Below are 57,671 nucleotides of genomic sequence, written 5' to 3'. Positions count from 1 at the left end.
AGAAGTTCGTTTCGATCTCCTGCGCCGCCTATGCCGAGGACGAGCTGGCCACGCGCCTCTTCGGGCCGACCGAGGAAGGCATGGGCCTGCCGCATGTCGAGGAGGCCCGAGGCGGCACGCTCTGCCTCGAGGATATCGAGGCGCTGAGCCAGGGGATGCAGGCGCGCCTGCTGACCTTCATCAACGACCAGGGCACTCCGGCCGAAACCCGCATCGTCGCGATCTGCAACGAACACGCGCAGGGCAAGACGGTCGAGGATGCGCTGCGCCCCGACCTCTACTATCGCCTCGCCGCGCTGAAGATCACGCTGCCGCCCCTCAGGACGCGGGGCGAGGATATCCTGACGCTCTTCACCCGCCTGACCGAGCAGTTCGCCGAGGAATATGGCTGCGAGGCGCCGGAGCTGACCGCGCAGGAGGCGGCGCAGCTTCTGCAGGCGCCGTGGCCCGGGAACGTGCGCCAACTGGTGAACGTGGCCGAGCGCGCAGTTCTGCAGAACCGTCGCGGCTCCGGCTCCATCACCTCGCTCCTCATGCCCGAAGACGACACGCAGGCCCCCGCGATGACGACCGAGGGCAAGCCGCTCAAGGAATACGTCGAGGCGTTCGAGCGGATGCTGATCGACAACACCATGCGGCGCCACAAGGGCTCTATCGTCGGTGTGATGGAAGAGCTTTGCCTGCCGCGCCGGACGCTGAACGAGAAGATGGCGAAATACGGTCTGACCCGGGCCGATTACGTCTGACCCCGGGGCAAACCCTGTTGCCGATGCGGGCGCCTCCCTTCGGGGACGGCGCCCGTTGCATTTCGCGGCGCAGGACAGGGCCCTGACGCGTGCAGATCCCTGACACCCGGGGCCGTTCTGCCATGCCGCGGGCCTGCTGCCGGGGCCGGCCAGCGTCAGGGCCGATGCCCGGTATTCGTGCCGCACGGACCGGGACAGCTCGAACCCGAGACATTTCCCATTGTGTTTTATCCCCAAGCGCAGCTATGGTCATCTTTATGCGCACATGCATCCTCCGGGTGTACGGCGCTCACCAGTTTCGCTGCTGCCTCGGACGCCGGGTGCCTAACCCGGGCGCGAGGAGTCAGCAGGCCGATGGGCCGAAAGGCCGAAATTTGCCCGCCAAGTCACTGACAACACGGGCTTTTCACATGGGTCCCCGCTCGGGTGCCCGGAACAGGACCGCGATGGACCGCCAAGGCAGGATGTTGCAGGCAGAGGGCCGGCCGATGGGCCGCGACACCGCCCCGCGACACGTCTTGCCGGTGGCCCCGCTCGCCACAACAAGTCACCCCTCACGCTCCGCTGCGCCGCCGGGACAAAGGGCCGCAAGCCCGTCCCGGAGCCGTGTCGTGCCGTGCGGGTGCAACGGAAGACAATGGCTAAGAAGATGCTTATCGACGCCACCCACGCGGAGGAAACCCGCGTCGTGGTGGTGGATGGAAACAAGGTCGAAGAATTCGATTTCGAGACCGCGGCAAAGCGACAGCTCGCCGGCAACATCTACCTTGCAAAGGTAACGCGGGTCGAACCGTCGCTGCAGGCGGCCTTCGTGGACTATGGCGGAAACCGCCATGGTTTCCTCGCCTTCTCGGAAATCCACCCGGATTATTACCAGATCCCCACCGCCGACCGGCAGGCCCTGCTCGAGGAAGAGCGCGCCTATGCCCGCCAGCAGGACGAGGACGAGACCGAGAAGAAATCCTCGTCGCGCAAGCGCCGCTCGCGCAGCCGCAAATCCTCGAAGCCCGAGGCCGTGGCCAGCGATGACGCCGTCGAGACGGCTGAGGTCGAAGCCGCCGAAGGCAACGACATCGCCGGTATGGGCGTCGTCGACCTGGGCGAGGACACCGGCGCAGATGCCCTCTTCACCGACGAGGCGGGCACGGACGATGGTCACGACCACGGGCACGACCACGACGATGATGAGGACGGGGCCGAGGATGCTTCGGACAAGGACACCGAGATCGAGTCGGTGGCCGAAGAGGACGTGGCCGAGGAAATCCGCCAGCCGCGCAAACCCCGGCCGCGCAAGTACAAGATCCAGGAAGTCGTCAAGGTCCGGCAGATCATGCTGGTCCAGGTCGTGAAGGAAGAGCGCGGAAACAAGGGCGCCGCGCTGACGACCTACCTGTCGCTGGCGGGCCGTTACTGCGTGCTCATGCCCAACACCGCGCGCGGTGGCGGGATCAGCCGCAAGATCACCCAGGCCGCCGACCGCAAGAAGCTCAAGGAAATCGCGTCGGAGATCGAGGTGCCGGAAGGCGCCGGCCTGATCATCCGCACGGCCGGTGCCAAGCGCACCAAGGCCGAGATCAAGCGCGATTATGAATACCTGATGCGGATGTGGGAACAGATCCGCGATCTGACCCTGAAATCCATCGCGCCGGCCCCGATCTACGAGGAAGGCAACCTGATCAAGCGGTCTATCCGCGACCTCTACAACCGCGACATCGACGAGGTTCTGGTCGAGGGTGGCGAAGGCTACCGCGTGGCCAAGGACTTCATGAAGATGATCATGCCGTCCCACGCGAAGAACGTGAAGCAATACGCTGATCCGCTGCCGCTTTTCGCGCGCTACCAGGTCGAGACGTACCTGGGCGGAATGTTCAATCCGGTGGTGCAGCTGAAATCCGGCGGTTACATCGTGATCGGCGTGACCGAGGCGCTTGTGGCGATCGATGTGAACTCCGGCCGGGCCACCAAGGAAGGCTCGATCGAGGATACGGCGACCAAGACCAACCTCGAGGCCGCGGAAGAGATCGCGCGCCAGCTGCGCCTGCGCGACCTTGCCGGCCTGATCGTCATCGACTTCATCGACATGGAAGAGCGCAAGAACAACGCCGCCGTCGAGAAGAAGCTCAAGGACAAGCTCAAGACCGACCGCGCCCGCATCCAGGTGGGTCGGATCTCGGGCTTCGGCCTCTTGGAGATGTCGCGCCAGCGTCTGCGCCCGGGGATGCTCGAATCCACCACCCAGCCCTGCGCCCATTGCCACGGCACCGGCCTGATCCGTTCGGACGACAGCCTCGCGCTGCAGATTCTGCGCGCGCTGGAGGAAGAGGGGACCCGTAAGCGGTCGAAGGAGGTGCTGCTGAAGGCGCCGATCGCGATCGTCAATTTCCTGATGAACCAGAAGCGCGAGCATATCGCGCAGATCGAGGCGCGTTACGGCATGTCCGTGCGCATCGAGGCCGATCCGTCGCTGATCAGCCCCGACTTCACCATCGAGAAGTTCAAGACCGCGACCCGCGTGGTCGAGCTGGCGCCGGTGGTGTCGATCGACACCTCGGTCATGCCCGACCTCGAGGAAGAGGACGAGGATGATATCGTCGAGGCGGAGGACGAAGCCGAGGAGGCGGCGGAGGAGTCCCGTGACGACACGCGCGAGGAAAGCCGTGAGGATGGCGAGGGGCAACCGACCAAGAAGAAGCGTCGTCGCCGGCGGCGGCGGCGTGGCGGTGGCAACGGCCAGAACGGTGGCGCGGAGCAAGGTCAGGACGGCGACGAGGCCGGGGACGCCGACGCTGGGGAAACGGAAGCCGCAGGAACGGCCGACGACGCCCCGGTGACGCCGGAACCGGCGCCCGTGACGACCGCGGAGCCGGTTGCCGAGGCCCCGGCAGAAGAGGCTCCGGCCGCCGAGGCTCCGGACGCGGCCGCGGAAGCGACCCCTGAAACGACCGCGGAAGTGACTGGGGAAGAGGCCCCCAAGAAGAAGACCGTCTCGCGGTCGTCTCGGAGCCGCTCCAAGAAGAAGGTCGAGGCAGCCGAGACCACGGCTGACGGTGCCGCCACGGTGAGCGCCGAAAGCGAGGCAACCGACGCCACGCCCGAGGTGGCATCGGAAGCGCCGAAGAAAAAGCCCTCGAGCCGGTCGAGATCCTCGACGGCCAAGTCGGCGGCGTCGAAATCCGCGCCGAAGTCGACCGGGTCCAAGGCGGCCAAAGAAGGCGAAGAGGCAGCCGAGGGCGAGAAGCCGGTCAAGGCCCGTTCGACGCGCAGCCGCGCGAAGAAAAAGGTCGAGGAGGCGGCCCCTGCCGCGGAGGAGACCCCGGTTGAGGCTCCGGTGGCGGAGACGCCCGCCCCCGCGCCGGAACCGGCCCCCGCGCCCGCGGCGTCCGAGCCTGCGGCTGAACCCGCGCCGCAGCCGACGCCGGAACCGGCCCCCGCCGGGGCCGAGCCGGAAGAGGACGGCCGTCCCAAGCGCACCGGCTGGTGGTCGCGCTGAGGCGCCGCCACAGTGTCGAGATGATCGAAACGCCGGGGTTTTCCCCGGCGTTTCCCGTTTCGGGGATGTTCGCGCCGTCTCGGTTGAGAGGGCGTTCAGGCGCCCCGGCGGATCAGGCAGATAACCGCCCCGCCGTCGCGCGCGACCGAGACGAGGTCATGCCCGGCCTGGGCACAGAAGACGGGCAGGTCGATCTCGGCCGCGGGATCGGTAGTGCGCACCCTGAGCAGCGCGCCAGGCGCCAGCGCCGCAAGCCGCTTGCGGGTCTTCAGGACGGGGAGCGGGCACAGCAGCCCCTCGGCGTCCAGCTCCTCGATCCTCTCGTCCATCCCCGCGGCATAGGCGCGCGCGCAGCGCCTGTCCACGCATTTGTCAGCCGCGGCAGGGTGACGGCGCGCGCCGGCTGGGCTAAAGCCTGCAGGACAAGCCGGAAGGATGACGAGTGAGATGGCCGGATTCGATCTGATCGACGCAAGCCTGCTGCCCGCCATGGCGATCGCGCTGATGGCGGGGGTGCTGTCGTTCCTCAGCCCCTGCGTGCTGCCGATCGTGCCGCCGTACCTTGCCTACATGGGCGGGATCTCGGTGACCGAGCTGCAGGGCCGCGACGGCAGCAGGCGCAGCGCCGTGCCCGCGGCGGTCGGCTTCGTGCTGGGGCTTTCCACGGTCTTCCTGTTCCTTGGCTTCGCCGCCTCGGCCTTCGGTGCCTTCTTCCTGTCGAACGCGCGGATCTTCTCGACGCTGGCGGGGGTGATCGTGATGGTCTTCGGGGCGCATTTCGTGGGCGTCTTCCGCATCCCCTTCCTCGACCGCGAGATGCGGCTGCACGCGGGCGACCGCGGCGGCTCGGTGCTGGGCGCCTACGTGCTGGGGCTTGCCTTCGCCTTCGGCTGGACGCCGTGCATCGGCCCGCAGCTGGGCGCCATCCTGTCGCTTGCCGCGCAGGAGGCCAACGTCGCCCGGGGCACTTTCCTGCTGGCGGTCTATGCGCTGGGGCTGGGCATTCCGTTCCTGCTGGTCGCGGCCTTCTTTCCGCGGTTGCACGGCTTCATGGCCTGGATGAAACGGCACATGGAACGGATCGAGCGGATCATGGGCCTGCTTCTGTGGACCATCGGCCTTCTGATGCTGACCGGGGGGCTGTCGTCCTTCTCCTACTGGCTGCTCGAGAGCTTCCCGGGGCTGGCACAGCTGGGCTGATCTCGGCCCCCGGAGGGGCGTGCGGGCCCCTATGTACCCGCTGGCCTTGCCGGAACCTTACTTTCGCCCGAAACCCGGGCTATCGTCGGCCGGGTGACGAGGATCAAGCAGATGGCCGAGGTCGAACAGGGCAGGGTGGCGCGGCGCCGGGTGTTCTACATTCCCGGCTACGATCCCATTCATCCCCGCCGCTACCGGGAGCTTTACCGCAAGGAAAGCGCGGCGCAGGCGGCGCTTTCGGGTTACCGGGTCAAGATCGCGCCGCGGCGCTCTCCGGAACGCGGGCAGGGCGGCTATGGCTGGTTCGTCGACGCCACGATCGACGGCGCCGAGGTGGAGGCCGAGGTCGACGTTCTGGTCTGGTCCGACATCGTGCGCCAGTCGATGGCGCAGGGCATCGCCGCGACCTACTGGCAACTGGTGCGTACCGCCTGGATCTACATCGCCTCGGGGGCGCTATGGCGGCTGATGGGGCTGCGCAAGGGGCCGATCATCGCCGCGCTCTACCCGGTCTTCATGCTGATCGCGCAGCTCGTGCTGGCCGTGGGCCTTGGGTGGATGGTCGGGGCGTTGGTTGCGCTGGTGCTGCCCGCCTGGGCTGGCTGGATTGCGGCGATCGTCGTCATTCCCATGGTGCTGCACTGGTTCCGCGCGCGTGACGGCAAGCTTTTCGCCTATTACCTGATGCACGACTATGCCTATTCCGCCCGCACGGGCGGCGCCAACCCGCCGGAACTGGAGGCGCGGATGACGGCCTTCCGCCTGACCCTGGCCGAGGCGCTGGCCGGCGATTTCGACGAGGTGCTGGTGGTCGGCCATTCCTCGGGCGCGCATCTGGGAGTGTCGATCCTCGCCGACCTGATCCGCGACGGGTTGCCCCGGAACGAAAGGGTGGGCGGGCCGCCGGTGCTATCGTTCCTGACGCTGGGCCAGGTGGTGCCGATGGTGTCGTTCCTGCCACGGGCCGACAGGCTGCGCGCCGACCTCAACTACCTTTCTGCCCGGGACGAGATCGCCTGGGTCGACATCACCGCGCCGGGTGACGGATGCGCCTTCGCGCTCTGCGATCCGGTGGCGGTGTCGGGGGTGGCGCCGGAGGGGAAGCGCTGGCCGCTGGTGCTTTCGGCCGCCTTCACCCAGACGCTGTCGCCCGCGCGGTGGAAGGCGCTGCGCTGGCGCTTCTTCCGGCTGCATTTCCAGTATCTCTGCGCCTTCGACCGGCCCGATCACTACGATTACTTCAAGATCACCGCTGGCCCGCTTACCCTGGGTGCGCGCTACGCCGGCTGGGAACCCTCGCGCAGCCGGATCGAGCGCCCGCGCTCGCGTCACACCTCGATGGCGGCATGAGCCTTTCTGACGCAGGGCAGGATCGGGACGGGGCAGGCGCTGCGCGCTGCCCCGTGTCCCATGCGCCCGACGCCGATCCCCGGGGTCATGGAGAGCGGGGACCGGTTCCGCCAAAGCCCATCCCGCGGCCCGACAAGGTTTCGCTCCTGCGGTATCTGAAGCTGTTCCGGCAGGATATCCTCTCGGCCCAGCCCGCACGCCTCTACCGCGCCTGGATGGCCGAGTTCCGCACCCCGTTCTTCCGCAGCTACATGTGCAATGATCCGGCACTGGTCGATCTGGTGCTGAAGACCCGGCCGAAGGACTTCCCGAAATCCGACCGAATCCGCGAGGGGCTGCGCCCCCTCCTGCGCGACAGCGTCTTCGTCACCAACGGGGAGACATGGGCCCGCCAGCGCCGCATCATCGACCCGGCGTTCGAGGGCGGGCGCCTGCGCGATACATTCCCCGCGATGTGGCAGGCGGGCCTTGCCTGTGTTGCCCGTCTCGGCATGAAGACCGGCGCGGAAGAGATTGAAATAGAGGAGGAAACCTCGCATGTCGCGGCTGATGTGATCTTCCGCACCCTGTTCTCGATCCCGATCGAACACGAGGTTGCCGGCGCCGTGTTCCATGAGTTTCGCGCCCACCAGAGGGCCTCGCCGGTGGTCAACCTGGGTGCCTTCCTGCCGCTGCCGCGCTGGGTTCCGCGCTTTCATTCCCGGGCCACGAAGCGCACGGCGGCGCGGATCCGCCGCCTGATCGAGGGGCTGACCACGGCCCGTGCCGCCGAGATTGCGGCGGGCACCGCGCCGGACGACCTTGTCACCAAGATCATGACGACGCCTGATCCGCAGACCGGCGCCTGTTTCGATACGTCGGAGATGGTCGATCAGGTCGCGATCTTCTTCCTCGCCGGGCACGAGACCTCGGCCTCCTCGCTGGGTTGGGCCCTCTATCTGCTGGCGCAGAACCCCGGTTGGCAGGACCGGGTCGCGGCCGAGGCGCAACACGTTCTGGATGACGAAAGCCCAGACTTTTCAATGCTCAGCGGGCTGAAGCTCAGCCGCGCCGTGTTCCGCGAGGCGATGCGCCTGTACCCCCCGGTGCCGATGTTCGTGCGCGAGGCGACGAGGGGTGAGATGTTCCGCGACCGGCCCGTCGCGCCGGGGGCGCAGGTGGTGATTTCGCCGTGGCACCTGCACCGGCATGAGCGGCTGTGGGACAATCCCGACGGCTTCGATCCCGGCCGGTGGGAGACGGAAAACGGGCGCGCCTGCCTGCGAAACGCCTATATCCCGTTCTCGACCGGGCCGCGCGTCTGTCCCGGTGCGGGCTTTGCCATGGCCGAGGGGCCGCTGCTCCTGTCGATGATCCTGCGGGACTTCCGGCTTGAGACGGCGGCGGGGCGCGAGCCGGTTCCTGTGGCGCATCTGACGGTGCGGTCGGCGGAAGGGATCTGGCTCAGGCTTTCCGCGCGAACGTGAATTGCGCGGATCGCGGCAGCGTGGTTTCGCTAGCGCCCAGCAGAGGCTTATTTCGGTGACATCATGGACAGACAGGGCCTGACGCGGCGGCTTTTCGTGGCGTCTGCCGGGGCGGGGGCGCTGGTGCCCGCGCTGGCAGCGCCGGCGGTGGCGCTGGGGCCGCGCGACTTCCTCGAGCCCCATATGCACCTGCAGGGGACGGGGGACGAAAGCCCGCGTGTCGCGCTGACCTTCGATGCCTGCGGCGGCGAGACCGATCACCGGATCCTCGATCTGCTGCTGGCGGAACGGATCCCGGCAACGATCTTCGTCGCCGGACCCTGGCTGCAACGCAACCGGCCGATCTTTGACCGCCTGGTGACGCGGCCCGACCTGTTCGAGATCGGCAATCACGGGCTGCATCATCACGCGGCGATCGACGAGGCGGTGAAGCTTTGGGGCGTGCCCGCGGCCGGATCGCCGCACGGGGTCGCGCTGGAGGTCGAGGGGGGCGCCGCGCTGATCGTGGCGGCAGGCGGGCTGCGGCCACGCTGGTTCCGTGGGGCGACCGCGCTTTACACCAGCGCGTCGATCCAGGAAATCGAGGGGCTGGGCTACCGTGTCGCCGGGTTCTCGATCAACGGCGATGACGGCGCAAGCCTGCCGGCCGCGCGGGTGGCGGCGAATTACCGGCGGGCGCAGGACGGGGCGGTTCTGATTTCGCACATCAACCACCCGGAGAAGCACGCGGGGGCGGGTGTCGCAGAGGGGATCCGTGCGTTGAAGGCACGCGGGATGGGATTCGTGCGGCTGTCGGAGACGGGGGTTAAGGTGACCGTGGCGGCATAGGCGGCCAAAAGTCTTCGAAGACTTTTGCAAATTCCTTCGAAGGAATTTGGCGCTAGCACAGAACGCGCACCGGAGATTGATTGCAGAAAATGACGAACTGCCCCGCGTTCTCGACCGCGTGGAAGCCGCGTCGGCGCAGTTCCGCCTCGAAGGTGCTTCGGCCGATGATCCGGTCGACGTCACGCACCTTACGCCGGACGATCCCGCCCTCGGCGGCTTCCTTGGCGGTGAAGATCTGGCGCAGCCAGACCCCGGGAACGATGGGAGCGGGCAGGTCTTTCATCCCGCGATCTTCGCAGGACAAGGTAAATGCACGGTTAACCGCGATAGTGGTTCAGCACGTAGACCCGGATCGCGGAGGCAAGGCCGCTCTCGACCCCGCGCGCCGCATCAATTTCGGCTGCCAGCTCATTGATACCCATGTCTTTTTTTGCGGCGATTTCGCGGAAGGCGCGCCAGAAGGCATCTTCGAGGGAAACGCTCGTGCGGTGGCCCTTGAGCGTCAGTGACCGCTTCACGGGGCGACCACCTCGGCCCGCACTCATTCGCGCTTCTTCCCGTCGAGATCGGCACGGTCCTTCTCGGTCCGCGCCGTCTCAAGTTTCTTCTCGGCCCTGGTGCGACCGAACTTCACCGCGTTCTCGTCCGCCCTGGCGCGGGCATCGGCCTTCGCCTTCGCCTTGCGCGCCTTGTTGAGGTTGACGAGATCCGCCATCTCAGTCCTTCGGGCCGATCATGTCCTCGGGGCGGACGATGCGGTCGAAGGTTTCCTCGTCGACGAAGCCAAGCGCCACGGCCTCTTCGCGCAGCGTGGTGCCGTTCTTGTGCGCGGTCTTGGCCACCTTGGTCGCGTTGTCATAGCCGATGGTCGGCGCCAGCGCCGTCACCAGCATCAGCGATTCCTTCATCAGCTTCTCGATCCGGGCCTCGTTCGCCTGGATGCCCACCACCATGTTGTCGGTGAAGGCCGAGGCGCTGTCGCCCAGAAGCTGCATGGATTGCAGGACGTTATAGCTCATCATCGGGTTGTAGACGTTCAATTCGAACGCGCCCTGAGAGCCGGCAAAGCCCACCGCCGCGTCGTTGCCCATGACATGGGCGCAGACCATGGTCAGCGCCTCGGCCTGGGTCGGGTTCACCTTGCCCGGCATGATCGAGGAGCCGGGCTCGTTCTCCGGCAGGATCAGCTCGCCCAGGCCCGAGCGGGGGCCCGAACCGAGGTAGCGGATGTCGTTCGCGATCTTGAAAAGGGAGGCCGCCACGGTCTTCAGCGCGCCCGAGAACATGACCATCGCGTCATGCGCGGCCAGCGCCTCGAACTTGTTCGGCGCGGTGACGAAAGGCAGATCGGTAATCGTCGCCATGTTGGCCGCCACCTGCTCGGCCCAGCCCTTCTTCGTGTTCAGGCCGGTGCCGACCGCGGTCCCGCCCTGCGCCAGTTCGTAGATGTCGCCGAGCGTGGCCTCGACCCGCTCGATCCCCTTCTTGACCTGGTGGGTGTAGCCCGAGAATTCCTGTCCCAGCGTCAGCGGCGTCGCATCCTGGGTGTGGGTGCGGCCGATCTTGATGATGTCCTTGAACTCGGTCGCCTTCGCGTCCAGCGCGTCGTGCAGCTTCTTCAGGCCCGGCAGCAGCACGTCGCGCGCCTGCATGGCGATCGCCACGTGCATGGCGGTGGGGAAGGTGTCGTTCGACGACTGGCCCATGTTGCAATGGTCGTTCGGGTGCACGGGCTTTTTCGAGCCCATCACGCCGCCCATCATCTCGATCGCGCGGTTACTGATCACCTCGTTCGCGTTCATGTTCGACTGGGTGCCCGACCCGGTCTGCCAGACGACCAGCGGGAAGTTGTCGTCGAACTTGCCCTCGATCACCTCGGTCGCGGCGGCGACGATCGCCTCGCCTACATCCTTGTCGATCGACCCGTTGGTCAGGTTCGCCTGCGCACAGGCCTTCTTGATGACACCCAGCGCGCGGATGATCGGCACCGGCTGCGTTTCCCAGCCGATCGGGAAGTTCAGGATGGAACGCTGGGTCTGCGCGCCCCAGTACTTGTCGGCGGGAACCTCGAGCGGGCCGAAGCTGTCGGTCTCGGTCCGGGTCTGGGTGTCGGTCATGTCGGCGGGCCTCATCTTGGGAGAACTGCGCGACACATAGCCCCATGCCCCTCCGAAATCAATCGGTATGCCGATGTATACTAAGGTGTGCCATGACCGGGCCCGGGCAGGGCCGTGACAAGGTCAAGGGCAGGGCCGGAGCAATTGCCCGTGTGGCCCCTGCGAGGCCCATGCTACTTGCGGAAGCTGTCGAGGCTGACGACCTCGGCGTCCTTCTGCGGGGCTTCCTCCTCCTCGGCATCTTCCTCCATCTCGGCCTCGTCCGAGCTGTCGTCGGTGCTTTCGAACCGCAGGCCGAACTCCACCGAGGGGTCGACGAAGGTGCGCACGGCATCGAAGGGGATGTAGAGCGGCTCTGGCTGGTTGCCGAAGTTCAACGTGATCGAGAAACCCTCGGCCGTGACCTCAAGCCCTTCGTACCAGTGCTGGATGACGATGGTCATCTCGGCCGGGTAGCGGTCGCGCAGCCAGTCGGCCATCTCCACGCCGTCGGCGCGGGTGTCGAAGGTGATGAAGAAATGGTGCGCGCCGGGAAGGCCGTGGTCGGCCACATCCTCCAGCACCTCCTGAATCAGCGCGCGCATGGCGCGGTGCATCAGGTTTCCATAATCGATGGTGCGCGACATCGCCGGAGCCCTCGTGACGTTCTTGAGACCAGCATAGGGGATTCGGGACCGAAGGAAAGGCCCCAGCGGGGGAAAGTCGCCGGGCCGGCAGGAATGCGGCACCCGAGGGCGGGGGCGCTGCCCCCTGCATCCCCCGGGATATTTCCGCTCAGAAGAAGAGGGAAGTGTGGCACCCCGGCGCGAGCGGCAGGGTCAGCTGGAGGGGCGGTTCAGTTCTCGGATCAGCTTGAGGCGAATGGCGCGGTGGTAGTCCTCGTGGCCACGCGCGGTGACGACGAAGCCGTCGCGGGTGGCCACGTGGCCCGCGTAGAAATTCGTGACGGTGCGACCCATGTCGTCGATCGCGAGGCCGTTGAGCGTGATGCCCCGCAGCTCGGCGGCGTGGCGGGCGGGGCCGACGGGGCGGCCGGCGTTCACCGGCCCGTCGCCCGAGATGTCGGTGACATGGCGGCGGCACCGTGCGGCGCCGGAGAACTGGTCGGCCGCGAAGGCGATGGCATCGCCGACCGCGGTGTCGGAGCGCCCGAAGGCACGGGGCAGGGCACGTACCCGCGCAGCAAGGGCCATCGCGGCGGCGGGGGTTGTTACCTCGGTCCAGCCCAGGGAAAGCCGGGTCTGGCCCGCGCCGGACCATTGCATCACCGCGATGAGGTCCCCGCCGGAGACCAGCGCCTCGACCACGGTCGGGTCGCTCAGCGCGGCGGCGAGGCCCTCGAGCTGAAGCCGGTACTCGCCCGCGTCGATCGAGCCGGAGACATCCATGGCAAGCAGCAGCGCCGTCTCGCAGGCGGCGGCGGGGGCTGTCGTCAGGGCGAGGGCGAGAAGGCAGCGGGCGATCATCCGGCAAGGATGCCACGCGCGCCGCCCTTCGCAAAGCGGACCGTGCGCCTGGAACGCGCGCTGGGACAGCACGACAGGGAACCTGACCGGAGAAAGAGGGGGAGAAGTGCAGGTTTCTGTTGCCAGGTACCTGCGAACCCCGCCTGAACGCTGCTAGGCGCCAGGGCTTAGATTTCGGTTACCCGAGCTGCTTACGCAGCCAGAGCGACCGGAGCACGGTTGTCGTTGGCAACTGTACATATCGGACCGATAACGGTGGTACCTCACCGGGACAAAGCAAACCCCTTTAGACGTTCGTCGATCCTGTTTCGGCCCCCTCCGCCCCCAACGAGGGAGTATTGGTGGAGCCGCCGGGTACCGCCCCCGGGTCCGATCCGCTTATTACGAGCGCGTTTATGTCCATAGTCCCCCCGAAGAGGGACAAGGCGAATGTAGTGGCGCGGACGGGCCGCCGCAAGGGGGCGCGCGACGTTGACGGCGGCAAAGACGCCGCCCCCGCCGCCTCGGGCCCTCGCCGCAGGGATGACAGATCGAAGCCGTCCTGTTCTTCTTCGGAGTGAAAATATCCCACGGGGGTGCGGGGGTGTGAAACCCCCGCGGATGCGGTGGATGCGGGGGTGTGACCCCCGGACCCGCCGCAGCAATTGGCGCCGGCCTTCTCGTTCAATCCGCCTGCGCCTCGCGGTCGAGGTCGGGCAGGAAGACCGCGAGCAGCCCCAGCGCCGGCAGGAAGGCACAGATCCGGTAGACCCCGTCGATTCCGATCCGGTCCGCGACGATGCCCAGCAGTGCCGCGCCCAGGCCGCCGATCCCGAAGGCCAGGCCGAAGAACAGCCCCGAGACGGTGCCCACCTTGCCCGGGATCAGCTCCTGCCCGTAGACCACGATCGCCGGGAAGGCCGAGGCGAGGATCACGCCCACGACCCCGCTCAGCCCCACCGTCACCGCAAGCGGCGTGTAAGGCAGCGCCAGGGTGAAGGGCAGCGCGCCGAGGATCGAGATCCAGATCACCCGCTTTCGTCCGATCCGGTCGCCGATCGGCCCGCCGATCATCGTGCCCACTGCCATGCCGGCGAGGAACACGAACAGGTCCATCTGGGCGGCATGCTCCGAGATCCCGAAGCGGTGCATCAGGTAGAAGATGTAGTAGGAGCTGATCGAGGCGACGTAGAGGTATTTCGACATGATCAGCACGATCAGAAGCGCCATCACCCGCCGCACCAGCGCCGGGTCGCGGGGGATCGCGGCGGTCGTCCGGCCCGCCGGCCGGGCCTTGAGATGCGCGCTGTACCAGCGTCCGAGCCAACTCATCACGATGACGCCGAGGAGGGCGGTCAGTGCGAACCAGGCCAGCGCGTGGCGCCCGTGCGGCAGCACGAACCACGCGATCAGCAGCGGCCCCACCGCGGTACCGGCATTGCCGCCGATCTGGAACACCGATTGCGCCAGCCCGTGCGCCCCGCCCGAGGCCAGCCGCGCGATACGCGAACTCTCGGGGTGGAAGATCGAGGAACCGGTCCCGAGAAGGACGGCGCCGATCACCAGCATCGCGTAATTCGTGGCAAACGCCAGCGACAGCAGCCCGGCCAGCGACGCGGCCATGCCGAAGGGCAGCGAATAGGGCAGCGGGTGGCGATCGGTGTAACGCCCGATGACCGGCTGCAGCAGCGAGGCCGTCACCTGGTAGGTCAGTGTCAGGAACCCGATCTGCGCGAAGCTCAGCGCGAACCCGCCCTTGAAGAGCGGGTAAGAGGCCAGGAACAGCGACTGCGTCATGTCGTTGAGGAAGTGGCTGAGGCTGGCGGCGCCGAGCGCGCCGAAGGCCGGCCTTGTGGCGGGCCGGCCCGGGGCGGGGCCTGGGGGGCTGTTGGTGGTCGTGGCTGTCATCTCGTTTCCGTCGTCCTGTGTGGCGCCGCCCCGGTGTGCCGGCGGCCGGGGCCGAGGTCGGTGGGGAGGGACGGGGCCGCGGTGTCGTCCTGTCCTGAGGCGGTTGATAGAGCGTTCCGCGCGCGGCCCGCAACCCGGTCAGGGCCATTGACTTGTGCGACTGGGCCATGTCATCCCTTGTCCTCCCGCAGCGGGAGGAGGAGGTCCGCGTGGACGTCGATCATTCCCACCCGGAACTGCGTCGGCCGGTCGTGGCGCGGGGCGCCGATTACGAGGCCGGCGACGTCGTGCCCGAGCATGTCCATGCCCGGGCGCAGCTGCTCTACGGATCGACCGGGGTCGTGATGGTGGAGACCTCGCAAGGCGCCTGGATGATGCCGCCGCAGCGCGGGCTATGGATCCCGGCGGGGGTGACCCATTCGGTCCGGATGCTGGGCCGGGTGCGGATGCGCAGCCTCTATTTCACCCCGCGGGCGGTTCGCGCGATGCCGGCGGCCTGCGAGGTGCTGGGCATGACCCCGCTGATGCGCAACCTGCTGGCCGAGGCGGTGACCCTGCCCGCGGAATACGATGTCGCGGGGCGCGACGGCATGGTGATGGCGCTCATCCAGCAGGAATTGCCGCGGCTGCCGATCTTGCCGCTGTCCCTGCCGCTGCCCGAGGATCCGGCGCTGGCGGCGCGCTGCCGCGCCTTCCTGGCAGGGCCGCGGCCCCGCGACAGGATCGACGACTGGGCCAGGGCCGTGGGGATGAGCCGGCGCAGCTTCACCCGGCATTTCCGCGCCGAAACCGGGCTGAGCTTTGTCGCGTGGCGCCAGCAGGCCTGCATCATGGCCGCCCTGCCGCGGCTTGCGGCGGGCGAACCGGTCACCAGTGTCGCGCTCGACCTGGGCTACGCCAATCCGGCGGCCTTCAGCGCGATGTTCACCCGCAGCCTCGGGGCGCCGCCGAGGAGTTACCGCGAGATGGGGGGCGCGTGATCCGGGGGCGGTGATGTGCGAGGCCTGATTTGGGAGCGCATTATCCGGGGTGAGGTGCCGGTGGCGGGGGCAGGGCCGGCGGGGGCGCTGCCCCCTGCACCCCCCGGGATATTTTGGAGCAGAAAGTGAGGGGGGCGGTTTGGCTCGTCGGGGTGGTTTCGTTTCCGGGGGCCGGGGTCAGTCGTCGCGGCGGAGCTCGGACCCGGCGGGGGGCTTGCGGCGGATGTTGCGGCGCAGATCCATGACGTAGCCGATGATCTCGGCCACCGCCTGCCAGTGTTCGACCGGCACCGTCTGGTCGATCTCGACCCTGGCGTGGAGCAGGCGGGCGAGCGGTTTGTTCTCGATCACCGGGATGTCGTGGTCGCGGGCGAGATGGCGGATGTGGCGGGCCATCAGGTCGGCGCCTTTGGCGACGCAGACCGGGGCATGGTCGCGGCCCATCTCGTAGCGCAGCGCCACCGCGAAATGGGTGGGGTTCGTGAGGATGACGCTGGCGGTGGGCACGGCCCGGGCCGCGCGCTGGCGGGCGCGGCGGCGCTGGATCTGCTGGCGCTTTGCCTTGAGCTGCGGGTCGCCCTCCTGCTCCTTGTGCTCGTCGCGGAGTTCCTTGAGCGTCATGCGCTGTTTCTTCAGCCAGGACAGGCGTTTCCAGACGATGTCGGCGACCGCGACCGGCAGCAGAAAGGCTGCTGTCGCCGCCAGCAGGAGGCCCGCGAAATGCGCCATGTAGGCGGGCAGCGCCTCGGGGTCGAGGCCGGGGCCTTGCCAGAGGTCACGCACCGCATTGCGGGTAATCCAGAGCGCGAGCGCGCCGATCACCAGCACCTTGGCCACGGATTTCGCGAACTCGATCAGCGCCTGGCCGGAATAGATCCGCTTCAGCCCCGCGAGCGGGGAGAGCTTCTCGGGCTTGGGGCGGATCCGTTCCACCGCGACCACCGTCTCGCCCTGGATCAGCACGCCGAAGAGCGCGGCGAACACCATCCCGCCCAGAACGGGCAGCAGCGGCAGGCCGACCGAGAGGCCGTAGTGCCCGAGGATCCGGCCCACGTCGGTGAGGCCGGAATTGCCCGTGCCGACCTCGACCTGCCCGGCCGCCGAGAAGGCTGTGCCCAGCGTTTCGGCCAATGACCCGGCGAGGCGGGGCAGCGCGAAGACCACGATCGCGAAGAGTGCGAGGAAGGCCATCAGCGCGCCCAGCTCGCGCGAGGAGGGAACGTCGCCCTGCTTGCGGGCCTCGCGCAGCTTCTTCTCGGTCGGCTGCTCGGTCTTGGAGCCCTGGTCCTGCGTGTCCTCGGCCATCCCCGCCCCCTACATCGTGAAGCTGCCGAACCACTGGCCGAAGCGGTCGATGAAGGCGGCCAGAGCCGAAGGGACGGCGACGGCGAGTATGAGGAAACCGGTTCCGATCAGGACCGAGCCCGCGACGAAGAACACCGGCAGCGTCGGCAGCATCCGGTTGGCGAGGCCGAGGCCGAGGTTGAGGATCAGCCCCATCACGAGGAACGGCGCGGCCAGCGTCAGCCCGATGTAGAAGCTGCCCGAGACGGCGCGGACCATCTGGTCGGCCATGTCGCCCAGGATCGGCTGGCCGAAGGGAAAGACCACGTAGGAGTAGAGCAGCGCGCGGATGATCAGGTAATGCGTGTTGGTGGCGAAGAGCGCGGCAAGCCCGCCCATGGTCAGGAAGGTCGCGACCATCGTGGCGCCCTGGAAAGTGCCGAGGCTGGGCCCGAAGGCGTTGGCGAGGCCCGAGACCTGACCCACCTGGGCGCCCGCGAATTCCAGCGCGCTGAAGATCACCCGGGCGGCGAGGCCGATCCAGATCCCCACCGTCACCTCGGCCGCCATCAGCCGGGCCAGCGTCACCGGGTCGGGCGTCAGCGGCGGCACCGGCGTCGCGGGGTAGAGCGCAAGGCAGATCACCAGCGCCAGCGCCAGCCGGGCGCGCAGGAAGACGAAGCTTTCGCCGAAGCCCGGCATGAACATGAGGGCCGAGCCCAGCCGCGCCATGACGAGTAAGAAGCCGAAGGTCTGGCCGCTTGCGAAGGCCTCCATGCCCTTAGCCCCCGATCGTGCCCATCGTGCGCAGCGACGCCTTGCGGTGGATCTCGTTATGGGAAATCACCTGCGTCATCGGGCTGACCCGTTCGAGCATGTTGCGCACGAAGTGCCGCACCTCGGGCGAGACCATGAGCGCGGGCCATTCGTCGCGCGCGGCATGGGCCTGGATCTGCTTGCGCGCATCCATGACGAATTCCTGCACCCTTTGCGGCGACATCAGAAGCGACCGCTCGCCGTTGTTCATGCGCACCGCCTCGGTGAACTCGTTCTCCCAGGCGGCCGACATGACCAGCACCGGGACGAACCCCGCCGGATCGGTCAACGCCTTGCAGATCTGGTTGGCGAGGCGCGCGCGCACGTGTTCGGTGATCATCGTGACGTTCTGGTTGCGCGTGCTTGCCTCGGCCACCGCCTCGACGATCAGCGGCAGGTTGCGGATCGACACGCGCTCGGCCAGCAGCGCCTGCAACACGTGCTGCAGAAGGACCACGGGCTGCGCGCCCGACACGTCGCCCGCCAGCTTCTGATAATCGCGGTCGAGCTTCTTCACCAGTTCCTGCGTCGCGCCGTAGGTCAGCAGCTCCGGCATGTGCTCCTTGATCACCTCGGTCATGTGGGTGGTGATGACACTTTCGGGGTCGACCACGGTGTATCCCTGCCGCTCGGCCTCGCCCGATCGGCCCGGGTCGATCCAGAGGGCGGAAAGGCCGAAGGTCGGCTCCTTCGTGGGTTCGCCGGGGATGGCGATAGGTTCGCCGCCGGGATTCAGCACCATCATCGCGGCCGGGCGCACCTCGCCGCGCGCAACCTCCACCCCCTGCACGGTGATGGCGTAGCTGTTGGTCGGCAGGTTCGCATTGTCCTTGATCCGGACCGCGGGCAGGACGAAGCCGTAATCCTTGATGAAGAGGTTGCGCAGGCTTTTCACTTTGCCGGGCAGGGCCGAGTCGATGGACGAGATCAGCGGCACCAGCCCCGCGCCCAGCTCCAGCCTGAGATCGTCGAGCTGGAGGAGGCTTTCGGTCGTCTCCTCGCCGGGTTTCTGGACGTCCTTCATCGCCTCGGCCCGGGCGGCATCGGCCGCGCGGGTCTTGGCCTGCTCCTGCATCTTGTAGCCAAGGCCGGCCATAAGCGCGGCCATGGCAAGGAACACCAGCGTGGGAAAGCCGGGCAGCAGGCCGATCCCGGCCAGCAGTGCCCCGGCCATGTAAAGCGCCTTGGGAAAGCTCGACAACTGGCCCAGCACGGCCTCGTTCGCCGCGCCCACCGTGCCGCCCTTGGTCACGATCAGGCCCGCGGCGAGCGAGACGACCAGCGCGGGGATCTGCGTCACCAGCCCGTCGCCGATGGTCAGCGTGGTATAGTTCTGCATCGCCTGCCAGATCGACAGCCCGTGCTGGATCACCCCGATCAGGATGCCGCCGACGATGTTGATCACGGTGATGATCAGTCCGGCCACAGCATCGCCGCGCACGAACTTGGACGCGCCGTCCATGGCACCGAAGAACCCGCTTTCATCCTCCAGCTCCTTGCGGCGGCGGCGTGCCTCGGCCTCTTCGATCAGCCCGGCGCCGAGGTCGGCGTCGATCGCCATCTGCTTGCCCGGCATCGCGTCGAGCGAGAACCGCGCCGAGACTTCGGCGATCCGGGTCGAGCCCTTGGTGATGACGACGAAGTTGATCACCACGAGGATCGCGAAGATCACGATCCCGATGACGAAATCCCCCGAGACGATGAAGCGCGAGAAGCCCTCGATCACGCCGCCCGCCGCGTCCGGCCCGGTGTGGCCCCGGCTGAGGATCAGCCGCGTGGACGAGATGTTCAGCGACAGCCGCAGCATCGTCACCATCAGAAGGACGGTGGGGAACGAATTGAACTCCAGTGGCCGCGGGATCCAGAGCGCGACCATCAGGATCAGCACCGAGAGCGAGAGCGAGATCGCGAGGCCGAAGTCCAGGAGGAGCGGCGGCAGCGGGACGAACAGCATCCCCAGCACAAGGACCACGCCCACCGCGAAGGCTACGTCGCGGTTCTGCATGCCGAGGCGGGACCAGAGGGGCGGATTGGTGCTCTGCACGCTCATCGTCTCAGAACTCCTGCCGGAAGGCCGGCAACACGGGCTGCAATTCCCGCGCCGAATAGATCGAGACGCGGGGCGCGTCCGACCTGTCCGACAGGGCCGCCCACCAGCCGATGCCGGGCTGCGGGATCTGCGGTTCGGGGTCGGAGGCGGGGCGCGGGGCATGGTGCACGGTGGCGCCGGGCGCGGCGGGGGCCGAGGCCGTCATCAGCTGCGCCGGGCCAAGACGCCGGGCGAATTCCGGCGCGCGGGCGTTCGCCACCTCGAGGTTGCGGGTGAGGCCGGCGAGGTAGCGATTGCGCGCCGCCTCGTTGAAGGAATGGTAGGAACCTGCGGCCTTCAGCCAGTTCCCGGTCCGGTCGTAGAGATCCTTCAGGAACCGCGCCGCGTAATCCACGTTCGTCGCCGGGTCGAAAGCCTGGTCGAGGCTTTGGAAGGCGTCGGGGTGCCAGCGCAGATTGACCTGCATGCAGCCGATGTCGATCGAACTTACCCCCGCCGCCTGACGCTCGCGCACCCAGGCCTTCGCCTTCCCGGCGCTTTCGAACATCCGGCCGTCGCCCGCGGCGTTCACGGTCCAGGGCCAGACCGTCAGCCGGCCCGAGCGCTTCAGTCCCGCCTCCTGCAGGCCCACCGCCAGCAGCAGGTTTCCCGGGATCGCATAGCGCGCCTGCGCGTCGAGGATTGCCCTCAGGCAGACCTCGCTACCGGGCGCGGTGGCACTGTGCAGGGTGGGGGCTGACAAGGCGCCACCGGGCAGGGTCGGCGCGGGCAGGGGGCCGCTGGGCGCTACTGGCGCAGCGGCGGCCGGACGGGCGGTCGGGGTATAGAAACCAGCCCAGCCCTCGGCCCCCGCCGGGACGACGAAGATCGCGCCCAGAAGCGCACCGAAAAGCGCAGCGCAAGCTGCACCGCAAACTGCACCGGGGAGCAGCGCGGAGGCGGCCGCGACGAGGGCCGTGGGCCGCACGCGCCTCATATTCCCCCCGTGGCGATCAGGTCGAAGACGTGCAGCGCCAGCCGGTCGAGCGTGGCGAAGATGAAGGGCAGGGTGAACACCAGCCCAACGAAGATCGCCGCGATCTTCGGCACGAAGGTCAGCGTCATCTCCTGCACCTGGGTCAGCGCCTGGAAGAAGGCGATCCCCAGGCCCACGACCAGCGCCAGCGCCAGGATCGGCCCCGAGGCGATCAGCACCGCCCAGAGCGTCTGCGACAGGATGGCGTAGACATCGGCCTCGTCCATCGTGCCGCCTCAGATCTGCATCTGCATGATCTGCTGGTAGGCCGAGACCAGCTTGTCGCGCACCGCGACCGACACCTTGACGGTGCTTTCCAGCGCCATCGTCGCCTCGACCACGCTCTGGGTGTCGACGCGCCCCGCAAGGCCCGCCTGCATCGTCGCCTCGGCCTGCCGCGTGGTCTGCAGCGCATCTGCCGTCGCCTGGCCCAGCATTTCGGCAAAGCTCTGCCCGCCCGGCGTGGTCTGGGCGGCCTGCATGTCGCCCGCACCGCCGGTCAGCGCCTTGGCCTGGCCGTAGGCGCCGCGCGCAAAAGAGGCGGAGAGGATCGAATTGGCGTCGGTCATCCGGGATCACCTATTTCAGCAGATCGACGATCTGTTCTTCCATCTTGCGCCCGGTCTCGAGCATGTTGATGTTCGCCTCGTAACTGCGCGAGGCCTCGCGCATGTTCGACATCTCGAGGATCGGGTTGACGTTCGGCAGCTTGACGTAGCCTTGCGCATCCGCCGCCGGGCTTGCCGGGTCGTAGCGCACGCGAAAGTCGCTCCGGTCCTGGCCGATCTCGGTCACCCGGACCTCGGCATCGCCGGTCTGCTGGTCGACCATGGTGCCAAAGCTCACCGTCTTGCGCCGGTAGGGATCGGCCCCCGGGGTGGTGCCGGTGGATTCGGCGTTGGCCACGTTCTCGGACACGATCTTGAGCCGCTCGCCCTGCGCGCGCATGCCGCTGGCCGCGATGCTGGCGATGGATTTCAGAACGTCCATGGGGACCTCACCAAGGATAGATCAGGTTTCACTTGCCTTCGGATGCGGCGATGTTCAGCAGGTCATGCGCCTTGCGGTACAGGTTGGCGGCCAGCCGATACTGCACCGCCGTCTCCCCCGCCTTGACGGTCTGTTGTTCGAGGACCACCGTGTTGCCCGAGAGGTTGCCGCTCCAGCTGTCGGGGGAATCGACCGTATCCACGGGCATCGCGTCGGAAAACGATGCCGCGCCGCCCTGTTCCCCAGATACGCCTCGCGCCCCGGCAGCCTCTGAAACTGTCTGTACGTAGTTTTCGAAAGGGGCGACGTCGCGGGCGCGGTAGCCCGGGGTGTCGCCGTTGGCGATGTTTTCGGCGATCACCTTCTGGCGCGCCGACAGCCATTCCATGCGGTCGGAAGCAAGGCGGAAGAACGAGAGCTGATCGGAATTCATCTTGCTAGTGTCCTTGTATTGATGCCATCTATACCAGCGTGTACAAGAATTGATAGGGGTCTATTCTTGTGAATACTATTTTTTCCGACCTGACCGGACGATTGGACCGGATCGGTGGCGCGCGCCTTACCGGGCGGGTGCAGGCGGTGACGGGGCTGACACTCACCGTCGTCGGGCTTGAGCGTGCGCTGGGGATCGGTGCGCGGTGCGAGGTGATCGGTGCGCAGGGCCCGGTGCTGGCCGAGGTGGTGGGTATCGGCCCCGACGGCACCCGCGTGCTGCCCTTCGGCAGCTGGGATGGCGTCTCGGCGGGCGACCGTGTGGTGGCGGCGCCGCGCGGTGACATCCTCCGCCCCGACGACAGCTGGATCGGCCGTGTGGTCGACGCGCTCGGCCGGCCTGCGCCGGGCGGGGCGCCACTCCGGCAGGGGGCGGATGCGCGGCCGGTGCGCGCGCGGCCCCCCAGCGCCTTCGACCGCCGCCGCGTCGGGCCAAAGCTTGCCACCGGGATCCGGGTGATGGACATCTTCACCCCGCTGTGCCGGGGGCAGCGGATGGGGGTTTTCGCGGGCTCCGGCGTCGGCAAGTCGACGCTGATGGCGATGCTGGCGCGCAATGCCGAGGCGGACGTGGTGGTGATCGGGCTGGTGGGCGAACGCGGCCGCGAGGTGCAGGATTTCCTGCAGGACGACCTTGGCCCCGAGGGGCTCGCCCGCTCGGTCGTCGTGGCGGCGACCGGCGACGAGCCGCCGCTGATGCGGCGCCAGGCGGCCTGGACCGCGCTGGCCGTGGCCGAACATTTCCGCGACGAGGGGCGGCAGGTCCTGCTGCTGCTCGACAGCGTCACCCGCTTTGCCATGGCGCAGCGCGAGATCGGGCTTGCGGGGGGCGAACCGCCCACGTCCAAGGGCTATCCGCCCACGGTCTTTGCCGAACTGCCGCGGCTTCTTGAACGCGCGGGGCCGGGCGGCGGCGGGGCCGGTGGCGCGGCGCGCCAGACCAGGGCGGGTCAGACCAGGGCGGGTCAGACCACGGCAGGCGACATCACCGCGCTTTTCACCGTGCTGGTCGATGGCGACGACATGAACGAACCTGTCGCCGACGCGGTGCGCGGCATCCTTGACGGTCACATCGTGCTGGACCGACAGATCGCGGAGCGGGGGCGCTTTCCGGCCGTGAATCTGCAACAGAGTGTTTCCAGGATGCTGCCAGACTGCCACAGCAACGCGGAATACCGCGTATACAGCGCGTCACGCCGGATTTTGGGCAGATTTTCGGATATGGAGGAACTGATACGTCTCGGGGCCTACCAACCCGGGGCGGATCCCGAGACCGACATGGCCATGAGGTTCGAACAGCCCGCCACCGTCTTTCTCGGACAGCGCAAGGGAGAGAAGACCGCCCCGGCCGAAGCCTTCGCCAAGCTCGAGCGCCTGCTCGTCGAGGCGGGTGTGCCGCTTGCGCACCTTGACGGGACGGACGAAGGGGAGAGCATGTGCTGAACAATCTCGTCAAGAGCGGTGCCACGATCCAGAGCGCCGCGTCGATCACGCCGCTCGGGCTGGTCCAGCAGATGCGCGACTATGCGAAGGCGGGGATCAAGAACTTCTGGCAGCGGCAGGCCATCTTCGGCGCCGCCCTGCTTCTGGCGGCCGTGTTCTATTCGCCCAAGCTCGCATTGCTCACCTGGTGCTTCGTGATCGTCAACGAAGTCTACGACATGTTCGTGTTTCGCGATATCATCGACAAGCCGGAACGAAGCCGGGTCTGGCTGCGGCGGAACCTCCGGCGGATCTATCTGTCGACGATCCTGAGCGCCGGGACGATCTCGTTCTACGCGATCTGGATCTCGTGGCTGCAGGGGCCGCAGCCGCATTTCATGGCGCTGTTCTTCCTGTTCGCGGCGGCGCTCTTCGCGGCGATGAACAATCACCAGATCATGTCGGTGCTGCGGATGCGGATAATGATCTATGGCGCCACCTTCGTCTTCGTCCCGGCCTGGGATCTGGTGCGGTTCTCGGCCAGCCGGAACCCGGAGCTCTGGGTGCAGCTCTTCACCTCGCTGGTGGTGCTGTATTTCATCGTCGACTCGTCGCGGGTCTACCTGAACTTCTACCGCAAGACCTTCACCCAGATGGCCGAGCTGCGCGAAAGCAAGGAGCGGGCCGAGGCGGCGTTCCGCGCGAAGTCGGAATTCATCTCGGTCGTCAGCCATGAGCTTCGGACGCCGATGACCTCGATCAACGGGGCGCTGGGGCTGGTGCTGTCGGAGCGGCTGGGCGCGCTGCCCGAAAAGGTGTCGGCCACGCTCAACATCGCGCAGCGCAACGGCACACGGCTGGCGACGCTGATCAACGACACGCTCGACCTCCAGAAGATCGAGTCGGGGCGGCTGGAATTCTCGATGGAAAAGCTGGAGCTGGGTGAAGTGCTGCGCCAGGGCGTGGAGATGAACGCGCCCTATGCCGACAAGTATTCGGTCTTCTTCGAACTGGAACTGCCGGACGGGCCGGTCTACGTCCGCGCCGACCGGGCGCGGATCGAGCAGGTGCTGGCCAACCTCCTGTCGAACGCGGCCAAGTTCTCCTACGAGGGGCAGGAGGTCGTGGTGCGGCTGTCCGCCGGGCCGACTCTGGCGCGGGTCGAGGTGATCGACAGCGGCGTCGGCATCCCAGCGGACATGAAGCAGGCGGTGTTCGAGGAGTTCCGCCAGCTCGACAGCACCGACACCCGCAGACGCGAGGGCACGGGCCTTGGCATGACGATCTCGAAGAAGATCATCGAGGCGCATGACGGCATCATCGACTATCACGCCAACCCGCTGCGCGGCACGACCTTCTATTTCGAACTTGAGCGTCTGCCCGCGACCTGGAGCGAAAGCCGCTCGGGCGCGGTGGCGGCACAATAGCGGCAGGTCCTTGCCGCACCCTTACCGCATCTGCCATGACGGCCGCTCGCGCCGGGGGGGGCATGGGCACGCGCCCTCAGCGCTGAAGCGTTTCCATCTGTTTGGGGTGGAACTGGCCAAGCCAGGTCTCGGTCAGTGGCGTGCCCTTGCGCGCGAGATAGGCGCGCAGGTCGACGGTGTCGGTATCCGCAGGTGCCTTCAGGTCGAAGATCAGCCGCCAGCGGTCGGTTCCCACGACCGGCAGCGCGAAGGGCTTGATGATCTCGACGCCGTCGGGGGCCGAAACCATCGGCTTGATGCCGTCCCTGGCCGTCAGCCCCTTCAGCACCGGCCCCTCGAAGTCGATCGAGAATTTGAACTGGTCCCGGGGGTGGTTGTTGTCGCCCGGCACGCCGCCCCGTCCCAGCCGGGTCGAGACGACCTTGGCGAGGATCCAGTCGACGGGCGCGTGCGCCGACCATGTCATGCGGTAGGCAAGCGAGACCTCGTCTTGCGCCCGGGGCTTCTGCTCGGGTTCCCAGAAGGCGACGATGTTGTCGTAGATCTCGTCGTTGGTCGGGATCTCGATGAGCTTGACCGAGCCCTTGCCCCAGTCGCCCATCCGCTCGATCCAGACCGAGGGGCGGCGATTATAGAAGACGCCGTCGTCCTGGTAATGATCGAAATCGCGGTCGCGCTGCATCAGGCCGAAGCCCTGGATGTTGTCGTCGAGAAAGGACGAGGTGGCCACGGACGGCGGGTTGTTGAGCGGGCGCCAGATCCGCTCTCCGGTGCCGGTGATCATGGCCAGCCCGTCGGTGTCGTGCACCTCGGGGCGCCAGTCGAAAGCCTGGTCGTGGTTGGTCTCGTCGAACCAGAACATCGAGGTCAGCGGCGCCAGGCCGAGCCGATCCACCGGCTTGCGGAAGAAGAAGTGCGTTCTGACCTCGAGCACCTGGCCCTTGCCGCCCGGGCCGCTGCCGTCGCGCCCGGTCAGCTGCATCGCACCCGACACGCTCGGCCCGTCGATCAGCGCCGAGATCGTCAGCGTGCCGTCGTCGTTCGACTGCAGGAAGAAATGAGTGAAGCGGGGGAATTCCTCGGGTTCGTTCAGCCCGGTGTCGATGGCGATGGCGCGGGCCGACTGGCCGTATTGCCGCTCGGGCCCGTCGGTGCGGAAATAGGCCGCGCCCAGAAACGATATCCAGTCGGTCTTGAGATCCGGGCGCATGACCCGAAACCCGGCAAAGCCCGCGTGCCCCTCGATCTTCAGCGCCGGGTTGCCGGCCGGAATGTCGAAGTAGTCGCGGGTGTAGATCACCTCGCGCGACTGGCCGTTCTCGACCAGGCTGATCTGCACCGGCTCGCGGAAATACTTGCCCTCGTGGAAGAACTGGATCGGGAAGGGGCCGACGTCGACGGTGCGTTCCTTGCGGAACTGGATGTGCCAGTAGGCATTGTAGTCGATCGCGTCATAGGCTTCCGGATCCTCGATCGCCGGGGCGACATAGGGGCGGTCGGCGATCGCCTTGGCTTGCCCCGCCAGTCGCTCGAAGCTGAACGGGCGTGCAGGGCCCAGCTCGGGGCGGAGGGGGGGCGCCGCCGTGCCGTGATCGGCCGCGGTCTGCGCCGCCGCGCGCGTGACCCCAAGCGCGGCCACAAGGCCACCCGCCGCGGACCCCGCGAGCAATGCGCGCCGGCTGAGGCGGCGGGGGCGGCGCAGGACCGGGGGAAGAAGATGGGGTCGGGGGATGGGACGGGTCACGGGGGCAGGCTCCGCGGCAAGGGGAGGTGACAGGCGTTCTGGCGACTGAACGCCGAATTCATAAGGCAAATCAAGCGGAAAAGTTCCCGCCCCGCCGGTCGGCATTGGGCCGCCGGCAGCGCGCCGCCCATCCTGTTTCCGCCGCGCGCCCGTTCACCGTGCGCGTTTAACGTGCCCGCCCCTCGCGCCAGCCTCTCGTGCCCGCCGATCCGGTCGAGCCGCAGCGAGGGCCCGCGGCCGGGGGCGCCGGGACCGGCCCCGTCGCGGGCTTCCGCACCGGGATGCCGGCTTATCCCCCGGCGGGTGTGATCCCCAGCGCCTCCATCCGCGCATGGTAGGCCTCGGCGGCGTCGCGGGCATTGCCGTTCCAGGGGGCGACATGAACAAGACAGGTCTGCGCGGCGCAGCCCTGGCCCAGCTCGGAGGTCGGGATGTCGTTGGTGAGCACGTTGGGGTTGCCCGACAGCTCCGGCCCGTCGTCGTCGGGAGTGAACCACGCGCCGGTCGGCAGGATCACGACGCCCGCGCGGATCGCCGGGTCGGGCGCCGCCGAGGCGAGGCAGGCCCCCCGCGCGTTCCAGACCCGGACCGCCTGATCCGGGGCGATCCCCAGCCGTTCGGCATCGGCCGGGTTCATCCGCAACCGCTCGCGCCCACCATGCTTGAACGACCGGCTCAGCGGCTCCTGTTCAAGCTGGCTGTGAAGCCGGCCCTGCGGCTGGGGCGAGAGCAGGTGGAAAACCTCGTCCGCGCCGCCGGGCCGGTCGGCGCCCAGCCATTCCTCGGGCGGCAGCCAGGCCGGGTGCGGCGGGCAATCGGCATAGCCCCAGCGCGCGAGGCTGTCCGATCCCAGAACGATGCGTCCGCTTTCCGTCTTCAGCGGAGCGGCCTCGGGATCGGCGCGGAACTCGTGCAGGAACCGGGTGTCGTCGGTGCTGGGAACATCGGCATGCCCGGTCTCCCAGAACGTATCGAAATCAGGAAGTTCCGCGTCGAACCTCACCTTCGCGTCGTTGCGGCTTTCGTTGTACAATGCGCGGATCCAGGCCATCTCGTCCCGGCCCTCGGTGAAGGCCTCCGCCACGCCGAGGCACGCGGCCAGGCCCGAGAAGATGTCGTAATCCGACCGCGCCTCACCCAGCGGCGCGATGGCCTGCTTCATCGCCAGGATCGTGTCCGACCGGCGGTTGCCCGCGATGTCGTTGCGCTCGATCGAGGTGGTGGCGGGCAGCACGATGTCGGCCCGCAGCGCGGTCGGTGTCCACATCGGATCCTGCACCACGATGGTCTCGGGGCGCTGCCAGCCGCGTTCCAGCCGGTTCAGGTCCTGGTGGTGGTGGAACGGGTTGCCGCCTGCCCAATAGACCAGCCGCGTGTCGGGATAGGCATGGGTGCGCCCCTCGTAGTCGAAGGGGGCGCCGGGATTCAGCAGAAGGTCGGTGATGCGGGCGACAGGAATGAAGGTGGGGCTTGCATCCTGCAGCTTCGACATGGCGGGCGAGCGGGTCAGCGGCAACGGCGCGCCGACGCCCCCGAGCGAGCCGTAGCCGAAGCCCGCGCCACCCCCCGGCAGGCCGATCTGGCCCAGGACGGCAGCAAGGCCGAGCGCGGCCCAGAACGGCTGTTCGCCGTGGCGGGCGCGTTGCAGGCTCCAGCTCATGGTGACGAAGCTGCGGGTCGCGGCCATGTCGCGGGCCAGCGCGCGGATCCGTTCCGCGGGAAGGCCGGTGATCTGCGCGGCCCAGTCCGCGGTCTTGGGCTGGCCGTCGCCCTTGCCGCCGAGATAGTCGAGGAAGGTCTCTGCGCCGCTGCACCGCGTGTCGAGGAAGTCGCGGTCGTGCAGCCCCGCCGATACCGCTTCGCCTGCGAGCGCGAGGAGGAGGGCGGCGTCGGTGCCCGGCGCGACCGGCCACCATTCGGCGCCGACCCATTCGGGCAGGTCGTCACGCTGGGGCGAGACATGGACGATCCGCACCCCGCGCGCGACCAGCTTGCGCAGGTCGTCCTGCAGCCGGTGTCGGGCGATGCCGCCGGCCTCGTTCTGCGCGGTGCGCGCGGCGAGGGCACCGAAGACGACGAGGGTCTTCGTATGTTCGGCGATCTCGGACAGCGTGGGCGCGCCCCCCTGGCAGGCGTCCGCAGCACCCAGCACGTGGCGCAGGATCACCGGCCCCGCTGCGATCGAATAGGTGTCGACATGCCCGGTATAGCCGCCGACGAGGTTGAGCATGCGCTTGAGCAGGGTCGGCGCATGGTGGAACCGCCCACAGCTTGTCCAGCCGTAGGAACCCGCGAAGATCGAGGCGTTGCCGTGCTCCGTCCGGACCCGGTCGATCTCTCCGGCCACAAGGGCCAGCGCGGTGTCCCAGTCGACGGGGACGAAGCGTTCGCGGCCACGGCCGGTGCGGTCGCTGGCAGCGCGGTCCTTCAGCCAGCCCTCGCGCACCATCGGCCGGGGGATGCGGCGCGCCGGGTCGGCCCATCCGGTGACCGACCGGATGATCGGCGAGGGGTCGGGATCGCCCGCGAAGGGTTCCACGCCGGTGATCCTTCCGTCCTCGACGAGGATCGAATAGGCGCCCCAATGGCTGGCGTGGGGGATGCGGGTGACGGGCATGGCTCTCTCCTCAGATCAGGGCCTCGATCAGGAACGGTCCCTTGCGGCCCAGGGCCGCGCGGAACAGATCGGTGAAACTTTCGGCGGTCTCGGCGCGGGCCGCCTCGACCCCCATGCCGCGCGCCATCGACACCCAATCGAGCGCGGGATCGTCGAGGTCGAGCATGGAGCGCGCGTTGCGCCCCGGGCTGCCGGCGCCCACGCTTTTCAGCTCGCCGTGCAGGATACGGTAGCTGCGGTTGGAAAAGACGATCACCAGCGTGTCGAGCCGTTCGCGCGCCATCGTCCAGAGCGCCTGGACCGTGTACATGCCGCTGCCGTCGGCCTGCAGGGTCACGACCTTGCGGTCGGGGCAGGCGACGGCGGCGCCCACGCTCATCGGCAGGCCGAGGCCGATCGCGCCGCCGGTGAGCTGAAGGAAGTCATGCGGGGCGGCGGCATGGGTGAGGCGGAAGAAGTCGCGCCCCGAGGTGACGGACTCGTCGCAGACGATGGCCCCTTCGGGCAGGAGCGCCCCGACCGTCGCCGCGATCGTGTCCGGGGTCAGCGCGCCTTGCGGCAGCGCGGGCTTCTCGCGGCTTTCGATCTTCGGCGCAGCCCCTGCGGGCAGGCCGAGCGCCTGGGCAAGATCGGCCAGCGCGGCCAGCGCGTCCTCGCCCGGGCCGGCGAGGGTCGAGACCTCGCAGCCCTCGGGCAGGGGCGTGCTGGGCAGGTTCGGATAGGCGAAGAACCCGACCGGGGATTTCGCGCCGCACAGGATCAGCCGGCGCGTGTCCTTCAGCCGGGCCAGCGCCTCCGGCATCGGATAGGGCACGCGGTCGATGGCGACACGGCCCTGGCCGCGGGCCATGCGCGCGTTGGATTGCTGCGCGATCAGCCCGGCGCCCGTCGCCTCGGCAATCGCCCCGGCAAGCCGCAACCCCTCCTCGGAAAGGCTGGCGCCGCCCAGCATCAGCAGGGTCTCGGCGCGGTTTTCCCGCAGCGCCGCCGCAGTCGCCTCGACGGTGGCGGCCGTGGCCCTGGCCGGGGCGGCGGGCCGGGCGCGGGCCACTTCCTGCGGCGGCGTGTCTGTCCAGGCGGCATCGGCGGGCAGGATCAGCGTGGCGACGCCCGGCTCCGGCCCGGTGGCTGCGGCGATCGCCTCGGCCGCCCGGGCGCTGACATCGGCGGGACCCGAGGCGCGGCCCACCCAGGCCGACATCGGACGCGCCAGCCCCTCGATATCCGAGGTCAGCGGCGCGTCATGGACAAGGTGATAGGAGGCATGGTCTCCCACCACGTTCACCACCGGCGTGCCTGCACGCCGCGCGTTGTGCAGGTTGGCGAGGCCGTTGGCGAGGCCCGGCCCGGTGTGCAGCAGCGTCGCCGCGGGTTTGCCGGTCATGCGTGCATAGCCGTCGGCCGCCCCGGTGACGACGCCTTCGAACATCCCAAGGACACAGCGCAGCTCGGGCTTGCGGTCGAGGGCCGCGACGAAATGCATCTCGGACGTGCCGGGGTTGGCGAAGCAGACCTCCACCCCGTTCGCAAGCAATGTGTCGCACAGCAAGTCGGCGCCGTTCATCCCGTTTCCTCCCTCGGTTGTCGCGCTAGGCGTTCGGGCGCAGACTGCGCCGGTCGCGGGGGACATTCCACCCCCAATCGCCGCGCGTTGCGGTGAGGTCGCGGCGGCCTGCCCGGGGCGCGACATGTTGGGAGTATACCCGAAGGCCGGCTTGGGGCACACTCGGCGCGACAGCCGCCGAGGAGCCCGAGATGACCGATCAGACCCTTCCCCCGAAAAGCGCCGTCGCAGAGGTGCCCGCCGCCTCTGCCGAAGAGGCGCTGGCGCATTTCAGCCGCCGGCTGAGCTTTGAGACCGATTGCGACGACACCCATGGGGCGCTGCGCTCCGGCCGGGTGGATTTCGTGCTGCTCGACGTGCGCGCGCCCGACCGCTATGCCCGCGGCCACGTGCCCGGCGCGATCAACCTGCCGCGTGGCAAGATGACCGAGCGCCGGATGAGCCAGTGGCCCGACGACACGCTGTTCGTCGTCTATTGCGCCGGGCCGCATTGCAACGGCGCCAACAAGGCGGCGGTGGTGCTGGCGCGGCAGGGCCGCCCGGTGAAGGAGATGATCGGCGGCATCACCGGCTGGCTGGACGAGGGCTTCGCGCTGACCGAGGGCAGCGAGCCCGGCGGTTTCGATCAGGAGGCGCCGCAAGATGCTCCCCAGACCGCATCGCAGGGCGCGGTCTGACCCCCGGCCTCATCCCGTCGCCAGCAGCGCCTTCTTCAGCCGTCCGTGCACGCCCTTCTCCTGGTTCACCGACTGGGTGACCGCGAAGTCGGCGGCCAGCGAGCAAAGCTGATAGGCCTCAGTCTCGGTGATCCCGGTGCGTTCGCGGATCATGGCGATCATCTGCCTGAGCGCGATCTGCAACGCGCTGTCGAGGCTGGGGTGAAACCCCATCGAGATGATCTCCTCAGCCGTTTCCGCGCGCGGAAGGTCGATCGGGGCGTCGCGGATCAGGTCGAAGCGGAAGGTCCCGGTCAGCGAGGTTTCCAGCGCGGTGATGCAGACCTCGCCGTCGCCCTGGCAACCGTGCCCGTCGCCACAGGAAAACAGTGCGCCTTCGGCATGGACGGGAAGGTAGAGCGTGGCGCCCTCGGTCAGCAGCTTCAGGTCGAGATTGCCGCCATGCAGCCGCGGCTGGATCGAGGTGATCTCGCCCCACCGGGGTGGCGGGGCCACCCCCATCACCCCGAAGAACGGCGCCAGCGGCAGGGTTGCGCCCCAGGGCAGGCGGCAGGTCATCGCGGCGCGGTCGATCGGGATCAGCGTGGTCGTCGTGTCCGAGACCGGGAATTCGCCGGGCAGCGTGCCGGCGGTGGGCCGGACCACGTTGTAGCCCCAGTCGGCCCCCAGCGCGATCCGCTCGATCCCGATCTTCAGGACATCGCCGGCGCGCGCGCCCCGCACAGCCACCGGCCCGGTCAGCAGGTGGGCCGTTCCCGGCAGGTCGGCGGCGAGGATGTCGCGATGCGCCTGTGCCACCGCGTGGCCCGAGCCATCGGGTGGCAGCACCGCCGCGCGCCCCGAGAAGGTCTCGATCGTCACCCGATCGCCGGGGTCGATGGTCAGGACGGGCGGGTGATCCGCGCTGAACCGGCCCCAGTGGGCGGTCTCGGGCGTGGCGGCGAGATGGTGATCCTTGTGGTGATCCTTGTGGTGATCTTTCATGGGCGGCCCCCTTCGATGCGGGGCCGAGTGTCGGCCCGCGGCGGGCGGGGCGCAAGGGGAGGGATGAAACGGCCGGGCGGATCGGGCAGGCAGGGGTACGAGGGCGGGGCGCACAAGGGTGCAGGGCGGACGGGCGCGGGGCGGACGGGCAGGACGGCGCAGTACGGCGGCGGTGCGGCGCTTTCGCCGCGGCCGGTTCAGCCCTTGTCCGCGAGGAAGGCCTCGAAGGCGCTCAGCGTGCGGTGCGACACGTGGTGCTCGATCCCTTCGGCGTCGACCTCGGCCGTGGTGCGCGGCACGCCCACGGCCACCAGCAGGTCGACGACGGTGCGGTGCCGCGCGCGCACGCTGTCGGCCAGCGCCGCCCCGGCCTCGGTCAGGAAGACCCCGCGATAGGGGCGCGAGGTGGCCAGCCCCTCGCGTTTCAGCCGGGCGATCGCCTTGGTCGCCGTGGGGTGGGCCACACCCATGCGCTCGGCGATGTCGGCGACGCGGGCCTCGCCATGCACGGCGATCAGGTCTCCGATCATCTCGGCGTAATCCTCGAGCACGGCCTTGGCCTGGGCTTCGCGGGCGCGGGCGAATCGACCCGCCTGTTCCGACGGCGGCGCCTCTTCGGTCGGGATCTCGTGGTCGGTCATGGGGCCCTCCCGGTCGGGGCAGATCGCCCCCGGCAACAGTTTCGCGCCCCCTGGCGGCCGCCGCGGGGGGTGTAGAGGCATAGCATGCTGAAATGCGGGAAATCAATATAGCCGTGGGTAAATCTTGCTCCGCCGCTTGCGTGGTCAAGGGGCCGTCCGGACAGAACGGGCGCGGGACCGGGAGGCTCGGAGGGGCGCGCGGGAGAGGGGGCGGGGGACGCCCTTTGCGTTGTCGCGCGGCGTGGCGCAAGGTTTGTCCCGATCACGGTTTCGTTCGTAGGTCGGCCCCCAAGTTATGGCCCCTTGTACTGAATGTAGCCAAGGCTATATTCCGGTGTCGATGCATCAACAGAAAGCCCGTGGACAGACATGACCAGCACCGAACGCACCCGCCTCGGGATGAGCGCCGTCCTGTCGGGGGAGCGGCGGGGCATCCTTGGCCGGCTTCTCTTCGTGGGGCCGGCGGTGATTGCCTCGATCGCCTATGTCGACCCGGGGAATTACGCGACCAACATCCAGGCCGGGGCGGGCTATGGCTACGCGCTTCTTTGGGTGGTGCTGCTGGCGAACCTGATCGCCATGCTGTTCCAGGGCCTGTCGGCGCGGCTGGGCATCGTGACGGGCAAGAACCTTGCCGAGATGTCGCGCGACAGCTTTCCGCGGCCGGTCGTCTGGGCGATGTGGGCGGTGAGCGAGGTCGCGGCCATGGCCACCGACCTGGCCGAGTTCCTGGGCGGCGCGATCGGCCTTGCGCTCTTGTTCAACCTGCCGCTGGCCTGGGGCATGGTGGTGACGGCGATCGTCACCTACGGCATCCTCTATTTCGAACGCCGGGGCTTTCGCCCGATGGAGCTTATCATCGGCACGATGGTGGGCATCATCGGGCTTTGCTACCTGGTCGAGGTGCTGATCGCGCCGGTCGACTGGGGCGGGGCCGCGGCCGGGCTGACCACCCCCGGCCTGCCGGATGCGACGGCGCTGACCATCGCCGTGGGGATCATCGGCGCGACCGTGATGCCGCATGCCATCTACCTGCATTCCGGATTGACCCAGGCCCGCACCACCATCCGCAACGAGACCGAGCGGCGCAAGGTCGTGCGCTATTCCAACGTCGAGGTGGTGCTGGCGCTGGCGGTCGCGGGCATGGTCAACATGGCGATGGTGATGATGGCGGCCTCGGCCTTCCACCAGGGCCACAGCGAGGTGGCCGAGATCGAGACGGCCTATCACACGCTGACCCCGCTGCTCGGGGCGGCGGCGGCCTCTGTCTTCCTGGTCTCGCTGATCACCTCGGGGATCTCGTCCTCGGTCGTGGGCACGATGGCGGGGCAGATGATCATGCAGGGGTTCCTGCATTTCAGCGTTCCGATCTGGCTGCGGCGGCTGATCACCATGGTGCCCGCCTTCGCGGTGGTGGCAGCGGGCTACAACGCGACCGACGCGCTGGTGATGAGCCAGGTCGTGCTGTCGATCGCGCTGCCCGTGCCGATGGTGGCGCTGATCATCTTCACCTCGCGCCGCGACGTGATGGGCGGCTACGCGACCGGCCCGGCGACCCGCACCGCGGCCATCGTCGGCGCGGCGCTGGTGCTGGCGCTGAATTTCGTGCTGCTGGCCCAGACCTTCGGCCTGCCGATCCCGTTTCTGGCGGGCTGAGCGCCGGCCCGGCGGGGGTAAGGGGGCAAGGGCGGAAGCGAGGGGCCAGCCCCTCGCGCTCCCCGGGATATTTCCGCTCAGAAGAAGGGGATACGGGCGTCAGCCCTGCGGCAGGAGCGATGTGACCATCGCGCGGAAGGCCTGCAGGCCCGCCGGTTCGCGGAACACCGCCGCGTTGGTGGCGCCGGCCATCTTGCGCTCGGCCCAGCCGATGACATAGGCGCAGTCGTGCCCTTCGAGGAAGGGGTTGGCGCCGATCACGGCCTGGCCGACCACCCCTACGAGCGGCGTTGCCGGGTCGGCGCCGAGCACGTCGCTGGCGCCCTGCATGCCCAGGAAATGCGCAAGGTAGAGCCGCCCCGCGGTAATCCTGTGGCCGCGGGCGCGCAGGTAGGTTTCGCCTTCCCGGGCGAGCAGGATCACCATCTGGCGTGCGATCGCCGGGTCCTTGCGCATCTCGAGCAGCTGGTCCGGCGTGTGGTCGACCACCAGGTCGGGGCGGTAGGTGCGCATCATCCTGAGCCAGGTGGCGTTGATGAACTGGCCGGCGCCGGTCGCTGAGGAGAGCGGGTTGCGGGCATCCGCCGCGCCGCCGCTCTCGACCTTGATGATCCGGTCGACCAGCCGGGTGACCGCCGCGTCCTCCTCGCCCGCGGTGACCGCGGCGCTGGCGGCGCCAAGACCGGGGCCGTTTACTGGGCCAGTAACTGGGCCGAGGCTGCCCCCCTTGTCGCGCGACTTGCCGTAGCAGGTGTAATCCTGTCCGGGGCCCGGCTTGTAGATGAAGCAGTCGAAGGTGACGTTTGCCCCCTTGATCGCGACGTAGAGCACCTGGTCGAGGCCGGGCGGCGCAGTGCCGGGGTCGGGCAGGTAGAGGACGGTCATGCGGTCGCCCGGCGCCGCGTCGGCGTCGAGGTCGTGCGCCTCGGACATCAACATGATGATCTGCCCGACCAGCGACGAGGGGATCCCGTCCCGCAGCGCCGCGCTGTAGAAGGCGTCGAGAACGCGGTACTGGCGCTGCGGCTCGCGGGGGCGGGTCGCGTGGGCGAAGAGATCGTCCTGCACCCAGGCGTCGGCGGCGGCGACGATCGGCCCCAGCGTGCCGGGGGCCGTGTCCGGCAACGGATCGGGTCGCTGGTCAGATAGCGGGTCGGATGGCGGGTCGGATGGTGGGTCGGCCCGGGCGAGCGAGCCGATATAGCCATGATCCGCCCGGTAGAGCGAGATCTGCCGGAACGACAGTCCGCCGTCCGGCAGGGGCACGCCGCGCAGGGCCAGCACCTCGCCCGCGGTCAGTGTCCGCACGTCGAATTGCGCCTGCGCGGCCTCCGCGAGGTCGCGGGCCTCGTCGTCGGGCAGTCGGTTCTCGCGCAGGATGTCGATCAGCGGCCGGTCCGAGGTGAGGCGCACGACAAGATCGCGGGTCGGGCTTTGGCGTCGGTCGGCGGGGGTCACCTCGGCGCCCGAGCTGTCGTCGGGCGGCGGGGGGGCGGCGGCGCGGCCCGGCACATCGGGGGCGGTGCCCGGCGACACATCAGGGGCGTTGCCGGCGCCGGCCCCCTGCAGGCCCTTGCGCTGCGCCTGGAAGACGGCGAAATCCTCCTGGCTCGAGGGCAGGGTGGTGATCAGCTCCTGCTGGCCCGAGATCATGACGTCCTGCACCAGCTCGAGGTTGCCCGCCGCGCGATCGGGCGAGAGCCGCTCGGGCCGGGGAATGGTGCGGCGCACCGAGGGTGTCGGAGCCGCGCCGCCGGTGCCGCCCAGGTGAAGGATCAGCGGATCCCCTGGCAGGCTGACGAAGCCCGAGAGGACCTCTTGCCCACCGGTCCGGACCGCGACCAGCCGGTCGCTGCCGGCGGTGGGGGTGACGGCCGCGCGAGGGGCGCCGAAATGCCACTTGTCGCGGGTCAGCCAGGCCCCGGCCCCCAAGCCTGCGCACACGAGTACCGCGGTGGCCAGCCCCAGCACCAGCCGGGTGCTGCGCGCCTTGCGCCGGCGTCGGGCGGCGGCCGCCTTGGCGGCGGCAAAGCGGGGATCGGGCGGGGCCTCCATCTCGTCGCGGGTCACGCGCCCTCCCGGTCAGAAGCTGGGCATCAGGCCGCCCTTGCGCTTGATCCGGCGGCCTCCGCTGTCGGCCGGTGCCGCGGGCGCGGGTTTGGGCGTCGAGACGCTGCGGGTCGGGGTGCTGGTGCGCGCGGGGGCGGTGTTGCGCGCGGGGGCGCTGACCTTGGTTTCACAGACCTGCCCGTCGGTGGACATCAACTGACCGAGGATCTCGGGCGTCGGGTCGAGATTGTCGGCGGGCAGGTTGCGGGACTTCAGGAAATCCGCCAGCGCGCCGCGGGAGCCGGGGCCGAAATCGCCATCGATCGCGCCGAGATAGCAGTTGACGCGCTTGAGCTCGGTCTGGATCGCGCGGTCGAGCGCGTCGCCCTCGAGAAGCGGCACGCGGGTGCCGTCGGGCAGGACCTGGGTGCCCTGCGGGGCAAGCGTGTCGGGGGTGGCGGGGGCCGCGGGCGGCGGTGCCGGAAGCGCGGCGAGGTGGACACCATCGGGGCTGGCGGGCGTGCTGGACGCCGGGGCGGAGTTCTGCGCCAGCGCCGGCAGTTGGCTGTAATCCGGGGGCGGGGCGGCGTCGGCCTTCGGCGCGGCATCCTTGCGCGGCGCCGAGAGCTTCGGCCCCGGTGCAAGTGCGGCGACCTGGGTGTCGTTGCCTTGCTGCGCGCCCATATGCGGCGCGCTGTCAGCGCCAGGGGCCGTAGGGGCCGGGCCCGATAGGGCGACGCCTGCGTCCGGCGCGGGGGCCTCCGGAGCCTTGGTGTCTGCGGCCTTGGTGTCTGCTGCCGTGGTTTCAGGCGCCTTGGTTTCAGACGTCTTGGTTTGGGGGGCCTCGGCTTGGGGGGGCGCCAGCATCAGCAGCGGGCCCGCACCGGCGGCGGGGGCTGGTGCGGGTTTCGGCGTGGCCGCGGGCGGGGCGGGCACGAGGGAAAATCCCGCGGGCAGGGCCCCGGTGACTTGCGGTGTCTGCCGCCCTGCGGTGGCGGCGGCGGTGTCGCGGCCGATCCAGCGGAGCACCGTCGCCACCGGCTGGCCGGGCATCGGCAGGTAGGTGAGCAGCGACAGCGTGAAGGGGGAGTAGGCGCCCCTTGGTGTCACCGCCGCCTTGTCCGCCGCGGCCGCCGTGACGACAATCACCGGCAGCCCCTCGGGCAGGGCGGAACGCGCGAGGCCCGGCCCCGCCGCGCCGTCGGGGGCCGGCCCCTGGCCCGCGTCCACCAGCACCATCAGCGGGCGGCCGGGCTTGCCAAGCGCGCGGGCGATCCCCGAGACCGTCAGCCCCCGGGCCAGCGCCTTGCCCTTGCCCGCGTCGACCGGGAGCAGCCAGCTCTTGCCGCCGACCCGCGCACCGTGACCCGAGAAGTAGACCACCAGCGCCTCGGCCCCGTCCGACGCCGCCTTGAACCGTTCGAGCGCGAGGGCCATCTGCGCCGCGTCGAGATCGCCGTAGCTGGTGACCTCGTAGCCCATGGATTTCATGAGCTCGCCCATCGACCAGGCATCCGCCGCAGGCGCCTTGAGTGCAGGAAGATCCTTGTACCCCGCCTCGCCGATCACCAGTGCCATCGGCTTTGCCGCAAGCGCCTGGGGCAGCAGCGCGAGCCCGAGTGCGACCCCGGCCGCCGTCCCCAGCGCGCGCAGACCGGCGCCGCCCGTCAGGCGGGCGGGCGCGGGGCGGGGCGCCCGAAAGGGGCGCGAAGCGGGGCGGCCGTCAGCCATCGGCGCCGTCCTCCTTGCGGGCGAAGCGCGGGGCCCCGTGCCGGACCGTTCCGTCACGGGGGCGTGAGGGCACCATAGCGAAGGCGCGCACGGCAGGCGAGGGGGCGCGGCTCATGGCTTGGCCGCTTTCGGGGCGGCCGTGTCCTGCAGGCCAGACCCGGCGGGGGACGCCCCGGTTCCGGCCCCCGCCCCGGGCTGGCGCAGGAAGAAGGTCCAGCTTTCGGCGGAGTGGGTGTCGACCTCGTGGAACCGCGCGGCGATGGTGCCGCGCTGCCAGCAATCGCCGATGCCCGAGATCGAGAACTTGGCGGCGCCCACGCACATCTCGGTCCGGCCGTCGAGCAGCGGCTTGCCGAAGACGTCGGTGGCGTAAAGGTAGACGAAGCGGTTCTGCAGCGCCCCCTTGATGACCCGGGCGCATTGGTTGGTGCCGATGGTCCACCAGCCGTCGGTGCGGAAGCCGCCGCCGGGATCGCGGCCGACGGCCAGGTTCACCACGTCGAAGGACCGGTTGCATACGACGAAATCGGCCCGGGCGGGGGCGGCCGCCGCCAGCCAAGACGCCAGTGTCGCCACCAGCATCGCCGCCAGCCTACCGGGGGCAGGCACGGCACTCTGCGCCGGTGCCGCGCGGCGAAGGCGGGCGGCGCGATGGCGGGCGGGGCCGTGCATGCCACGGCACGGTCCGATGATGTCACCCGAGCGCATAGGTGAAGCGGCCTTCCTCCCCGAGGGTGATTTCAACGCGCGCAAGCTCGGATCCGTCCAGCGTATGGGTCAGCACCGCGCGGCTGAGTTCCGGCAGCAGGGTGTTGGTCAGGATGTTGTCGATCATCCGGCCGCCGGAATCCGGATCCTGGCACTGGGAGACGATGTGGTCGACCACCGCGTCGGAATAGGTCATCGCCGCCTTGTGGTTCTGCTTCACGCGGCTGACGATCCCGTCGATCTTGAGCCGTGCGATCTTTGCCAGCACGTCCGGCGCCAGCGGGAAGTAGGGGATCGTCACCGTCCGCCCGATCAGCGCCGGCGGGAAGACGTCGAGGAGGTAGGGCCGCAGCGCCTCGTTCAGGGCCTCCGGGTCGGGCCTGGTCTCGCCGCCCTCGGCCATCTGCATGATCACCTCGGTGCCGACGTTCGAGGTCAGCAGGATCACGGTGTTCTTGAAGTCGATCTTGCGACCCGAGCCGTCCTCCATGATCCCCTTGTCGAAGACCTGGAAGAAAAGTTCGTGCACGTCGGGGTGGGCCTTTTCCACCTCGTCGAGGAGGACGACGGAATAGGGCTTGCGCCGGACCTGCTCGGTCAACCGGCCGCCCTCGCCATAGCCCACGTAGCCGGGTGGCGCGCCCTTGAGGAGCGAGACGGTGTGGGCCTCCTGGAATTCCGACATGTTGATGGTGATGACGTTCTGTTCGCCGCCGTAGATCGCGTCGGCCAGCGCCAGCGCCGTTTCGGTCTTGCCGACGCCGGAAGGACCGCAGAGCATGAAGACGCCGATCGGCTTGTTGGGGTTGTCGAGACGGGCGCGGTTGGTCTCGATCCTGCGGGCGATCTGGGCGAGACCGTGGTCCTGGCCGACGACGCGGGCCTTGAGGATCTCGGGCAGCTTCAGGATCGCCTGCACCTCGTCGGTGACCATGCGTCCCACGGGGATGCCGGTCCAGTCGCTGACGACGGAGGCGACCGATTGTTCGTCGACATGGGCATAAATCATGCGGTCGTCGGGTTTCAGCGTGGCAAGCTCCCGCACCCTGGCGGTGAGTTCGGCGCGAAGCTTGTCCTCGTCGAGCGGCGGGGCTTCTGCTGTTGCCTCCGCGGTGGCCGCCGCCGGGGCCTCCTCGGACGCCGCCGTTCCGGCGGGCGTCTCCTCGGCCCCGGCCGGCACCGCACCGGCAGCTTCCTCGATCGCGGCGACCGCGGCCTCGACCGCGGCGGCCCGGCCCGAGGGCATGGCGGTGGCTGCGGGCGCGGCGGTGGTCGCACCGCCCGCCGCAAGCGCCGCACGCATCTCGATGATCTCGTCGACCAGCGCCTTCTCGGCGGCATAATCGGCCTCGAGCATGGCAAGCGTCGCCTCTTCGGTCGCCAGCGCCTCGTCGATCTCGTCGATCCGGGCCGCGTTCACCTCGCCCAGGTCGGCCTGTCGTTCCTTCGCCACGCGCTCGGTGTTCAGCGCGGCGATGCGGGCACGGGTGTCCTCCAGCGTGGCAGGGGTGGTGGCCTGGCTGATCGCCACCCGCGCCGCCGCCGTATCGAGCAGCGAGACCGCCTTGTCCGGCAGCTGCCGCGCCGGGATGTAGCGCGCCGACAGCGTGACTGCGGCGACGATCGCCTCGTCCGAGATCCGCACGCGGTGATGCGCCTCCATCGGGCCCATGATGCCGCGCAGCATGGTGCAGGCGCGGTCGATCGAGGGTTCGTCGACGTTGATCGGCTGGAAGCGCCGGGTCATCGCCGGGTCCTTCTCGAAATACTTGGCGTATTCCATCCAGGTGGTGGCGCCGATGGTGCGCAGGGTGCCGCGCGCCAACGCGGGTTTCAGCAGGTTCGCCGCGTCGTTCGTGCCCGCGTTGCCGCCCGCGCCCATCAGTGTATGAATCTCGTCGATGAAGAGGATGATCGGCGTCGGGCTTTGCTGAACCTCGTCGATGACGGAACGCAGGCGCTGTTCGAACTCGCCCTTCATCGAGGCGCCGGCAGTCAGAAGACCCATGTCCAGCATCATCAGCCGGTTGCCCCGAAGCTGCGGCGGCACGTCGCCGGCCGCAAGGCGTTGCGCGAAGCCCTCGACCACCGCGGTCTTGCCGACCCCGGCCTCACCCGTGAGGATCGGGTTGTTCTGGCGCCGGCGCATCAGGATGTCGACGATCTGGCGGATCTCGTCGTCGCGTCCGACGATCGGGTCCATCCTGCCGGAACTCGCCTGCTCCGTCATGTCCACCGCGAAACGGCCCAATGGGGTGGCGCCCCGCGCGCCGCCTTCCTCGCCATCGCCGGCCGAGGTGGCCGGCCCGATGCCCGAGCCGTCCATCGGGCGCATGTCCTCCTCGTCCGAGGCGGCCCAGAGACGGCCCGACCCGGCAGTCAGCGCCTCGACGTCGATCTCGGCGAAGACCTTCGACAGGGCCAGCATCTGCTCGCGCAGCTCCTTGCCCTTGAGCGCCGCGACGAGGAGGTGGCCGGAGCGGATCTGCGCCTCGCCGAAAAGCAGGGTGGCGTAGTGCCAGCCGCGGTCCAGCAGGTCGGTCACGCCGGAGGAGATGCCCGGCATCTCGGTGACGTTCTTGCGCAGCCCCTCGACCGCGCGCTGAAGGTCGGCCAGAAGGCGCGCCCGGTCGCCCCCGGTCTGGATCAGCGTGACCGAGATATCCGAACGCTCGTTCGAGACGATGTGGAACAGCCAGTGCGACAGTTCGAGGTGGCGGTTGCCCTCGTTCTTGGCGTGACGCAGGGCCTGCATGAAGGCGTCATAGCCGAGACGGTTGAGCTTGCCGGCGACGGTTTCGAGGCTGATGTCAGTCATGGTCACTATCCCTGTCGTCCTTGGAAATATCGTCAATCACGTCGTGGCCGTTCTGTTGCGGCGCCTGCGGGCTGTCCGGCGCTGCCGCCGTGCCCGGCATCGGGGCGAGGAGGGTGGGTGCGGGCCGACCGGGCAGGGGGCGGAGAGGGACAACCACGTCCGCCGCCTCCGGTCCGGCTGCCGCCTCCGGTCCGGTTACCGACGGCTCAGGGGCGGGCGGCTCAGAGGCGGGCGGCTCAGGGGCGGGCGGCTCGGGATCGGTCTGCGGTGCATCGGATGGCGCGGCGGTGGATGACCCGGTGGCCAGGGTCTTTGCGGTCAGGGTCTCCGCGGCCAGGGTCTCCGCCCCTGCACCGGCCATGCCCGCCTCCGTCCGATCGCCTTCGGCGTTGTCGGGCTTTGCGCCGCCGGTTTCTGCACGTTCGGTCTCCGCACGCTCGGGCGGGGCGCCGCTGTTGGCCTCCGGCGCGCCGCCCGAATGCCGCGTGACGGAGGCCGCGGGGATCCGGTCCTCGCGCGCGGCGAAGGTGGCGGCGACGACATAGCCGTCGGCATCCGGCGCCTCGCCTTCGGGGTCGGGGGCGGACCAGGCGGTCCAGCCAAGCTGACCGACCCGGCCGAGCTGCGCTGCTGGCCGCACCACGCGGGGCAGCTTCAGCACCACGTCGACGTCGGTCAACGTCCCGGTGTAGAGCGTCACGAGATCGACGATCTGGCGAAATCGCGGCGCCCCCGGCAGGAATTCCTGGTATTCCTCTACCGTGCGGGCACGGATGGTCAGGCTGATCTTGTCATTGATCGACTGGACCCGCGATCCCAGGTGGCTGCTTTGTCCCAGCACCGCCTTGGCGCCGCCCAGCCGGGTCAGGTCCTGCGGCTCGAACTCCAGCCAGCTAGCCACGCGTTCGCGGATCTCGAGGTCGACGCCCATGAGGCCGCGTAGCACCTGCTGAAGGCGGCGCGCGCTTTTCACCCGGCTGCCCAGCAGCCCGGCAAAGCGCAATTTGGCGATGTCGGGCAGGCTGTCGCGGTCGCGCAGGGCGGGGGTGCCCAACCCCGCCGCGCTGCCGACCCAGGCGCGGAAGCGGTCCTCGTCGGGCCGCGCCATCTGTACGATCGGCCGGGCATCGGCCCAGGCGCGGTAGAAAAGCTGTGCGAAACGGTCGAGGAAGATGTCGGCGAAACGGGCGAAGCTGTCGTCGTTGGCGCTGGCCCAGCGGAACGCCTCTATCGTGGTGGTCAGCGGCAGCGCCCCCTGCGGGCCGAAGAAGCCGAGGAACTGCTCGCGCAGGCGGGCGCGGTCCTCGGGGGTGCGCTGTTCGAAGCGGGTGACGTTGGCCGTGGGAAAGGCAAGGTACGGATCCTGCCCGATCGACACGATCTCCTGCGCCAGAACCTCGGCCTGGCCGATGCGCGGCTTGTCGGGTGCCGATTTCTCGAGCGTCCAGAGGAGCGCGAGGAAGTCGAACTTCCACGGGTCGTCTTCGAGTTGCCGGCGCAGGCTTTTCATCCGATGCGCCTCCCGCGGGCGGCGCCGGCGCTGCGCGCTTTTTTCCGTCGTGTCTGCGTCTGCCTCCCCCCATGGCGCCGCGCCTCACAAGACCGGGCCGGTGCCCGAGCGGGGCGGCCAGCGCATCACCTCGCCCCGGGTGGCCGAGGTGATCACGGTCTCGGTGAAGCTGTTGAGATGGGCGTAATCGGCGAAGAACCGGTCGAGCACGGCGCCCAGCAGCGCGATCCCCGCGCCCTCGAAAGCGCGTTCGTCCAGCGTCACCGTCACCTCCGTTCCGCGGGCCGCGTGATAGCCGTCGGGGCGCCGGATCGACCGGGTCACGGGCCGCGAACGGACGCCGGTGATGCCGCGCACCTGCCGCTCGGTCACCGCGTCCGAGAGGTCGGCAAAAAGCGCCATCACCTCGCGCAGGCCCCCCGCCGGATCGGAGGGGTGGCGGTCCTGCAGGCCGAACTGGTTGAAGGCGAGGAAGTTGATCAGACGCCACTGGCGCTCGCCCATGCCGCCGGTGCGCGGGTTCGGCCGCTCGGCCTCGAGGATCGAGGCGCGCGGCGGGGTGGGCCCGGCGACACAGCTGAGGCCCACCTGCACGTCGTCGCTGAGCCGGAAGTCGACATTGGCCTTGCCGATCGGCAGGTGCATCGTCAGGTGCCGGTTGGAACACAGCGCCCGCGCCTGAAGCCGTTCCACCCGCTCGGCCGCGTCGAGGCCCGCGGGTTCGTGCAGCGCAATCAGCGTCTCGGTGCCGATGTAATCGCCGGCGGAACCGAAGCGCCTCTCGCGTTCGCTCAGTCGGCGCGGCCGGCGCCGCAGCGCGTAGTAAAGCGCGTCCTGCGGCCGCTCGTTGCTCGCGGGCAGCGAATAGACCGGGTTCACCGTCACCTTCTTGCGCACGCCCGCATAATGGCCCGAAACCTCGATCATCCGGTTGATCTCGTAGTTCACGGCGGGGCTCGATTCCGGCACGACGAGGAATTCCGAATGGCCGGGGCCCACGCTGACAGGGGTGCAGCGCTCCTCGAACAGGTTGACCGCCGGCACGGTGAAGAGGTTGAAGTTCTGCGGTGACAGCACCGGCCCGAGGCGCGGATGCACCCGGTCGAATTCGAAGATCAGGTCGACCGCCTGCGCCGGGATCCGTGGCAGCAGCTTCTGCAGGCCGGTAAGGCGGAAGCCCATGAACTTCTGCGGCAGGATGGTGAATTCGCGCAGCAGCGAAAACCCCGAGAACAACTCCTCGTCCTCTGGGAACAGCATCTCCTCGGGGTCGAAGCCCACCTGCTCCACCATGCCGGGGGGGATGGGCAGGAAAACGGGGGTGTTCTGGGCATCGAGGTAGCGCGCGGTTATCCTGATGCAATTGTTGAAGATCTGCTCGTAAAGCAATGAAAGATCGGCAGGAAGTCCGCTGAGCATGATCGGCAGGCGATCCGCCGACACGGCCGAGAGCGGCGCGGGTTTCGCCCCGGCAGCGGGCTCGTCCGGGAGCGGCTGGGCCGAGGTCGCGATGTGCCGTGCCAGCCGCAAGCGCAGGCCGCCCGCGGTCTGCGGCAGCACGTCGAGGCCCAGCGTCTGCAACGGCCCCGGCCCGGCGTGATAGCTTGCCCGATCGAGGGCCAGCGGCCACAATTCCAGCGGCGCCGACAGGCGGAACCGGCACGACACGCGCTGGTCGCGCTCGACATAATTCGCGTCCAGATAGGCGCCGGGATCGAACCGGTGCCCGGTGACCAGATCGGGCCGCGCGAAATCGGGATGCGCGCGCACCAGCATCGCCGCCGGGGTGGGGGCAAGGTAGTTGGGCAGCAGCTGGTCGATCAGCGCAGTGGTGAAATTCGCGTATTCCGATTGCTGCTTGACCTGCACCCGTGCGGCCAGGAACGCCGCCCCCTCCAGCAGCCCGGCGATGCCGGGATCCAGGCGTTCCTCGGTCAGGCCGCCCAGCCGTTCGGCGATGCCGGGGTAATCCTCGGCGAATTCCTTCGCCCGCTCGTAGAGGATCGAAAGCTCGCGGTTGTAGGCGGTCAGGAATTCGCGGTTCATCGGTGAAGCGCCGTCTTCGAGACCGAAACCTCGCCCGAGCCGACGTCGATCTCGGCCACGAATTCCAGCGGCACGTCGACGGGGCGGCAGGCCATCTCGGCCTTGACCTGAAGCGACACGCGCTGGCGCGTCTCGTCGTAGCCCTCGTTCAGCACGACATGGATGGTCGCGCCGATCAGCCGCGGCTCGTGATCGAGGAGGGCGCGGCGCAGGTCTCCCGCAAGGTCCATCCCGGTAAGCTTCTCATAGGTCAGGTGGCTGAGGTCGTTGAGGCCGAAGTTCAGCACCGACTTGCGCACCCGGTCGAAATCGTCGAGCGGCGTGGCCGAGGCCAGGTTCACGGTGTTCGCCAGATGCCCGAGGTCGATGTCGAGATTGGCCTTCAGCTGCTCTTCGCTGGCGCCGCGCCGCCGCAGCGCGCCACGGTCGTTCAGCACCCGGGCGTCGTCGGCGGTCCGCTCGTCGATCTCGCGCCGCGCGTCGCGGGCCCGGAACGCGTCGCGGAACGCGTACATGAGCGGCACTTGCAGCGGCTTCTTGCGGGGCGCGATGGTCCCGCCGGATCGGGAGGGGTGCGTGGTCTTTGCCATGGTTCCGAGCGGCGCTCCGGGGCCGGGGCCGAAAGTGGACAGGGCGGGCCCGGCCCGCCCTGACGCATGAGGGTGTCTCTCCGCAGGAAGGCGGGGCGTCGGGCGCCGCCTCAGGCGGACTTGTTGGTGCCGATGTCGTAGCTGACCGGGATCTTGGTGCCTTCCTTGCCCTTGGCGTCCTGGGGCGTGTAGGTCATCGTGAACTTCTTGAAGTTGAACGAGATGCTCTCGATCACCCGGTCCGACCCGTCGGCGGCGCCGCCGGTCTGGTAGGACGAGATCACCACCTGTTCGAAATCGATCTGCAGATACTGCAGGAAGTTGTTGGCCTCACCCGATTTCTCGAGGAAGAGCGTGGCCTTGTCCAGGTGCGTCCCGGTGCAGCAGCACGAGACGAGACGCGGCGTCGCCTTGTCGGTGTACTTGCTGAACGACATGTCCTGGACGTTGACCTTGCCGCCGCCCGAACCTTGGCCCAGCTGGCCCGTGCCGGCGTTGGACAGCCCCCACGACCAGCTCAGCACGTCGATCTGATCCTTGTGCTTGTCGTTGATGGATTCACCGGTGACGGTGTCGATCTTCAGGAACGCAGAAACAGCCATATCGCTAACTCCTCATGGCATGATGTTGATGATTTTCTTGTTTATTGTGCTCATCTCATTCCGAGGGCAGCCGGGACACCAGGCTCATCCCGATGTCCATGCCCTCGAGTTGATAGTGCGGTCTGAGCAGGAACCGCCCCATGTAGTACCCCGGGTTCTCCGTATCCTCGATGATCTCGACCTTGGCCGCGGCAAGCGGCAGCTTGGCCTTCGCCTCCTCGCTGGCGTTGGCGGGATCGCCGTGGACGTACTGGTTGATCCAGGATTGCAGCTCGCCCTCGAGCTGGTCCTTCTCCTTCGACGACCCGATCTGGTCGCGCACCATGACCTTGAGGTAATGGGCGAAGCGCGAGATCGCGAACATGTAGGGCAGGCGCGAGGACAGGTTGTCCGACGCCGTCGCCTCGTCGTCGACGAATTTCTTCGGCTTGTAGAGCGACTGGGCGCCGATGAAGGCCGCCTTGTCGCTGTTCTTGCGGTGCACCAGGCTGATCAGCCCCGATTTCGACAACTCGCCCTCGCGCCGGTCCGAGATCGCGATCTCGGTCGGACACTTGAGGTCGATCGAGCCGTCGTCGGTGGGGAAGGTGTGGGTCGGCAGGTTCATCACCTCGCCGCCCGATTGCACGCCGCGGATCCGCACGGTCCAGCCGTATTCCTTGTGCGCCTGGGCGATGTTCGCCGCCATCGCATAGGCCGCGTTCATCCAGGCGTATTTCTCGCCGGTGTGGCCGTCGGTCTGCTCTTCGAAGTTGAAGGCCTCGACCGGCAGGGTGTTCTGGCCATAGGGCTCGCGCGCCAGGACGCGGGGCATGCACAGGCCGATGTAACGCGAGATCTCGCTGTCGCGCAGGCCCTTCCAGGCGGCGTAATCCGGCGTCTCGAATATCGTGGTAAGGTCGTTCGGATTGCCCAGCTCGTTCCAGCTGTCCATGCCCAGAAGGCCGGGCGCGGCCGAGGCGAAGAACGGCGAGAGAGAGGCCTCGGCGATCTTGCCGAGATCGCGCAGCACCCGCACGTCGGCCGGCGAATGGTCGAAGTAGAAATCGCCCACGAGCGCGCCGAAGGGTTCGCCACCAAGCTGGCCGAACTCGGCTTCGTAGATCTTCTTGAACAGCGGCGACTGGTCCCATTTCGCGCCCGGGTAGGAGCGCAGCTCACGCTCCAGCTCCTTCTTGGACACGTTCATGACGCGCACCTTCATGGTGGCATCGGGTTCCGAGTTGTTGACGCAATAGGCCAGCCCGCGCCACGCACTCTCGACCTCCTGAAACGCCGGGGCGTGCAGGATCTCGTTCATCTGCGCGGTCAGCTTCTCGTCGAGCTTGGCGATCATCTCGTCGACCGTGTCGAGGATGTCGTCCTTGACCACGGATCCGTCGGCGAGCGCCTCCCTGACCAGCGTGGTCACCGCGTTCTCGACCTCGGTCTGCGCGGTCTCGCTGCGCGGCTTGAAATTCTGCTTGAGCAGCGAGGAAAACTCCTCGAGTTCCCCGAGCCCGGCGTCCGCCACCCCAGTCTGCTGTGCTTCCGTTGCCATCCCTGAAGGCCTTTCGTTGTTCCCCGGGGCGCGCGTCCACGAACCCGGACGACGTTATCCCGCTCGCGCCTCAGGCGCCGTCACTTCCCCCGCGGCACGCCACGCGCCGCCATTGTCCCCGGAACGGCGCCCCGGGGCGCCATCCTCGTCGCGCAGCACCTTCAGGCGCTGTCGCCGTCCTTGTCAGCCGCATCGCCGGTTTGCGACGACAGCATCGCCATCAGCTTGTCATCCGACAGAAGCTTGTTGAGCATCTCCTGCGCACCGGCCTTGCCGTTCATGTAGCGTTGTAGGTTGGCCAGCTGGCTGCGCGCTTCCAGAAGCTTCCTGAGCGCGGGCACCTGGCGCGCGATCTCGCCGGGGTCGAGGTCGTTCATGCTCTTGAAGGTCAGCTTCACCGAGAGGTTCTCGTCCTCGGCGCCCGAAAGCTTGTTCTTGACGGTCATGCTCACTGCCGGTTCGACGCTGGACATGAAGTCGTCGAAGTTCTCGGTGTCGACATTGGTGAAGTCGCGTTCGGCGATCTTCGGCTTTTCCTTGTCCGACGCATTGCCGGACAGGTCGGACATAACGCCCATCACGAACGGCAGTTCGACATTCTGCGTGGAGTCGTAGGGATCGGCATAGGCGATCTGAACCCGAGGGGGGCGATTGCGCTTAATGAATTTGCTTCCCGAGTTCGACATCGCTCAATTTCCCCAGAAATTCTGAATATGTCGCCAGCCAAAGGCCGGGCTTCTCAATCATGAGGCGAAGTCTGCATCGCTCACATTTTTCTGTCCACACTTGATTTCACCGCCCGAACACTTTTTCCGGAGCGATGATGCGGGTCAGGCATAGGGATCGGGCGGCGGCGGCGGGATCAGGTCCGCGATGATCGCCGAGAAGTCGCGGCTGAGGTATGTCTTGGCGCGAAACAGCAGCACGGGGATCGGGCTGGAGGGTTCGACCTGGCGGAAGAAGGCCTCGACCGCCGACATCAGCTGCTGGGCATGGTCGCGGCTGGTGACCTGCGGGGCGTCGGCGGCCGCCTCTCCGTCGGGGTCGCCGAAATCAAGCTCGGAGAGCTCGCTCATGCGGTCCATGCCGATGACGAAGCCGGTGTCGGCGCCGAAGTCGATACGCGCCTCCAGCGCCTTCTCGGGCAGCAGCAGGCGCAGTGCCTCGACCAGCGGGCGGCCGATCAGCTGGCGCGACTGGTGCACGAGGAAGAGCGCGGGCGACGAGGGCTCGCGCCGCACGAAATAGGCCTCTACCGCGTCGAGGGCGGCGGCGGCGGCGGCGTGGCTGGCCACCGGTCCGGGCGGCGGCGCGGCGGCTGCTGCGGGGGGCGCCGGGGTGGGCGCCGCCCCCTCGTCACCGCCTGCGGCGGCCTTCTCGTCCGTCTCCGTGGCGGGGGCGAGGCTGGCGCCGCCGAGGTCGGGACGCATCTCGGAAAGCAGGGACAGAAGCGAGGAGAGCGTGGCCTCCAGATTGTCGAGGGTCGGGCCGAACGGGTTGCGGTCGGCGGTGAAGCAGGCCGTCTTGATCTTCTTGACCGCGTTCGCCGCGTCGGTCAGGCGGGCATGCGCGGCCTCCACCGCGGCGGCATTCTCGGCCGCCTTGAAGGCGTTCGACAGGGTCGAGGGATCGCCGCGCACCTCTTCGCCGCGGGGCGGACGCTGGCCGGTGGCGACGGCATAGGCGTTGAAGCTGACCTCGCCCGCGCGGCGGTCGCGAAAGAGGGGGGCGTATTCCAGCGGCAGGGCCACCGTCGCCCGGGTGTCGAGCATCTCGATCGCGTTGCGCCGGTCGGTGGCATCCTCGTCGGTGCCGGGATGCACCTCGGCGGGCCAGTTGTCGAGCAGCGCAGCCATCGTGCAGAGGCAGTCGACGAATCCCGTCAGGTCGGCGCAGAGTATGTTGAACTGCGCCGCGAGCGACAGGAGCCGGAGATCGCGCGACCGGCCGAGCAGCGCGTCGAGCTCCGTGCGCTCGGCCTTCAGGTCGATCGTCTTGCGGTCGAACGCGTCGCCCGTGGCATCGAAGTAGCGTTCCGGAAGGCGGGCGAGCGCCTCGAAATAATAATCGAGGAAGGCATCGTCGTCGGCGGCCTCAAGGTCCGGGCCGCAGGGCGCGTCCTCCGACAGGGGTGTCAGCAGCGTGTCGAGATACATGAGTGCCGGGGTCCCCAGAAGTGCCGGACGATGACCGTGGCCGAAGGATGGCAGAGGGCGGACGCCAAATCAACTCTTGTTCATCAGGTCGCGATCTTCAGGGGAATCTCGTGCAACCAGAGGGTTGTATCACGAAGTTGAGGTGATGCGTGAACTGCGGTTCAGCGGTCGGTCTTGCGCGTGCCCTGATCGTAGGCTTCGGCGAAGTAGGTCAGGAACAGGTCGAGCATCCCGTTCTCGTAGGGATGGGTCATCGCGTCCCAGCGCTCGACGAAAAGTTCCCACGCTCGGCCCTTGCGGGAGCCGAGCATGGAGCCACCGATCTTCTTCTCGATCGCCTCGGGCGCGATCTCGGCAAGCAGCCGGGCCAGCGCCGGCTGGATCGCGGCATGCACCGCGTACTGGTGTTTCTTGACGTCGTCGAACCCGTCGCGAAAGGCAGCCGGGCCCCGCTGGAACCCGGGCATGGGCTTGCCGAACATCGCGTCGAGCCGTTCCTCCGGGGTAGGGATGAACTTCATCGGGTTGTTGTCTTCGGCGCCGATCATGGTGCGCGAGCCGGAGCGTACAGATTGCTTGGTCGCGGCGCGGGCGCGCAGCAGTCCGGAAAGCTCGTCCGAGGCGATCCGAAGCGCGCGGCCGATGTCGCGCGCCGTCTGGGCCGGGTCGCCGGCGAGGAAGGTCTGCGGCGGCAGGCCCGCGCCCTCGGCCACCAGTTGCAGGAAGGCCGCGGCGCCTTCGGCCCCGCCCTGGGCCGCGGGGTGGGATGGCCGGCCCTGCGGGGGTTGCGGTGCCGGCGGGATGGCGACCGGCGGCTGCGAGAATTGCTGCCCCGAGAACGAGGCGCCTTCGGGCGCGCCGCCGTGACCCGGCGGCGTGGTCTGCGGTGCAGCGGGCGGGGGCGGCGCGAAGGAGGGCTGTTGCGCGGCGGGCGCCTCGCCGCCCCAGATGTCATGCATCACAGGCGGCATTGCCGAGGGCGGAGGGGCGCCCATGCCGGCGGCCGGCCCCGCGCGCATGGCTGCCGCGTCGCCAAGCGCCACCGAAATCAGGTACTGCCCGACCTGTAGCCGGTCGCCGGGTTCCAGGCGGTGCGGGCTGCGCACCCGGATCGAGGCCCCGTTGACGAAGGTGCCGTTGGTAGAGGTGTCGACGAGCATGTAGGCGCCACGGTCGAACCGGACCTCGAAGTGACGCGAGGAGATGAAGCGCTGGTCGTCGGGCAGGGTCCAGTCCATCGTGGGATCGCGCCCCACCTCGAAGCCGCGGCCCGAGATCTGGAAGCTGAGCGGCCCGCCGTCGGCGAGGTGGTCGAAATTCTCGATGCGCAGCGTCAGGGTCATCTTCGGTCCGGGTGGTCGGCGGGCGGCCTTGGCGGCCCGTCGGGAAAAAGAGCGGCGGAGCCGGGTCTTGCGGTCCCGGAGTTTAGGGGCGGTCTGGGGCGCGATGCAAGCGCCCGCAGGCGGTATCGCGGGCGGGCGGATCAGAGCAGGGCCGGGGCGGGGGCGGTGTCAGCCGCCCTCGGCCAGGGTGCGGGCCATGCGGGCGAAGCGGGCAAGCATCGCGGGGCGGCCCGGCCGGTCCACCCGTGCAAGCGCCGAGAGGACCGCCGCGTTGATCGCCCGCGGGCAAAGGTGCGGCGGCACCGGCACCGCGGGCTGGTCGGCCGGCGTCATGCTGCCCGAGGACCAGCCCGCGGCCAGCGCGATCCAGACGCCGGGGGTCTTGGCCTCGCTCTCTCGCGCGGCTTCCAGCGCCGCGCCGCGGGTGCCGTCGCCCGGCTCGGCCACCCAGGCGGCGGCAAGCTCCATCAGGGCAAGGTCGCGCGGGGTCATCCGGTCGGCCAGTTGGCGCAGGCATTCGTGCCCCCACCAGATCGCCAGCCGCCGTTCCAGCGCGAAGGCGGCGAAGGTCAGCGCCTCCTCCGGGGTGGCCGAGGCCGCGAGCGCCGCGAGAAAGTCGAGCGGCGGGCGGTTTTCGCACGGCGCGGTCAGGTCCGCCGCGATCTCGGGGAAGGCGGCGTAGACTTCGGTCGCCGAAGCGAAGGGCAGGGTGGTGGGCAGGGCGGCGCCGTTCACTCCCGCCTCCCACGCCGAGCGTCGCGCCGGCATTTTCCCTCGTCCGGTCCGTGGCGGCCACGGCCATGGGCGCGGTGCGCCGCGACCCGGCCCGCGCGGCGCCGCATGTCGGCCGGCATGCCGGCCTCTGTACCGGCCTGCAGATCGGCCCATCCCGCTGTCATAGCTGCTCCTTCGTCCCTCGCATCCCCGGCCGGCCCGGCGGTTCCCGGCCGCGCCTTCCTCCCCAGTCCACGGCCCCGATCCGCACCCGATCCGCCGCCGTGGTCCAAGGCCACGGGGCCGCGGCGCGGATCAGTTGATCTGCACCAACGGCGCCTTGATATCCAGCATCCCCGAGGCGCCATGCTTGGCGGTCACGCCGTTGGTCTGCAGGTTCATCGTCTCGACCTTCACGTTGGTCATGTCGAGGGTCACCTTGGAGCTGCCGATCGACAGTTCGATCTTGGAGCCGTCCATCATCAGCTTGCTCTGCCCCACGGTCAGCTCGATCTTGTCCTTGGCGTCGATCGTGTAGACCTTGCCGACCTCGGTCGACTTGTTCTCGCCGACCGTCTGGCTGCGGTTCTTCTTGACCTCGACCGTCTCGTCGTTCTCGACCGTCACCTCGTGGTCGTGCTGGGCGTGCATGCGGATCTTTTCCTGCCCGTCTGTGTCGATCATCACTAGCTCGTTGTAGCCGCCGCCGCCGACCGATTTCGACCTGATCCCGGCGGTGTTCTGTTCCGAGGGCAGGGCATAGGGCGGCATGTTCGCCTGGTTGTAGAGGCAGCCGACGACGACGGGGTGATCAGGGTCGCCCATCAGGAACTGCACGAGCACCTCCATCCCGACGCGGGGGATCTGGATGTTGCCCCAACCCGCGCCCGCCCAGGGCTGCACCACACGGCACCGCATGGAGCCGGAGCCCTCCAGATCCCAGGGGAACTGGACCAGGATCCGGCCGTACCTGTCGCAGTCGATCTCGTCCGAGCCGATCACCTTGGCGACCTGCGGGCCGGGGATCACCGCGCGGCGGGTGACCATCTGCGGCACCAGCGGCACCGACTTGGGCGCCATCTCGAACGCGCCGCGGTAGGGGTCGACACCGGCATCAGCCCCGTCCCCGCCGGTGCTGTAGCTCTGGGCGTCGTAGGCATGGTGGGCAGCCAGCACGACGAAATCCTTGCCGTCCACCGTAGTATCGCCGGTCCCCTCGATCGTCAGCACGGTGCCCGCGCCCGCACTCATCACGTCGCCCTCGGCGTAGTGGCGGTTGTCCTCGCCGCGCAGCTGCTTGAGGCGCAGCTTGGCGGTGTCGACGCCCTCGCCTGCATCGAGGTATCCACCGGGGTAGACGAAGCTTTCGATGTCGTTGTGGGCATAGCCCGCGTCGCCGGTCTGGCTTGCCTCGAGCGAGGTCGAGGGTTTCTCGAAATTGTAATCGGTCACCCTGACCCGGCCGCCGGTCAGCCGCCGGTCGTAGCGCCAGCTTTCGAAATGTTCCTTGTCTGCGTTGTGCTGGCGGGAACTGGCCTTAACCTCGCGCGTGCCCTCGGCTGTTTTGGAGCCGAAGCTCTCGCCCGTGAGCTTGATGCCGTGACTGCCGAGCGCATGGGTATGGTAGAAGTTGATCCCGAAGCGTTCCATCAGGCGGCGGATGAAGTCGAGGTCGCTCTCGCCATGCTGGACGACGTATTCCTGCGGGCCCTGCGCCAGGTCGCCCGGCGCGTCCTGCTCGGCCGACAGCCCGTGATCGCCCAGGACCTGGGTGATGATGTCGACCGGCGACTGGTCGTGAAAGATCCGCTGGTTGTAGCGCCGGCTCAGCATCCAGAGCTCGGGTTGCAGGGTCAGCATGTAGCCGCGCTTTCCCAGATGCGGGCCGAGCGCGGTCACATCCGTGAGAAGTCCATCGAAGTAGCGGGGCCCGTCGGCGATGGTGGTCAGCTCTACCGTGAAGTGTTTTCCGATCGCGGCATCGAGGTCGATCGAGCTTTTGTCCGTCAGCGCCTCGACCTCGAACCGGAAGAGATCGTTGACCGCCTCCGACCCGCGGAACTGGACGAGGACAAGGTCGTCCGGACCGAGCGGCGAGGCGGGGTGCAGCTTGCCCAGCCGTTCCTGTTGGGAAATCTCCGACATGGCATAAATCCTGTTTTTCTAGGGCCCTGTGCGGTGGCCGGCGTTCAAGAACGTCCATTCAATGGGCGCGAGCCTGCCATGCGCGCCTGTGTCGCGCAAGCATTTCGCGCCGCTGTCCCCGCCACCACCACCGCCGGTGGTCCCCGGCGTGGGGCGGCGGCAGGACGGGCGCGCGGCGGACGCGGCGGGGCGGTGGCGGCACGGTCCGGAAATCCGATGTGACAGGGGGACCACACCCGTGAGGCGATTTCTCTTCTCGCGGAAGATGACTCACTTTTCGTTGAAATTTTGTGAGTCGTTGCCCTAGTGTCCCCGCAAAAGTAATTTTCCGCCTGGGGAGGCTTTCATGGGTGACGGTATCGATCGGGTTCTGCCGCATGCGCAATTTCAGCAGGTGGCGGCCCGTCGGACGGGGCGCCGCGTGGCGCTTCTCGGAACGTCTGCCCTCGTCGCGGTCCTTTCTCTCTCAGGGCTTCCCGCGCTGGCGCAGAGCGCCGGCGGTGACGGTGGCGGCAGCTACCTGATCGGCAGCGGCGGGGCGGGCGGAACGCTGGCATCGCCGACCGGCGCGGATGGCAGCATCACGGGCAGCGGCGGCGGCGGCGGCGGCGGCCCGGACGGCACGGGCGGCACCGGCTCGAAATTCGGCGTCGGGCCCGGCAAGGGCGGCGATGGCGGCGATGGCGGCACCAGCACCACCAGCGCGACCGCGCCGGCCTCGGCCACCGCAGGCACCGACGGCAGCAACGGCGGAGACGGCACCAGCAGCAGCAGCGCCACGAACCTGGCGGGCGGCGGCGGCGGCGGTGGGGCCGGTGGCTACGGCCTGATCCTGAGCGGTACGGGCGAGACGCTGAGCGTTGATGCCACGGGCGGCAACGGTGGCAACGGCGGGTCGGGCGGGGCGCAGAACTCCGGCGGTGCCAGTGGCGACGGCGGCGACGGCGGCGATGGCGGCGGCGGCCTTCTGCTGCAGGGCACCAGTGTCACGGTCCGCGGCGCGGCCACGATCACCGGCGGCAACGGTGGCGACGGCGGCACAGGCGGCAGCGCGAGCATTGCGGGCAGCGGCGGCGATGGCGGCGCGGGCGGCAACGGCATCGAGGCGGGCACGGGGGCAACCGTGACCGTCGCGGGCACGGTGACCGGCGGCAACGGCGGCGCGGCCGGGGCCGTGGGCACGGGCTTTTTGGGCACGGCGGGGGCCACGGGGGCGGGTGGCTATGGCATCACCGGCACCGACCTCACCCTCGATCTGCAGTCCAGCGCGGTCGTCAGCGGCGGCATGGACGGCACGAACACCACCCAGGCGGCGGGGGTCTCGCTGTCGGGAACCTCGAACACCCTGACCTTCGCCAGCGGCGCCACGGTGAACGGCGGCGTCTCGGTCGCCGACAGCGGCGCGCTGACCGTCACCAGCGGTTCCGACCTGAGCGGCACCAACCTTGCTCTGGCAAACGGCTCTTCGGTGACGCTTCAGGGGGCGACGCTGGGCACGGTGAGCGTCACCGGCGACCCGACGTTCAACGTCGACGGGGCGAACACGACGGGCGCGATCTCTGGCACCGGCGATGTCGTCGTGCTGGGCGTGAACAATGCCGCGACCGACGTGCTGACGATGACCGGCAACAGCACCTACACCGGCCCGACGCAGGTGGGCGACGGCACCAACCTCGTGACGTTGAAGGCCGGGAATGCCGATGCCTTCAGCGCGTCGTCGGCGACCACGATCAACGCCAACGGTACGGTCGACCTCGGCGGTTACGACAACACGCTGTCGACCGTCACCGGCACCGGCACGATCACCAACTCCGGCACCGCGGATGCCACGCTGACGACGACCGGCACCTCGACCTTCGCGGGCACGATATCGGACGGCGGGACCAATACGACGGGGCTGACCGTCGGCTCCGGCACGCTGACCCTGACCGGCACGGCCAGCTACACCGGCCCCACCACAGTGGCCAGCGGCGGCCAGCTGGTGGCCGAGACCGGGCTGTCCTCGACCTCCGTCAACGTGGGCGATGGCAGTGGATCGGCCCCCTCGGACGCAGTGCTGACACTGGGCACCGGCGGCAGCCTGTCGTCGGGCAGCAACGTGTTTCTCCGCGACGGCACGCTGCGCACCACTGCGGACACCACGGTCACGGTGCTCAACCTCTCCACGTTGTCCAACCAGACGGGGCAGATCTCGGCCGCGACGGGTACGACACTCAATCTGAACGTGTCTGGCGCGCTTAACTCGACCACGGGTTCGGTTACCAACTACGGATCGTCCACCGACACCGGCACGGTGGTCGTGACGGTCAACGGGGCCTTGGGGTACGGGCTGAACCGTTCCGTCAACGTCGCCGGCGGTACGCTGGTCGCCGGAAACGCCTTCTTCGCAAGTTCCGCGCTCTACGCCAATGCGGGAGACAGCTCCGCCATCGACGGCACCTATGACCTCAACGGCTACAACTCGCCGATCGGCAACCTGACCGGCTCGGGTGTGATCACGAACAACGGCGCCTCCGCCGCGACCGTCTCGGTGAACCCGAACACGAGTTCGACCTTCACCGGCGTCATCCAGGACGGGGCCTCGGCCCTGTCGCTCACCAAGGGCGGTACGGGCACCGAGACGCTGAGCGGGGCGAACAGCTACACCGGCGCGACCTCGATCCCCGCGGGCACGCTGGCGCTTTCGGGCGGCAGCAGCATCGCGGCTTCCAGCGGCGTGTCGATCTCGGGCGGCAGCTTCGACATCAGCGGGACCACCTCGGGCGCGACCATCAACGCGCTGAGCGGGACCGGCGGGTCGGTCGTGCTGG

General features: G+C 68.8%; 46 protein-coding genes, 1 other RNA gene and 1 pseudogene (1 of these 48 running past the window's edge). 12 read left to right on the top strand and 36 right to left on the bottom strand.

Annotated elements, in window-relative coordinates; genetic code table 11:
- Positions 1–746: the 3' portion of a sigma-54-dependent transcriptional regulator gene (locus CVV76_RS10060; RefSeq protein ID WP_102224521.1), read on the top strand. It extends 586 nt beyond the left edge of the window; 746 of the gene's 1,332 nt are visible here — the last part of the coding sequence; its start codon lies beyond the left edge, outside the window; its stop codon occupies positions 744–746.
- Positions 747–1,383: 637 nt separating this feature from the next.
- Positions 1,384–4,236 carry an Rne/Rng family ribonuclease gene (locus CVV76_RS10055; RefSeq protein WP_102224520.1) on the top strand — a complete coding sequence of 951 codons (2,853 nt, stop codon included), beginning with the start codon at positions 1,384–1,386 and terminating at the stop codon, positions 4,234–4,236.
- Positions 4,237–4,331: 95 nt separating this feature from the next.
- Here CVV76_RS10055 and CVV76_RS10050 read toward each other — a convergent pair whose 3' ends face one another.
- Positions 4,332–4,565, bottom strand: coding sequence for a sulfurtransferase TusA family protein (locus CVV76_RS10050; RefSeq protein WP_102224519.1), 234 nt, complete (start codon positions 4,563–4,565; stop codon positions 4,332–4,334).
- Positions 4,566–4,683: 118 nt separating this feature from the next.
- Here CVV76_RS10050 and CVV76_RS10045 point away from each other — a divergent pair, with 118 nt between their 5' ends.
- The 4 genes from CVV76_RS10045 (at position 4,684) to CVV76_RS10030 (ending at position 9,080) form a co-directional block, all read left to right on the top strand.
- A complete protein-coding gene (locus CVV76_RS10045) occupies positions 4,684–5,436 on the top strand; it encodes a cytochrome c biogenesis CcdA family protein (RefSeq protein WP_102224518.1) in 753 nt (250 codons plus the stop codon).
- A 111-nt stretch (positions 5,437–5,547) separates the two neighbouring features.
- Positions 5,548–6,786: a hypothetical protein gene (locus CVV76_RS10040; RefSeq protein WP_102224517.1), complete on the top strand. Its 1,239-nt coding sequence runs from the start codon at positions 5,548–5,550 to the stop codon at positions 6,784–6,786.
- A complete protein-coding gene (locus CVV76_RS10035) occupies positions 6,783–8,252 on the top strand; it encodes a cytochrome P450 (protein WP_102224516.1) in 1,470 nt (489 codons plus the stop codon). Before CVV76_RS10040 ends, CVV76_RS10035 begins: the two co-directional genes overlap by 4 nt.
- 63 nt (positions 8,253–8,315) lie before the next feature.
- Positions 8,316–9,080, top strand: coding sequence for a polysaccharide deacetylase family protein (locus CVV76_RS10030; RefSeq protein WP_102224515.1), 765 nt, complete (start codon positions 8,316–8,318; stop codon positions 9,078–9,080).
- A 52-nt stretch (positions 9,081–9,132) separates the two neighbouring features.
- Here CVV76_RS10030 and CVV76_RS10025 read toward each other — a convergent pair whose 3' ends face one another.
- From CVV76_RS10025 to CVV76_RS09990, 8 genes are all read right to left on the bottom strand, one after another.
- Positions 9,133–9,363, bottom strand: coding sequence for an N-(5'-phosphoribosyl)anthranilate isomerase (locus CVV76_RS10025; RefSeq protein WP_102224514.1), 231 nt, complete (start codon positions 9,361–9,363; stop codon positions 9,133–9,135).
- A gap of 34 nt (positions 9,364–9,397) precedes the next feature.
- Positions 9,398–9,625: a ribbon-helix-helix domain-containing protein gene (locus CVV76_RS10020; protein ID WP_102224513.1), complete on the bottom strand. Its 228-nt coding sequence runs from the start codon at positions 9,623–9,625 to the stop codon at positions 9,398–9,400.
- Positions 9,622–9,795, bottom strand: a complete 174-nt coding sequence (locus CVV76_RS10015) for a DUF4169 family protein (protein ID WP_102224512.1) — start codon at positions 9,793–9,795, stop codon at positions 9,622–9,624. The genes CVV76_RS10020 and CVV76_RS10015 overlap by 4 nt, the downstream gene beginning before the upstream one ends.
- Position 9,796: 1 nt before the next feature.
- Entirely contained in the window at positions 9,797–11,197 is a 1,401-nt protein-coding gene (gene fumC, locus CVV76_RS10010; RefSeq protein ID WP_102224511.1) for a class II fumarate hydratase, read from the bottom strand.
- A gap of 173 nt (positions 11,198–11,370) precedes the next feature.
- A complete protein-coding gene (locus CVV76_RS10005; protein ID WP_102224510.1) occupies positions 11,371–11,823 on the bottom strand; it encodes an SspB family protein in 453 nt (150 codons plus the stop codon).
- Positions 11,824–12,015: 192 nt separating this feature from the next.
- On the bottom strand, positions 12,016–12,663 hold the full coding sequence (locus tag CVV76_RS10000; RefSeq protein ID WP_102224509.1) for a DUF1194 domain-containing protein: 648 nt from the start codon (positions 12,661–12,663) through the stop codon (positions 12,016–12,018).
- 105 nt (positions 12,664–12,768) lie between these two features.
- Positions 12,769–13,124, bottom strand: a transfer-messenger RNA (tmRNA) gene (ssrA, locus tag CVV76_RS09995).
- A 202-nt stretch (positions 13,125–13,326) separates the two neighbouring features.
- Positions 13,327–14,550: an MFS transporter gene (locus CVV76_RS09990; protein ID WP_102224508.1), complete on the bottom strand. Its 1,224-nt coding sequence runs from the start codon at positions 14,548–14,550 to the stop codon at positions 13,327–13,329.
- A gap of 209 nt (positions 14,551–14,759) precedes the next feature.
- Here CVV76_RS09990 and CVV76_RS09985 point away from each other — a divergent pair, with 209 nt between their 5' ends.
- Entirely contained in the window at positions 14,760–15,530 is a 771-nt protein-coding gene (locus tag CVV76_RS09985; RefSeq protein WP_233192799.1) for an AraC family transcriptional regulator, read from the top strand.
- Between the two features lie 177 nt (positions 15,531–15,707).
- On the opposite strand, the gene CVV76_RS09980 is transcribed toward CVV76_RS09985, so the two are convergent.
- Genes CVV76_RS09980 through CVV76_RS09945 form a run of 8 tightly spaced genes read right to left on the bottom strand, consistent with a single transcriptional unit; the run spans position 15,708 to position 22,118 of the window.
- Complete coding sequence (locus tag CVV76_RS09980) at positions 15,708–16,835, bottom strand: EscU/YscU/HrcU family type III secretion system export apparatus switch protein (RefSeq protein WP_102224506.1); 1,128 nt, start codon at positions 16,833–16,835, stop codon at positions 15,708–15,710.
- Positions 16,836–16,844: 9 nt separating this feature from the next.
- On the bottom strand, positions 16,845–17,591 hold the full coding sequence (locus CVV76_RS09975; RefSeq protein WP_102224505.1) for a flagellar biosynthetic protein FliR: 747 nt from the start codon (positions 17,589–17,591) through the stop codon (positions 16,845–16,847).
- 4 nt (positions 17,592–17,595) lie between these two features.
- Positions 17,596–19,680, bottom strand: coding sequence for a flagellar biosynthesis protein FlhA (gene flhA, locus CVV76_RS09970; RefSeq protein WP_102224504.1), 2,085 nt, complete (start codon positions 19,678–19,680; stop codon positions 17,596–17,598).
- A 4-nt stretch (positions 19,681–19,684) separates the two neighbouring features.
- Complete coding sequence (locus CVV76_RS09965) at positions 19,685–20,656, bottom strand: lytic transglycosylase domain-containing protein (protein WP_102224503.1); 972 nt, start codon at positions 20,654–20,656, stop codon at positions 19,685–19,687.
- On the bottom strand, positions 20,653–20,922 hold the full coding sequence (locus tag CVV76_RS09960; protein ID WP_102224502.1) for a flagellar biosynthetic protein FliQ: 270 nt from the start codon (positions 20,920–20,922) through the stop codon (positions 20,653–20,655). The genes CVV76_RS09965 and CVV76_RS09960 overlap by 4 nt, the downstream gene beginning before the upstream one ends.
- Before the next feature lie 9 nt (positions 20,923–20,931).
- On the bottom strand, positions 20,932–21,264 hold the full coding sequence (locus tag CVV76_RS09955) for a flagellar hook-basal body complex protein FliE (protein ID WP_102224501.1): 333 nt from the start codon (positions 21,262–21,264) through the stop codon (positions 20,932–20,934).
- 10 nt (positions 21,265–21,274) lie between these two features.
- Positions 21,275–21,685: a flagellar basal body rod protein FlgC gene (gene flgC / locus CVV76_RS09950; RefSeq protein WP_102224500.1), complete on the bottom strand. Its 411-nt coding sequence runs from the start codon at positions 21,683–21,685 to the stop codon at positions 21,275–21,277.
- 28 nt (positions 21,686–21,713) lie between these two features.
- Complete coding sequence (locus CVV76_RS09945; protein WP_102224499.1) at positions 21,714–22,118, bottom strand: flagellar basal body rod protein FlgB; 405 nt, start codon at positions 22,116–22,118, stop codon at positions 21,714–21,716.
- Positions 22,119–22,186: 68 nt separating this feature from the next.
- On the opposite strand from CVV76_RS09945, the gene CVV76_RS09940 reads away from it, so the two are divergent.
- Together CVV76_RS09940 and CVV76_RS09935 are read left to right on the top strand one after the other, a co-directional pair.
- A complete protein-coding gene (locus tag CVV76_RS09940; protein ID WP_102224498.1) occupies positions 22,187–23,620 on the top strand; it encodes a FliI/YscN family ATPase in 1,434 nt (477 codons plus the stop codon).
- The gene (locus CVV76_RS09935) at positions 23,614–25,026 is read left to right on the top strand and encodes a sensor histidine kinase (RefSeq protein ID WP_102224497.1); all 1,413 of its coding nucleotides are present in this window, start codon (positions 23,614–23,616) and stop codon (positions 25,024–25,026) included. The genes CVV76_RS09940 and CVV76_RS09935 overlap by 7 nt, the downstream gene beginning before the upstream one ends.
- Before the next feature lie 76 nt (positions 25,027–25,102).
- On the opposite strand, the gene CVV76_RS09930 is transcribed toward CVV76_RS09935, so the two are convergent.
- The 3 genes from CVV76_RS09930 to CVV76_RS09920 all read right to left on the bottom strand — a co-directional run bounded on the left by CVV76_RS09930 (position 25,103) and on the right by CVV76_RS09920 (position 30,951).
- Positions 25,103–26,665: a glucan biosynthesis protein gene (locus CVV76_RS09930; protein ID WP_233192798.1), complete on the bottom strand. Its 1,563-nt coding sequence runs from the start codon at positions 26,663–26,665 to the stop codon at positions 25,103–25,105.
- Positions 26,666–27,059: 394 nt separating this feature from the next.
- Positions 27,060–29,387, bottom strand: a complete 2,328-nt coding sequence (locus CVV76_RS09925; RefSeq protein WP_102224495.1) for a molybdopterin-dependent oxidoreductase — start codon at positions 29,385–29,387, stop codon at positions 27,060–27,062.
- A 10-nt stretch (positions 29,388–29,397) separates the two neighbouring features.
- Complete coding sequence (locus CVV76_RS09920; protein WP_102224494.1) at positions 29,398–30,951, bottom strand: acetolactate synthase large subunit; 1,554 nt, start codon at positions 30,949–30,951, stop codon at positions 29,398–29,400.
- A 191-nt stretch (positions 30,952–31,142) separates the two neighbouring features.
- Here CVV76_RS09920 and CVV76_RS09915 point away from each other — a divergent pair, with 191 nt between their 5' ends.
- Complete coding sequence (locus CVV76_RS09915; RefSeq protein ID WP_102224493.1) at positions 31,143–31,628, top strand: rhodanese-like domain-containing protein; 486 nt, start codon at positions 31,143–31,145, stop codon at positions 31,626–31,628.
- A 9-nt stretch (positions 31,629–31,637) separates the two neighbouring features.
- Here CVV76_RS09915 and CVV76_RS09910 read toward each other — a convergent pair whose 3' ends face one another.
- Entirely contained in the window at positions 31,638–32,612 is a 975-nt protein-coding gene (locus tag CVV76_RS09910; protein WP_102224492.1) for an acetamidase/formamidase family protein, read from the bottom strand.
- A gap of 197 nt (positions 32,613–32,809) precedes the next feature.
- On the bottom strand, positions 32,810–33,253 hold the full coding sequence (gene mntR / locus CVV76_RS09905) for a manganese-binding transcriptional regulator MntR (protein ID WP_102224491.1): 444 nt from the start codon (positions 33,251–33,253) through the stop codon (positions 32,810–32,812).
- Between the two features lie 369 nt (positions 33,254–33,622).
- Here mntR and CVV76_RS09900 point away from each other — a divergent pair, with 369 nt between their 5' ends.
- A complete protein-coding gene (locus CVV76_RS09900; protein WP_102224490.1) occupies positions 33,623–34,909 on the top strand; it encodes an Nramp family divalent metal transporter in 1,287 nt (428 codons plus the stop codon).
- Between the two features lie 99 nt (positions 34,910–35,008).
- Here the strand turns inward: CVV76_RS09900 and CVV76_RS09895 are convergent, their stop codons facing one another.
- The 14 genes from CVV76_RS09895 to CVV76_RS09830 all read right to left on the bottom strand — a co-directional run bounded on the left by CVV76_RS09895 (position 35,009) and on the right by CVV76_RS09830 (position 54,861).
- Positions 35,009–36,979, bottom strand: a complete 1,971-nt coding sequence (locus CVV76_RS09895; RefSeq protein WP_102224489.1) for a lysozyme family protein — start codon at positions 36,977–36,979, stop codon at positions 35,009–35,011.
- 12 nt (positions 36,980–36,991) lie between these two features.
- Positions 36,992–38,689: a caspase family protein gene (locus CVV76_RS09890; protein ID WP_102224488.1), complete on the bottom strand. Its 1,698-nt coding sequence runs from the start codon at positions 38,687–38,689 to the stop codon at positions 36,992–36,994.
- A 111-nt stretch (positions 38,690–38,800) separates the two neighbouring features.
- Entirely contained in the window at positions 38,801–39,298 is a 498-nt protein-coding gene (locus CVV76_RS09885; RefSeq protein WP_199178557.1) for a DUF1036 domain-containing protein, read from the bottom strand.
- 85 nt (positions 39,299–39,383) lie between these two features.
- Positions 39,384–42,215, bottom strand: a complete 2,832-nt coding sequence (gene tssH, locus CVV76_RS09880; RefSeq protein ID WP_102224487.1) for a type VI secretion system ATPase TssH — start codon at positions 42,213–42,215, stop codon at positions 39,384–39,386.
- Positions 42,208–43,725, bottom strand: coding sequence for a type VI secretion system baseplate subunit TssG (gene tssG, locus CVV76_RS09875; protein ID WP_102224486.1), 1,518 nt, complete (start codon positions 43,723–43,725; stop codon positions 42,208–42,210). Before tssG ends, tssH begins: the two co-directional genes overlap by 8 nt.
- 84 nt (positions 43,726–43,809) lie before the next feature.
- Positions 43,810–45,771, bottom strand: coding sequence for a type VI secretion system baseplate subunit TssF (gene tssF, locus CVV76_RS09870; RefSeq protein WP_102224485.1), 1,962 nt, complete (start codon positions 45,769–45,771; stop codon positions 43,810–43,812).
- Positions 45,768–46,361: a type VI secretion system baseplate subunit TssE gene (locus tag CVV76_RS09865; protein WP_102224484.1), complete on the bottom strand. Its 594-nt coding sequence runs from the start codon at positions 46,359–46,361 to the stop codon at positions 45,768–45,770. The genes tssF and CVV76_RS09865 overlap by 4 nt, the downstream gene beginning before the upstream one ends.
- A gap of 110 nt (positions 46,362–46,471) precedes the next feature.
- Positions 46,472–46,963 carry an Hcp family type VI secretion system effector gene (locus CVV76_RS09860; protein ID WP_102224483.1) on the bottom strand — a complete coding sequence of 164 codons (492 nt, stop codon included), beginning with the start codon at positions 46,961–46,963 and terminating at the stop codon, positions 46,472–46,474.
- Positions 46,964–47,018: 55 nt separating this feature from the next.
- On the bottom strand, positions 47,019–48,503 hold the full coding sequence (gene tssC, locus CVV76_RS09855) for a type VI secretion system contractile sheath large subunit (protein WP_102224482.1): 1,485 nt from the start codon (positions 48,501–48,503) through the stop codon (positions 47,019–47,021).
- Positions 48,504–48,664: 161 nt separating this feature from the next.
- Complete coding sequence (gene tssB / locus CVV76_RS09850; protein ID WP_102224481.1) at positions 48,665–49,189, bottom strand: type VI secretion system contractile sheath small subunit; 525 nt, start codon at positions 49,187–49,189, stop codon at positions 48,665–48,667.
- Positions 49,190–49,333: 144 nt separating this feature from the next.
- Positions 49,334–50,659, bottom strand: coding sequence for a type VI secretion system protein TssA (locus tag CVV76_RS09845; RefSeq protein ID WP_102224480.1), 1,326 nt, complete (start codon positions 50,657–50,659; stop codon positions 49,334–49,336).
- 161 nt (positions 50,660–50,820) lie between these two features.
- On the bottom strand, positions 50,821–52,002 hold the full coding sequence (gene tagH / locus CVV76_RS09840) for a type VI secretion system-associated FHA domain protein TagH (RefSeq protein ID WP_102224479.1): 1,182 nt from the start codon (positions 52,000–52,002) through the stop codon (positions 50,821–50,823).
- Positions 52,003–52,170: 168 nt separating this feature from the next.
- Positions 52,171–52,737, bottom strand: coding sequence for a DUF6931 family protein (locus CVV76_RS09835; RefSeq protein WP_146010282.1), 567 nt, complete (start codon positions 52,735–52,737; stop codon positions 52,171–52,173).
- Positions 52,738–53,031: 294 nt separating this feature from the next.
- Complete coding sequence (locus CVV76_RS09830) at positions 53,032–54,861, bottom strand: type VI secretion system Vgr family protein (protein WP_102224477.1); 1,830 nt, start codon at positions 54,859–54,861, stop codon at positions 53,032–53,034.
- 346 nt (positions 54,862–55,207) lie between these two features.
- Here CVV76_RS09830 and CVV76_RS09820 point away from each other — a divergent pair.
- A pseudogene (locus CVV76_RS09820) lies at positions 55,208–57,671 on the top strand (autotransporter-associated beta strand repeat-containing protein); the annotation flags it as partial.

Origin of the sequence: Acidimangrovimonas sediminis, assembly GCF_002871005.1 — a bacterium.
GTDB classification, from domain to species: Bacteria; Pseudomonadota; Alphaproteobacteria; order Rhodobacterales; family Rhodobacteraceae; genus Acidimangrovimonas; species Acidimangrovimonas sediminis.
This window is presented reverse-complemented; position numbering and strand designations above follow the sequence as displayed.

Bases quoted from the DNA above. Each gene is read 5' to 3' on its own strand.
- CVV76_RS09960 (WP_102224502.1), bottom strand. From the start codon at position 20,922: ATGGACGAGGCCGATGTCTACGCCATCCTGTCGCAGACGCTCTGGGCG.
- CVV76_RS09945 (WP_102224499.1), bottom strand. From the start codon at position 22,118: ATGAATTCCGATCAGCTCTCGTTCTTCCGCCTTGCTTCCGACCGCATG.
- tssC (WP_102224482.1), bottom strand. From the start codon at position 48,503: ATGGCAACGGAAGCACAGCAGACTGGGGTGGCGGACGCCGGGCTCGGG.
- CVV76_RS10025 (WP_102224514.1), bottom strand. From the start codon at position 9,363: ATGAAAGACCTGCCCGCTCCCATCGTTCCCGGGGTCTGGCTGCGCCAG.
- CVV76_RS10055 (WP_102224520.1), top strand. From the start codon at position 1,384: ATGGCTAAGAAGATGCTTATCGACGCCACCCACGCGGAGGAAACCCGC.
- CVV76_RS10035 (WP_102224516.1), top strand. From the start codon at position 6,783: ATGAGCCTTTCTGACGCAGGGCAGGATCGGGACGGGGCAGGCGCTGCG.
- tssG (WP_102224486.1), bottom strand. From the start codon at position 43,725: ATGAAAAGCCTGCGCCGGCAACTCGAAGACGACCCGTGGAAGTTCGAC.
- CVV76_RS10045 (WP_102224518.1), top strand. From the start codon at position 4,684: ATGGCCGGATTCGATCTGATCGACGCAAGCCTGCTGCCCGCCATGGCG.
- fumC (WP_102224511.1), bottom strand. From the start codon at position 11,197: ATGACCGACACCCAGACCCGGACCGAGACCGACAGCTTCGGCCCGCTC.
- CVV76_RS10000 (WP_102224509.1), bottom strand. From the start codon at position 12,663: ATGATCGCCCGCTGCCTTCTCGCCCTCGCCCTGACGACAGCCCCCGCC.
- tssB (WP_102224481.1), bottom strand. From the start codon at position 49,189: ATGTCGAACTCGGGAAGCAAATTCATTAAGCGCAATCGCCCCCCTCGG.
- CVV76_RS09915 (WP_102224493.1), top strand. From the start codon at position 31,143: ATGACCGATCAGACCCTTCCCCCGAAAAGCGCCGTCGCAGAGGTGCCC.
- CVV76_RS09920 (WP_102224494.1), bottom strand. From the start codon at position 30,951: ATGAACGGCGCCGACTTGCTGTGCGACACATTGCTTGCGAACGGGGTG.
- CVV76_RS10030 (WP_102224515.1), top strand. From the start codon at position 8,316: ATGGACAGACAGGGCCTGACGCGGCGGCTTTTCGTGGCGTCTGCCGGG.
- flhA (WP_102224504.1), bottom strand. From the start codon at position 19,680: ATGAGCGTGCAGAGCACCAATCCGCCCCTCTGGTCCCGCCTCGGCATG.
- tssF (WP_102224485.1), bottom strand. From the start codon at position 45,771: ATGAACCGCGAATTCCTGACCGCCTACAACCGCGAGCTTTCGATCCTC.
- CVV76_RS10005 (WP_102224510.1), bottom strand. From the start codon at position 11,823: ATGTCGCGCACCATCGATTATGGAAACCTGATGCACCGCGCCATGCGC.
- CVV76_RS09955 (WP_102224501.1), bottom strand. From the start codon at position 21,264: ATGACCGACGCCAATTCGATCCTCTCCGCCTCTTTTGCGCGCGGCGCC.
- CVV76_RS09845 (WP_102224480.1), bottom strand. From the start codon at position 50,659: ATGTATCTCGACACGCTGCTGACACCCCTGTCGGAGGACGCGCCCTGC.
- tssH (WP_102224487.1), bottom strand. From the start codon at position 42,215: ATGACTGACATCAGCCTCGAAACCGTCGCCGGCAAGCTCAACCGTCTC.
- CVV76_RS09990 (WP_102224508.1), bottom strand. From the start codon at position 14,550: ATGACAGCCACGACCACCAACAGCCCCCCAGGCCCCGCCCCGGGCCGG.
- CVV76_RS09980 (WP_102224506.1), bottom strand. From the start codon at position 16,835: ATGGCCGAGGACACGCAGGACCAGGGCTCCAAGACCGAGCAGCCGACC.
- CVV76_RS09830 (WP_102224477.1), bottom strand. From the start codon at position 54,861: ATGTCGGAGATTTCCCAACAGGAACGGCTGGGCAAGCTGCACCCCGCC.
- CVV76_RS10015 (WP_102224512.1), bottom strand. From the start codon at position 9,795: ATGGCGGATCTCGTCAACCTCAACAAGGCGCGCAAGGCGAAGGCGAAG.
- CVV76_RS09865 (WP_102224484.1), bottom strand. From the start codon at position 46,361: ATGGCAAAGACCACGCACCCCTCCCGATCCGGCGGGACCATCGCGCCC.
- flgC (WP_102224500.1), bottom strand. From the start codon at position 21,685: ATGGACGTTCTGAAATCCATCGCCAGCATCGCGGCCAGCGGCATGCGC.
- CVV76_RS09965 (WP_102224503.1), bottom strand. From the start codon at position 20,656: ATGAGGCGCGTGCGGCCCACGGCCCTCGTCGCGGCCGCCTCCGCGCTG.
- tagH (WP_102224479.1), bottom strand. From the start codon at position 52,002: ATGACCCTGACGCTGCGCATCGAGAATTTCGACCACCTCGCCGACGGC.
- CVV76_RS09890 (WP_102224488.1), bottom strand. From the start codon at position 38,689: ATGGCTGACGGCCGCCCCGCTTCGCGCCCCTTTCGGGCGCCCCGCCCC.
- CVV76_RS10020 (WP_102224513.1), bottom strand. From the start codon at position 9,625: ATGAGTGCGGGCCGAGGTGGTCGCCCCGTGAAGCGGTCACTGACGCTC.
- CVV76_RS09975 (WP_102224505.1), bottom strand. From the start codon at position 17,591: ATGGAGGCCTTCGCAAGCGGCCAGACCTTCGGCTTCTTACTCGTCATG.
- mntR (WP_102224491.1), bottom strand. From the start codon at position 33,253: ATGACCGACCACGAGATCCCGACCGAAGAGGCGCCGCCGTCGGAACAG.
- CVV76_RS09860 (WP_102224483.1), bottom strand. From the start codon at position 46,963: ATGGCTGTTTCTGCGTTCCTGAAGATCGACACCGTCACCGGTGAATCC.
- CVV76_RS09910 (WP_102224492.1), bottom strand. From the start codon at position 32,612: ATGAAAGATCACCACAAGGATCACCACAAGGATCACCATCTCGCCGCC.
- CVV76_RS09900 (WP_102224490.1), top strand. From the start codon at position 33,623: ATGACCAGCACCGAACGCACCCGCCTCGGGATGAGCGCCGTCCTGTCG.
- CVV76_RS10040 (WP_102224517.1), top strand. From the start codon at position 5,548: ATGGCCGAGGTCGAACAGGGCAGGGTGGCGCGGCGCCGGGTGTTCTAC.
- CVV76_RS10050 (WP_102224519.1), bottom strand. From the start codon at position 4,565: ATGGACGAGAGGATCGAGGAGCTGGACGCCGAGGGGCTGCTGTGCCCG.
- CVV76_RS09925 (WP_102224495.1), bottom strand. From the start codon at position 29,387: ATGCCCGTCACCCGCATCCCCCACGCCAGCCATTGGGGCGCCTATTCG.